Origin of the sequence: Mycoplasma sp. 1654_15 (assembly GCF_012516495.1) — a bacterium.
Lineage (GTDB): Bacteria > Bacillota_I > Bacilli_A > Mycoplasmatales > Metamycoplasmataceae > Mesomycoplasma.
In genome coordinates this window covers 749,727-807,397 of the sequence record NZ_CP051214.1, presented here as the reverse complement: position 1 = coordinate 807,397, position 57,671 = coordinate 749,727, and the positions used below count along the sequence as shown (strand labels likewise).

The window sequence follows — 57,671 nt, the reverse complement described above, 5'->3', positions numbered from 1 at the left end:
TTAACTAAAAAAATCAAAATTGATGATGATGTTTATGTAAAACCAATTCAATTAGCTGGTTCTATTCCAGGAATTTATGGTTATAACTTTGAAACAGAAGATGGTTTAATTCTATTTTTATCTAACTTTATTGTTGGGAATTTAGGAATTTACGGAAATACAAATTTAAATTTTCTTAAAAAATCTTTAGAATCTGATAAACCAATTTTGATGACAATGATTGATTCATCAAGGGCTAATTATCCAGGTAAAACTATAGACAAAATATTTGCTAAAAAATTTTTAGAACAAACATTTTTAACAACAAAATCTAATTCCAGAATTATAGTAGGAGCATACGATGAAGAGATGCTTTCTATACAAGAAATCCTTGATTTAGCTTATAAATACAAAAGAAAAGTAGCCACTTATGGAAGAAACTACGATAATCTTTTAGAAATGAATCAAAGACTAGCTGAAAAGCAAAAACTAGATATTCACTATCCAGAATTTTTTGATTTCAGACAAGCAAATAAAATAGATAATTCTGTTATTTTAATAACTTCTACACCAGAAAGAATTTATCAAAGATTCTTTAGAATCTTAGAAAAAGATGATGTTTTTTTTAAGCTTAAAAAAACAGATTCAGTTATTATGTTAGCGCCACCAATTAATGGTATGGAAGTTCTACATTCAAGAGTTTTAGATGAAATAGCAAAAGTAGCAAGACAATTAGTTGATATTACAGAAACTCAATTTTATAGAACAAGACCTTCACAAGAAGACATTTATGAAGTCTTAAAAGTATTAAAACCAAAATTTTTCTTACCAATTCAAGGATTGTATAGATATTTAGTGGTGGCAGGAAAAACTGCAGAACGTGCAGGAGTAAAAAAAGAAAACATAATTATTTTACAAAACAAAAAAGTTGCATTTTTCCTTGATGGTGAATTGATTTCTCAAAAACACTCTATTAAAAATGGAGGTGAAGTTATTGTAGATGGTTTCGGAGTCGGGGATATTTCTACAGAAGTAATTAAAGAAAGAGAAACACTTTCTAGAGATGGAACAATCGTAGTATCAGCATTATTAGACACACAAACAAAAAAATTAATTTCTGAACTTATAATCAGCTCATATGGAATTTTAACTAAAGACAATAAAGAAAAAGTGCATAAAATTATAAACGATGTAGTTTTTACTCAGTTTTCAGCAGTTTCTAAGACAAAAATGAGTGATAATCAAATAAAAGAAATTCAAGAAAAAATACAAAAAAGTATAAAAAGAAAAATCTTTAAAGCTATAGATAAAGAACCAGTAATTATAGTTGCTTTTTATGAAAATTATTAAGTCAAATCTAGTATTAATTATTTTTAAAATTTTATTAATTATTATATTTTTATTTTTATTTATAAGTTTATTTATTAAAGTAGATGGTGTAAATACTCTAAGCAATTACTTGTTTGGAATAGCTTTGGTTGGTTTACTCCCGTTATTTATGTATGTTTTATCTTAGTTATTTTAAAGTATAAAACTACCTTCATTTTTAAAGCTTTTAGTTGAAAAAAGTGAGATATTTTCTTCATAATTTCCACTTTTTTTGCAATAAATTGAATTACTATTTATTTTCAATACTTTGTAAAAATGTCAAATTATGATCCTAAATTTTTATCTGAAAATTCAATATTAATTTGATGAAATTCTCTAACTTCATCAAACAATTCTTATCAGCCTTTTATTTGAAATGAAGGTTTTTTATCATGTTCTAGTTTTGCTTTATTTGGCAGTATATTGTCGCAATATGGTATAATTTCAATGTCTTTTTTACTACTAGTTTTAGGACTAATTTACTTTGGATATAGAACAATATCTATTGTAAAAAAGTCAAAAAAATTATCAAATTTAACAATAAATAAAGGAGTAAAACTTTAAATTAAGAAGAAAAATAAAGAACATTTAAAAATATAAAAATTTATTTTTCTTATTTATAAAAGTTTTTAAACAAATATGGAAACACTACTTTGAAAAGAAGCACAAGAAAAAATCGAAAAAGGCGTAGTTTTATTAGAATTTTTTGTTACATGATGTGGAGACTGTAAAATGATGCAACCAGTTATGGAAACTGTATCAGAACATTTCAAAGACAATAAAAATGTACAAATTATTAAAGTAAATGCAGAAGAATCAGGTTTATTTAGAAAAGCAGGTACAAGATTTGAAGTATTAAAAGTTCCAACACAATTAGTTTTAAAAGATGGAGAAATTTTATTTAAAAATTTTGAATATTGCCCAAAAGAAAAATTAATTCAAGAAGTAGAAAAAGCGCTAACTAAATAGTATGCAAGAATTAAAAAATAAAACAGCTAGATATTTAAAATACATAATTGAACTTTATATAAAAACTGGTCAGCCAGTAGGTTCAAAAAATTTAAAAACTCATTATGAATTAGATTATGCCCCTTCTTCCATTAGAAATGCAATGCTTTTCCTTGAAAATGAAGGATTTTTAGAAAAATCTCACGCATCTAGTGGTAGAATACCAACTTTAAAAGGGTATGAGTATTACGCTAAATTTTTAGCAAATGATATTAATAATGACTTACAACAAAAATTAGAAGATATCTTCGCAAAACGTAGAACTTCGATAGATGAAACTGTCTCTGAAGCAGTAAGAATTATTTCTGATATCGCAAATATAACTTTAGTTGCTACAACAAACAATACTAATGAAAAATTAATGTCAATACATTTAACAATTATTAATGAATCTTCAGGAGTTGTAGTTCTAGTAACTTCAAGCGGAAAAGTAGAAAATAAGATAATTCATTTTAATGAATCTATTTCAAAAAACGATGTTCAAATAGCAATTAGAATTTTCAAAGAAAGACTACTAGGGACGTCAATTAGCCAAATAGCCACCACGCTACAAATTTTAAGCCCAATTTTATCTCAGGAAATTAAAAATACAGATGGATTATTGAAACATTTTGTGGAGAATATTTTTAATTTTCAAATACAACACACTTCACAAATATATAATAAAAATTCTTTGATTTTAAACAAAGATATATCAAGACAAAAATTAATCGATATTTTAGAAATTATAGAAAAAAACTCTATCTGAGAATTTTTAGAAAAATTACATCCCGAAGATAAGCAAGAGACTTTAAAAATTAACATAGAATCAAAAGAAACATCTTTTATTTCTAAAAAATTTCCAGAATCTTCAAATTTGAAAGAATTAAGCATAGTAGGTTCCACTAATAAAATGAATTATTCTGCTATACTTACAGGTATCAAGTTATTAGAAGATTTTCTAAAAAATAAAGATAAAAAATTATTAAATGATAAACAAAAAAATCCCAAGTAAAAAATTTAAAGGAGCATTATGGAAAACAAAAAAAATAAATTTACAGACGAAGAATTATTAAAAGAAAGCGTTTTTGAAGATTCAACAGAAACTGAACAAGAAAACGAAGAAGATGATGAAAATCAAAACGATGAAGATACACCAGAAGAAGGATATTCAATGGCAGGTATTATCGAACTTTGACATAAACATAGAAGAGCAGAAAGAGCAAGATATGAAGCTAAGCAAGAAGCTTTAAGAAAAAAACAACAAGAAGAAAATGCACAAGATAATAAAACTACTGAAGAGTCAAAAACTGTTGAAGAAAAAGAACAACAAGAATCAGTAAAGCAAGAAACACCAAAAAAAGAAAAATCAAAGCAAGCAAAACAACAATCTAAAAAAGAATCAAAGGAAGAAAATCCAGAAGATAACAAGAAGGAAAAAGAAGAATTTTTAGAGAAAATTAGAGATTTAGAATCTAAAATTCTTAAATTAGAAGCACAACATAAAATAGCAGAATTTGAATTTAAAAATAAGATTCAAAAATTAGAAGCCAAAAGTTCTGAAAGAGTTGAAGAAATTAAAAAAGAGTTGTACGAAAAAGCAAAAGAAGAAAAAGAAAATATCAAGAAGTTTTCTTTACAAAAATTCTTAGAGTCATTTATTTCTCCCTTTTCAAATTTAAAATCAGCAATTGACTTTGGTGTTAGTACAGAAAATCCAGCGGTCTCAAACTACGTAAAAGGCTTCGAAATGTTGTATAAACAATTAGAAAATGTTTTAGAATCTTTTGGTGTACAAAAAATCGAACCTAAAAAAGGTGAACCATTTGATTCACACTTCCACAGTGTTTATCAAGTAGAAGACGTTTCAAATAATGAAACTATAATTGAAATTAAATCTATAGGTTATAAATTACATGACAGAGTTATAAAACCAGCTCTTGTAATTGTAGGAAAAAAATAATGCAAATAGATGAACTGATTAAGCAAGAACTTCAGTTAATAATTAATGGCTTGGGTTATAAAGAAAATATAGTTCTTACTCCTTCAAAATCGCATGCAGATTATTCAACAAATATTGCAATGATTATTGGTAACAAATACAAGTTAGATGTTTTAGATTTTGCTAATCAACTAATCGATAAAATTGATAAAGACAAATTATTTCTTGCCAAAGTAGAAGCTGTAAAACCAGGTTTTATAAATTTTTTTATTTCTCATTCAGCATATGCGAACATTGTAAATGATATTATTTTAAAAGATGAAAAATATGGAAATTTGAAGCAAAATCAAATATATAATGTCGAATTTGTTTCAGCCAATCCTACTGGTTACTTACATTTAGGGCACGTAAGAAGTGCAACTATTGGAGCTACATTATCTAATATTTTAGAACACGCTGGAAACAAAGTTATTCGAGAATATTACATAAACGATAATGGAGTTCAAATTGATAATTTAGCTAAATCTTTATTTGCTCGTTACCAACAAATATTTAATCCAGATTTTCCTATGCCTGATGACGGATACTTTGGAACAGATATTGTTTGAGTAGCTCAACAAATTTTTAAGCTAGTAAATAACAAATACGAAGCTCAAAGTCTTGAAAATGAAGACATTTTGAAATTTTTCAAAAAAACAGGTATTCAGATTTTTCTAGAAGAAATTAAAAAGGATTTAGCAAAAATAGACATCTTTTTTGATGTTTTTTCTTCAGAAAAGAAGCTTTATGAAACAAAACAAATAGAGCAAACTATCAATAATTTACCAGACACATATAAACAAGATGGCGCATTATGGTTAAAAACAACTAAATTTGGCGATGACAAAGATAGAGTCCTTATAAAACAAGATGGCTCATATACTTATTTTGCTCCAGATATAACTTATCATCTCCAAAAAATAAAACAGAATAAACCTGATAAATTAATCAATGTTTGAGGTGCAGATCACATAGGTTATGTTCAGAGAATGAAGTCAGCATTATCTGTTTTAGGTTATCCAAATAAAGTGGATTTTTTAATTTATCAACTTGTAAAATTAATCAAAAACAACGAAGAACTCAAAATGTCAAAAAGAAGAGGAACATCCTTCACTTTAAAGGATTTATTAGAACTTTGTTCAAAAGACGCCATTCGTTATTTTATGATTAACAGAAGCGAAAACACCAACTTAGATTTTGATTTAGATCAAGCGAATCAAATCTCAGATCAAAATCCAGTTTATATAATTCAATATTCTTATGCTAGAATTGCACAGTTACTTTTAAAATCTGATATTAAAACATACAAAGCTACTTCTTTTTCTGAAGAAAATGAAATAAAATTAATAAATACTTTAAAAGAATTCAACGAAATTATTGCAACAATTACAAAAAACTATAAAATTAATTTATTAAATCAATACTTACTTAATTTAGCGAAAACTTTTAATTCTTTTTATTCAAATACAAGAATTATTGGAAATCCCAATGAAGCAAATTTACTAGCACTAGCAAAAGCTACAGGAATTGTTCTTAAAATAGGACTAAAATTAATAGGCGTAAGTACAAAAGAAAGGATGTAAAAATGAAAACTTTAATAACTTCAGCAATTGACGCACTAAAACGAAATTCAGAACTTAGTTTTGATGATTTATTCAATATGATACTTAAAGATTTCTTACCAAAATGGAAAGAAGAGTTACCAAATTTAACTTTCGAAGATATTTTAATCAGAAAAAAAGGTGAATTATACAAACTTCTTACTGTTGACGGACATTTTATGATGGTTGGAAATAATGTTTGAAAACTAAGACACAATTTTGTTAATAATTAAAAATAAAGGAGATACTATGAAAAAATTAGTAAATGCTAAAGAAATTTTACAAAAAGCACATAAAAATGGTTATGCAGTTCCACACATTAATATTAATAACTTAGAATGAGTTAAAGTTATTCTTTCAACTTGTCAAAAACTAAATTCACCTGTAATTTTAGGAATCTCAGAAGGTGCACTTAAATATATGGGAGGCGTAAAAACAGTCTTTAATTTAGTAACAAATTTAATGGACTTTTTAAAAATCACAATTCCTGTTGTTCTTCATATTGACCATGGAACAGTTGAAACTTGTTTAGCAGCTATCAAAACAGGATTTACTTCAGTTATGTATGATGGTTCACATGAAAGTTTTGAAGTTAACTTAAAAAATACTAAAAAAGTGGTTGCTGCAGCTTCTAAAAAAGATGTTTCAGTTGAAGCAGAAGTTGGTTCTATCGGAGGAGAAGAAGACGGAGTTGTAGGGCTAGGAGAGATAGCTTCAGTAGAAGAAGCTTTAAAAATGAAGGAAGCAGGAGTAACAATGCTTGCTGCAGGTATAGGAAATATTCACGGAATTTATCCTCCAAATTGAAAATCTTTAGACTTCGACACATTAAAAACTCTTTCTTTTGCTACACAATTACCTCTAGTTTTACATGGTGGATCAGGAATTCCAACTGATCAAATCCAAGAAGCTATTAAGCTAGGAATTTCTAAAATTAACATAAATACTGAATTACAATTAGCAAATGCTAAAGGAATTACAGACTTTATTATTTCTGGAGAAATCAAAAAAGGTAAAAATTACGACCCAAGAAAAATGTATGCTCCTGGAATTAAATTAATGGAAGAAACTATTGAGAAAAAAATATTAGAATTTGGTTCAAAAGATAAAGCATAATCTATATAATTAACAATTAAATTAGTACACAATAAAGGAGATATTTAATGTTATTTAAGAAAAAAAACCAAAATCAAAACTATCAACCAGATTTTCAACAAAATCCTAATGCACCATATCCACCTCAATATCCACAACAATACCAACAAAACTATCCTCAACAAGGTTATCCACAACAAGGTTATCCTCAGCAATATCCTCCATATCAGCAACCACCTTATGGTCAGCAAATGTATCCAGGTCAGCAAGATAATAGAAATAAAAGTATAGAAAAAGAAGTAAAAAAGATCTTTGGATCTGAAACCAGAATCTTGTTAGGACAAATAATTATTTCATTACTTTGCTTCATTTTTCTTGCTTTTGTAATTGTTACAAGATTTTTAGGAACTCAATTTCCTTCAGAAAAAGCAAATAAGTTTTTTTCTAATAATGAATATAATTATGGTTTATTAATTTTCCCAATAGCTTTAGCGATTTTATTTTTCTTTAGTTTTATTAAATGTGTAATTGATCGCGGAGCTACTAAAAAAGCTATAAAAATTTTTAGAGAACAATTACAAGCAAACTCAACTGTATTTACAATGCCAGGAGTTCTGCCAAATATAGTAAAAAAACTTACTTTAAAACAAGTAACTAGAAGCTGAATAGCTGCATATTTTGTAACTGCTGGTTTAATTTTTGCTTCTGTATTATTCTTTTTAAGTACACAACCTACACAAGTAGCAGATACAGCGGGTAAAAAAATTCTTCAAGGAATTCAAGAATTAGTAGCTAACTTTTTAACTAAACACTTCCAAAATCCTCAACTAGTAGGTGGATTAATGTACGCAGGAGTAGCAGTTGTATTTGTTTTAGGTTTACTAAACTATTTAGTTATAAGAAAAAGACTTGCAAATATTGATGCTGTTTTTGGTCAAGTATACAGAAGAGAAATAGACATAGATCGTATTAGATCAAAAAGACATTTTATTTGTTTCATAATTTACGCTTGCTTAATTTTATTCCCAATTATTTTCATAGTTATTCTTTGAAGACGTAAAAGAGGGAAAAAATAAAATAATTCTTCAAAAAAGAAGAAAAAAGAGCCAATTTTGGCTCTTTTTTATTAGCTTTTTATTAGTAAACTTCTTTAACTATATCTTCAATGATTTTATTAATTTCTTCAGGTTTTTCAAAAAATAGCGCATGACCACAATCCGGAAGTGAATGCACTTTTTTGTTATTTTCTACAGCAACAGACATAATTGAATTATAAGTAACAAATAAGTCTTTTTCTCCTATAATAAATTCATAGTCATTTCTTTGTAAATAAAGACTTTTAATGTTGTTTTCAAGGTAAGAAGGATTTAAAATTTCATTTATTACCATATCTAAAAAAGCTGGCTTTCTGATAGACATAAAATTAAAAAATCTTTCTGCTGTTTTGTTTAAGTTATTTTTATATCCTAATTTATCAGCAAATACAAGTGAATCCATACTTTCATATGCTTGTTGCAAATTATCAGGTAATAGTCATTTTTGTTTAACTTTTTGACTAGTTGAATGAAGCATATCATAATTTATAGGAGCGCCTAAAATAGCTTTTTTTGCAACTTTTTCGTTAAGTAAATAAAGTGCACTAGCTCCACCTAAAGAGTGTCCAATTACTATAAAATCCTTCAAATTCATTTCTTGAGCAAATCTTTTAGCAATAAACTGATAATACTCAATACTAATAGGTTTTTTAGTGCTAGAGTGACCACAACCAGGAAAATCTAAAGCAATAATATCATAAGTTCTATTTTTAATATTATAAAGTTGTTGTGCAGATTCTCCTGATGAAGCAAAACCATGTAAAAATAAAATTTTAGGTTTATTATTATTTTCTTCGATATATGAAATTAATTCGCCGTCAATGTCAATACTTTTTCTTGTAAACATACTAGTTTATTTCCCTTCTAATTCACCGAAAAATAAAGCAATAATTTCTTCTTTTTTAATAGCACCAAAATAATATTCTAAATCTATAGAATCTAAAATTTTAGAAATATTTTCTTTAGAAAATTCTTGATCTATAAACAAATGATAAATTTCTTCTACTGGTTTTTGAGATAAAAAATCACCTTCAAAAGCAATATCATAAATTTGATTATTATCAATATTAGCAAGAATTGTTAAAATTCCACCATCTGTTTTTGCTTGAGTTTTGAAGGAAAAAGAAGGATTTTTTCCAAAAACTCACTCTTTAGATTTTTTAAATTCTCCTAATTCTTTTAATTCTTCATCATATTTTTTAGGTAATTCTTGTCTTTTTGTATGGTATTTTTGTTCAAAAAAAGAAATTAATTTTTCAATAAATTCATCGTGTCCCATTTTGAAATTTAGTTCAGATAAAATATTAGTTACACGTTGTCTAATGCTCTTAATACCTTTAGACTCTATTTTTAATTTATTTGGAATTAATACTTCTGATAGCTTTGATAAATTAGCATCAAATAAAATAGTTCCATGATGAACCATTCTGTCTTTATAAACTATTTGAGCATTACCAGATACTTTTGCTCCATTAACCACTAAATCATTTCTTCCTTTAAACCTAGCATCTAAGCCTAAAGACTGAAAAAATTCTATAATAGGTGTTAAAAATTTTTCATAATTATTGTTTTCTTTTTTTGTAATAAAAGAAAAATTAATATTTCCAAGGTCGTGATAAACAGCACCACCACCTGAAAGTCTTCTGTAAATTTCGATTTTTTCTTTTTCAACTACATCTAATTTTACTTCTTCGTAAATATTTTGGTTTTTACCAATAATAATTGCATTATCATGTTGGTAAAAATACATAATATCTTCTTTTATACTTGGATCCTTTAAAAGGAGTTCTTCCATTGGTAAAGTATAAAAAGGAGAAGTTTTTTTGGTGACATAAATAATCATAATAAATCCTTCATTTTCCTTTATTTTGCTACAAGATTAAAGTTAGTAACACTTTTAAAATAACCTATAAAATTTTCTAAATCTTCTTTTTTTAGTTTCAAACTTTGTACATTAAAAATATTTATTGTTTCATAATCTCATCTTTTTTGATATCTGTTCATATCTAAAAAATAAAGTAAGTCTTCAATAAACCATTCAAAATATCTATTTGAGTATTCAAGATTTCTTAAAGTTCCGTTTAATTCAATATCAAGTATTCTGTATTCATGTTTTTTAACAGTAAAATCAAAAGATAAATTCAATTCTTTACTGTTTTTAGTTTGTAAATCGTTCATATGTTAAATTATATATTTTTTTAATTAGTTAAATGTAATAAAAAACTTTTTAGTTTTTACATTTTCCTTTATTAGAACTGTAAAAATTTATTATAATTTCAGTTATTATGAAAATAGCAATAGTAGTAGATTCATCTACTGGACTTGATCCTCAATTAGCACATAAGTTAGATGTGTTTTTTTTACCCTTAATTATTTATGTTGATGAAAAAGAATATAAAGATGGCATTGACTTAAAAGAAGGAGAAATTTTCGAATTAATTAGTAAGAACACCAAAGTAAAAACTTCAACAACTTTACTCGGTGAAGTTCAGCAAATGATTGAAAAATTAAGTAAAGAATATGACAAAGTTATTCTTTATCCAATTAGTCAATATTTATCTTCTCAGTATCAAAATTTTGTAAATTTAGCAAGAGAATTTTCAAACGTAAAAGTAGTAAGTTCTACTAAACTTTCTCTTCTTACAGTTTTAGATATTTTAAAATTCAAAGAAAATATAGAAAATGGTGTAGATTTTGACACAGCATTTGAAGAACTAAATCAAGAAATAGAAGGGAAATTTTTACTTTTTCCACATGATAATTCATATCTAGTAAATTCAGGTCGTCTTTCTCCTTCAGCAGCAGCTTTAACCAAGTTGTTAAAGATAGTTCCAGTCATTAAATTTGAACAAGGAAGGCTTCAAAAAGAAGGAAAAGGTAACATTTTTACAAAGACAGTTTTAAAATTTTTTAAACAAACCGTGGATGAATTTGGAGAAGGATATCAAATAGTTTTACTTCATTCCAACAACGAAAATATTTCTAAAATTAAAGAAGAAATGGAAAATTATTCACAACAAAAAATTTATACCTTTAATGTTCCAGATGTGATCGCAGTTCATGCAGGACCACAAGCTTTGGCTTTTGCAGTTTTAAAAGTAGAAGAAAAACATATAAATAAAATCGTGGAGATTTTTAACTAATATGTCAAAAAATTACTTGGCTTTTTATAGGAAATATCGTCCAAAAACTTTAGCTGATGTTGTAGGTCAAGATTTTATAGTTCAAACATTAAAAAACATCATTTCTACTGATAAAATCTTTCATGCTTATTTATTTTCTGGACCTAGAGGAACGGGAAAAACTTCCATTGCTAAGATATTTGCAAGCACTATTAACTGTTCTCATAAAAGCGATTCTTTTATTCCTTGTCAAGAGTGCCAAGACAATGTAAATAATTCTTTTGACATTGTTGAAATGGATGGTGCTTCAAACAACGGAGTTGATGAAATTAGAGAACTTATTAATAATGTGAATAATTTACCAGTTAATTCTAAGTATAAAATTTACATTATTGACGAAGTTCATATGCTTTCTTCTAGTGCTTTTAATGCTTTTTTGAAAACTTTAGAAGAACCACCAAAACATATTATTTTTATTTTAGCAACAACAGAACCACAAAAAATTCCTTTAACCATTTTATCAAGAGTGCAAAGATTTAATTTTAGAAAAATAAGTGAAAAAGAAATAGTTTCCAGACTAGAATTTGTGCTTCAAAAAGAAGAAATTTCCTATGAAAATGAAGCACTTTGAGCTATTGCGCAACTTTCATACGGAAGCTTAAGAGATGCTCTTTCTATGGTAGAACAATTAAGTAATTTTTCTAGATCACAAATTCATATGGTCGATGTAGAAAATTTATTTGGTTTAACTTCCACCCAAAAACTAATTGAAATTATCAAAAAAATTGATAGTCAAGATGTTAAGCAAACATTTCATTTAATTTCTTCAGTTTTAGAAGAAGGCGCTAATCCAGTCATTTTAATTAGTTCTCTTATATCTTTAGTCAAAAATTTTATTATTTATAAAAAAACTAAAGATAGTTCACTTTTAGAAGGATTTTCACTTGATCAGATTGAAAAAATTCCATTTTCAGTTTTGTCTGCATACAAATTTCAAGACATTTTAGTGGCTACACAGAAGGAACTTCATAATTCCAATAATCCAACAATGACCATTCAATTAGCAATTCTTAAATTCTTTTCTGCTACTGATAAATCTATTGCAGAACAAACTGTTTTTAATAATGGTCCAGACCCAAGAGACATTCATCTAAAACATCTTTATGAAACTACAGATTTAAAACCCAGCAGAGAAGCTTCATTAGCTTCTATGGAAGAACTAGCTTTAGTAACAGAATTATCTTTAGATAAAAAGAAAAAACCAAGTTGATTGAATGAAATTAAAAATACTTCTAGAGTTAAACCAGAAAATTCAAATCCATTTGCAACAAACAGTTGAAAAGATGATTTTAAGCCTAATATTACTTCAAAAATGAAGCAAAATGAAGAGATAAAACCACAAAACGAAGATGCATTAACATTGCTAAATCAAGATACTCTAATTGCAGAAATTAAAAACGAATTAGAATCTCAACAACAAGATAAAGCAATTGAAATTAACAATCCTCAAGGTCTAGCGCTTTTTGAAGACAATGTTCCTGAAGAAGCTGAGGAAACAAATCAAGAAAATTTTCAATGCCAGCAAAATTTACTTCAAAATCAAGAACATTTTTATCAAGAAACTAATAATTTATATAATAATATTCCACAAACACCTAAAACAGAGGAAGTTGTTGATTATTTAAGTGAAGAACAAGTATATAATTTGTTCCGTCTATACACACAGAATATAGAACAAAATAAAAATATCAATATAAAAATAAAAAAAGAATGAAATGATAAAGTTAAATTAGCTTCGACTAATCCAGAATATTCTCTTTTTTATGAATTGCTAAAAAAATCAAAACTAATTGTTAGTTCTTCAGAATTTATTTTAGTAACTCTTGCAGAAGAAGATCCAGAATTAGAAAATTACTTTATTCAGGTGCTACAAAACCACCCCACATTGGCAATTAAAACTTTAGAATATATTTTTAAAACCCCAATGCATTTGTTTTTTATTTCAAGCAAATTAAGTAAAATAACTATTAAAAACTGAAAGGAAAATTCAACCTTTTTAAAAAATATACCAGCAGTACCTCTAACTAAACTTTCTGCAGAATCATTAAGTGATGAAAGCAGGTTGCTTGAAATTTTTCCTAACAGAAAAACACAGTCCAAAAAGAGAAAATTATCATAAACTATTAAATTAAGGAGATTATTATGAATATACAAGAATTAATGAAACAAGCACAGAAAATGCAAAAAGAAATCAAAGAAAAAGAAAAAAAATTAAATCAAGAAGAGTTTACTTTTTCAAGACATGGAATCGAATTAGTGATTTCGGGTGGAAGAGAAATCAAGAAAATTAATATTGCCCCTCAACTTGCAGATCCAGAAGATATGGAAACTCTCGAAGAACTTTTAATCATTACTATTAACGAAGCTTTGTTAGAAATTAATAAAAAACACGAAGCTCTTATGCCAAAACAAGAAGGATCTCCCTTTTAATGTTTGGTAAGGATTATGAAGAATTAATTGCTATTTTTAAGACCTTTCCAAGCGTAGGAAAAAAACAAGCAGAAAAGTTTTTTTATTTTTTATTAAATAAAGACGTTGAATTTCTTCAAAATCTTAGTCAAAGAATTATTAAACTAAAACAAAGTCTACAACCTTGCGAACGTTGTAATTTTGTATCACCCAATGTAGTTTGTTCCATTTGTTTAGACACTGATCGAAGTTCACAAATCATGTTGGTTGAAAGCTCTAGTGATGTTACAAAATTAGAAAATTTGAAATTTTATCAAGGAAAATATTTTGTTTTTGATTATAAAAAAGGTGTTCCAGAACAACATTTAAATACAAGAATTAACCAGCTAAAAAAAATTATTAAAGAAAATACAGAATTAATTGTAGCTTTTTCATTTAATATTGAAGGTTTAGTGCTAGCAAATTTTGTAACAAATCACAAAATGTTAAAAGATGTAAAAATCAGTAAATTAGCAACGGGAATTCCTTTGGGTGCACAAATTGAATATGTTGATGAATTAACATTAAAAGAAGCTATAAAGAACAGAAAATAAAGAAAAGTGAGTCAAAATGTTTATAACTTTTGAAGGAATTGATGGTTCTGGTAAATCAACAATAATTAAAAAATTTTTTAATTATTTACAAAGCCAATTTCCACAAACTGAAATTATTATAACCAGAGAACCTGGTGGTTTTGAGGTTCCTGAAGCAGAACTTATTAGGAATTTATTATTAGAAAAAAAATACGAAATTAGTAAGCTAACAGAAGTAATTTTATTTGCAGCTTCTAGAAGATTACATTTAGAAAAATTAATCTGACCTTCAATAAAAGAAGGAAAAATAGTAATTTGTGATAGATTTATTGACTCTTCAATTGCTTATCAAGGTTTTGGAAATGAAATTGATATTCAGCAAATCGAAACACTAAATAATTGAATTTCTAGCAACACACAACCAGATTTAACATTTTGATTAGATGTTCCTGTTGAAAAAGCATTCGCAAGAAAAAGTTCAGATCACGATCGTATAGAAGATAAGGGAAATGGTTTTTTTGTGAAAGTTTCCAATGGATATAAATATTTATTTGACAAATATCCTGACAGAATCATTCGTGTTGATGCTTCTAAAAACGAAGAGGCAGTTTTTGAACAAATTAAAAAAGCTTTTGAAGAAAAAAGAGAAAAATTAATAAATTTATGAAACACTTTTCAAAAATAATTGCTACTCAGAATAATCTATTTCATGCCTATTTAATTGCTAGCTTAAATGAAGAAAAAATCAACAACTATGTAGAAACTTTGCTACATAAAGTAGGCATTGATTTAAAGAAAACAAACTTAAACTTAAAGTCTTTAGACATAAAAGAAAATATAGTTAAATCAGATGTAATTAAAGCTTTTAATGATCTTTATTTTTCTTCATTTTCTGAACAAAACGATAAAATTTTACTAATCAAAAACATAGATTTAGCTAATACTTCAATTCTTAATTCAATTTTAAAAACTTTGGAAGAACCTCCAAAAAATACAATAATTATTTTAACAACCGAGCATATTGAAAGAGTTTTACCTACTATAAAATCTAGGTGCCAAGTATTTAATATTTATGAAGACGATAAAAAGCAAATTTTAAACTCTTTAAACAAAGAAAATAATTTTTATGAATACAATGCATTGTTTGTTAATATTTTCTCAAGTTTAAAAGAAATTAAAAATAACATTACAGATGATAATACAAAATTACTATCTGAAATTCAAAAATCTTTAGAAAAGAATTACAAACAAACAAATCAATTAATAAACTTTATTTATAATAAATTAACAAAAGAAAATGCCTTCTTTTTCCTTTCGGTTATAAAACTATTTTTCTTTAGTGTTTTGTCAAAAGATTTTTCCATTTTTCCTTCATTTTGAAAGGATAATTTAAAAAATTGAGAAAATAAACTAAAACAAAAAGAAAAGAATTTTGATACAAAATATTTTGAAATTATTGATTTAACAAATACTTTAATTCCATCATTAGAAACAGCTCAAAATTTCATACTACAAAAAAATAGTTTTTTAGTTAATTTATCTGAAAATCTTCAATAATTATGAAAAAAATCTCTATAGTTTCTACTCCAATTGGTAATTTAAAAGATATTACTCTTCGTGCTTTAGAAGTTTTAAACAACTCTGATATTATTTTATGCGAAGACACTCGAATAAGTATAAAATTATTAAATTACTACAAAATCAAGAATAAAACATTAATTTCCTATCATAAATTTAATGAATATAAATCTTTAGAACAAATTTCTTCATTTTTAGACCAAGGCAAAAAAATAGCTTTAATCTCAGATGCAGGAACTCCGTTGATTTCAGATCCAGGTCAAATCTTAGTAAAATATTGTCACGCAAATTCTATAGGTCTTGAAATCATCCCGGGAGCTAGTGCAGTTATTTCTTCTTTTGCTTTATCAGGTTTTGATTTACCTTTTAGTTTTGTAGGCTTTTTAAAAGAAACCTCTTCACAAAGAATAAAACAATTGCAACAATTTTTACAAGATGTATCTTACATATTTTTTGTTTCCCCTTATAAGTTAATTCCAACGCTTACAGATATAGAAAAAGTCTTTGAAAATAAAGCAAAAATATTTCTAATTAAAGAGATGACAAAGATACATGAAAAGTATTTATTTGGAACAGCAAATCAAGTAAAAGAAGCACTAGGAGAAAGTATAAAAGGCGAGTTTACCCTTGTTCTTAGAATAGAGTCCGATGTTAAATTAAAAGTTAAAAAAAATAAGTATGAAAAATACTCAAAAATTTCTGAAAAAAAAGTGATATAATAACAAAATTTAATTCAACAAAAAAAGATTTTTAATTTTAAAAGTAAATTTGAAAAGGAACATATGGAACAAGATTTTAGAGTAGAAAAAATTTTATACAATCAAGATTTTATTGAAGGAAAAATTAAAGAAATTGCTGAATGAATCAATACAACTTACAAAGATTCAAAAGAATTAGTATTGGTAGGCTTATTAAAAGGATCTATACTTTTTTTAGGACAATTAATTAAAAGTGTTAAAGTAGACCACACAATTGACTTTATAGTTGCAACTTCTTACTATGGAGGAAGCAAATCAACTGGTACAATTAAAATTGTTACAGATTTAGGACACGACATTAAAGGTAAAGATGTTTTAATTATTGAAGATATTGTTGATTCTGGAATCACTATCGAAAAAGTAATGGAACACTTAAAAACCAAACAGCCAAATAGCATAAAAGTAGCTACATTATTAAACAAATCTGCAAAAAGAAAAGTAGATTTTACACCTGACAAAATAGGTATTGAAGTCCCTGACTTATTTTTAATAGGTTATGGATTAGATTATCAAGAAAAATTTAGAAACCTACCATATATTGGAGTTCTAAAAAAAGAATTTATAGAAGATTAAAAAACCAATAGAAACTAAAGGAAATTTATGATCAAGCTAGAAAATGTCTCTTTCAGCTATTCAGAAAAACAACAAACTTGAGCTTTACAAGATATTTCTCTTCATATAAAAAGAGGGAAATACTATGCAGTTTTAGGGCACAATGGGTCTGGAAAATCAACACTTTCCAAAATTATTTCAGGAATTTATAAACCTCAAAAAGGCAAAGTTTTTATCGACGGTATTGAAATGTCTGCAAAAACTTTACCTGAAATCAGAAAAAAAATAGGAATAATTTTTCAAAATCCAGATAATCAATTTGTAGGAGCCACAGTTGAAGAAGACATTGCGTTTAGCTTGGAAAATAAATGTGTTGATCCCAAAGAAATGAAGGGAATTATCATAGATTTAGCTACAAAAGTTAATATGTTAAAGTATCTAAATAATGAACCTCAATTTCTTTCTGGAGGTCAAAAACAAAGAGTAGCAATTGCATCAATTTTAGCTTTAAATCCAGATATAATTATTTTCGACGAGATAACATCAATGTTAGATCCTAAAGGAAAATATGATGTTGTTAAAATTATTAATGCGTTAAGACAACAAGGAGATAAAACTTTAATCTCTATTACTCACAATATGAATGAAGCTATTTTAGCTGATGAGTTATTAGTCTTTTCACAAGGAAGATTAATCGCTCATGGTGAACCTAAACATATTCTAAATAACAAGGAAATTATAGAAAAAGCGAAAATTGATTCTCCTTTTATTTACAAGCTTTCTTCTTTGATTGAAGGAATTAAGCCAACTTATGATGAAGATGAATTATTGGATGTATTATGCAAATAAAAGCTAAAAATATTGTTAAAATTTTTAACAAAAAACTACCTACTGAATTAAAAGCTCTTAATAATGTTAGTGTAGAAATAAATGAAAATGAATTTATTGCAATCATAGGTCAAACAGGTTCGGGAAAAACAACATTTATTGAACATATGAATGTTTTATTAACTCCAGATGAAGGAAGTGTTGAATTTGTTTATAAAGCTACAAATCCAAAGACAAAAGAAGTAAATGTTGTAACAAACATAGTACAAAAACCCAAGTTTTATCAAAGAAAATTAAAATTTACAAAAGAAATTAGAAGAAGAGTTGGTATTGTATTTCAATTTGCTGAATACCAGCTTTTTGAACAAACTATTGAAAAAGACATAATCTTTGGTGCAGTTTCTATGGGAACTCCAAAAGAAGAAGCTAAAAAAAGAGCAAAAGAGATTATCAAACTAGTTGGGTTAGATGAATCTTATCTTCAAAAATTGCCATTTAACTTATCAGGTGGACAAAAAAGAAGAGTAGCAATTGCTGGTATTCTTGCTATGGAACCAGATATTATTTTCTTTGATGAGCCAACTGCTGGACTAGATCCTGCTGGAACAGATGATATGCTTTCGATTTTAAATAGTTTATACAAAAGTGGTAAAACAATAATTTTAGCTACACATGATTTAGATAATGTTTTAAAATGAACAAAAAGAACAATAGTTTTCAAAAATGGTGAAATTATTAAAGATGGGGATACATTTACAATACTTTCTGATAATCAGTTTTTAAAAGATAACCAAATGATGCCAACCAATTTATTATACTTTGTTGAGAAATTAAGAAAACGCGGTTTAGATATTAAAAATGTTGCATCACTAGAAGAACTAGCAGAAGAAATAAACTTGAAATTAAAAGGTAAATATGCAAATTAATGTAGGAAAATACGTACCACGAGACACTATAATTCACCGTTTAGATCCAAGATTAAAAATTGTTTTTAACATAGTTTTTGCTATCTTATTTTTTGTAATTTCTCATGTTATGACATTGTTGATTTTGCTTGCATTAACACTTGTTTTTTTCTATATCACAACCAAAAGATGAACTGATATAATAAAACTTTTAAAATTACCTGTTTTACTATTTTTATTTATGTTAGTGATTTATGGTTTCTTGATTAACCAAGAAAATGCTAATCAAATTATAGCTTCAGAAACGGAAAAAAACTTAGGCTTTAGTCTTTTAGGTCTTAATACTGAAGAAATTTATGTTTATGTTCACTGAATGAAAGTTTGACAAATTCCAAATACTTCAATCGAGTTTCAAATCGGGACTTTATCACTTGTAAGATCAGTAGTAATTGCGCTCAGAATCTATGCAATGATAATTTCAACCACAATTTTAACCTATTCTACTAAACCATTTTTACTAACTAAAGCTATTGAAGACTTGATTTTCCCACTAAGATTATTGTTTATTCCCACACATATTATTGCAATGATAGTTTCTATAGCAATTAGATTTATACCTACTTTATTATTAGAAGCAAGTAGAATTATGAAAGCACAATCTTCTCGTGGTGTGGATTTTAAAAATGGTAAGAAAAAAGATAAAGCAAAATCAATGATTACCTTGATTATACCTTTATTTGTGCTTTCTTTTTCCAGAGCAGAAGATCTTTCCAATGCTATGGAAGTAAGAGGTTATGATCCTTATGCTAAAAGAACTAAGTATCGTAAAATCAGATTTCAGTGATTTGATTACTTATTCTTATTAGCTTTAATTGCGCTTATAGCTATAGTCATTATTACAGAACAAAACGTTGGACAAATAATGAATAAATTACCATTGTTCTGAAAATATACTAACCAAAAAGTTTAAAAATTTTTTTAGGAATTATTTATGGAAAATAATCAAAAAGACTATAAAAATGAAGAAAAAGAAGCTAAAAAACAAATAGAAGAATTGCGTCAAAAACTTCATTTATGGAATCATCATTACTTTGATTTAGATAATCCTATTGTTGATGATTTAGTCTATGATCAAGAATTAAATAAACTAAAAAAATTAGAAAAAAAATATTTTTATTTATTCACTATAGAAGAAAATAATGCATCTCCAACGCAAATAGTTGGTGCAAAAACTGATGAAAGATTTCAAAAAATAAAACATAGCCAACCAATGCTTTCATTAAATAAAGCTTATACTTTTGAAGAACTGGAAAAGTTTGCTCAAAAAGCTTTAAAAATCTATCAAAATACTTCATTTTATGTAGAACCTAAAATTGACGGAATTTCTATTTCTCTTCATTATAAACAAGGAAAATTTACGCAAGCTCTTACAAGAGGTGATGGCACTACTGGTGAAGATGTTAGTCATAATATAGAAAATATTGATCAAAAATATGTTCCAAAACAAATAAATTATTTAAAAGATATTGAAATTAGAGGTGAAGTTTTTTTAGATCTTCAAAGTTTTAAAAATATGAATTTAGAACAAGAAAAGATTCAAAAACCTTTATTTTTAAACCCAAGAAATGCTGCAGCTGGAACACTTCGTAGATTAGATTCTAAAACTAACAAACTAGCAAATTTAAAAGTTTTTGTATACCAAGTTGTACAACCACAAGAGCACAATTTAGATACTGTGGCAGATAGTATAAAATTTTTGCAAACATTAGGTTTTAATACAAATAATTTAGGAAAACATAAAGAAAATATTCACCAAAGTTATCGATTAATTCAAGAAATTCAAGAAAAAGAAAACAAATTAGATTATGAAATTGATGGCGTGGTTGTCAAAGTAAACGAATTTAAACTTTATGAAGAACTAGGAACTACTTCAAAATTCCCCCACAGCGCTATTGCTTTTAAATTTTCAGATAAAGTTGTTCAAACTAAATTAAAAGACATTTTTGCAACAGTTGGAAGAACAGGAAAAATCACTTACAATGCTGTTTTAGAACCGGTTTTACTTCAAGGTTCTACTATTTCTGCAGCAACTTTACATAATTATAATTACATTAAAGATTTAGCTATAAATACTAACTCAATGGTTTATATCAAAAAAGCCGGAGAAATTATCCCTCAAGTTATTCAATCAGTAGAAAAATTTGAAAAAACTAATTTTGAAAAAATAACCAATTGTCCCGAATGTCATTCTGATTTAATAGATAGTGAAACAGGTATTGATCAGTTTTGTGTTAATCCAAATTGTTTAGGTATTCAGTTAAGAAAAATTATTCACTTTTGTTCAAAAGAAGGTTTAGATATTAAAGACTTAGGAGAGAAAAAAATTGAACTTTTTTGAGAACAAAATTTAATTAGATCTATACCTGATATTTTTAGATTAGCTACTAAAATTGAAGAAATTTCTAAACTAAAATCTTTTCAACAAAAATCGATTTTAAAGCTAATAAATGCAATAGAGAAAGCTAAACATACTACTTTAGATAAATTAATTTTTGCTTTAGGAATCAAGCACATTGGACAAAAAACAGCAAAAATGTTAGCTCAGAAAGTAGATAATTTAGAACAGTTAAAAACCTTTAATTTTGATACTTTTTTAGAAGATAAAGATATAGGTGAAAAAACTGTTGAAAGCTTAAAAAATTACTTCAAAAATGAAGCTAATTTGCAAATTATTAATGAATTAATCCAAGTAAATTTTGAAATAATAAAAGAAGAAACTCACTCCAATATTTTAGAAAATTTATCATTTGTAATTACAGGAACTTTATCTAGACCAAGAAGCCAAATTGAGTCAATTATCCTTCAAAATAAAGGAAAAGTTTCATCATCAGTGTCAAAAAATACATCATATTTAATTTTAGGTGAAAATGGAGGCTCTAAAGAAGAAAAAGCACGTAGCCTTGGTGTTAAAATTCTTTCTGAAAAAGAATTTTTTGACCTTTTAAACAACTAAATTAATTCTTTTTTGATGCATACTAATCATCAACTTAAAAACTATCAGAATTTAATTGTTATTTAAATTTAGTAAATAGAATTATATTATTTTTTAAAATAAACAAATTACAAAAAACTTACTTTTTTAAAAGTAAGTTTTTTTAAATACACTGTTTGGTTTTAAAGTTCATCAATTTTTTCTAGCACTGCAACAGATTGAATAGAATCTTTAGGTTTTAAAGTAATTAATTTAACACCTTTTGTATTTCTAGAAATATCGTTGCATTGTTCTAATGAAGTTCTAATTACTATTCCTTGTTTAGTTAAAATTAAGATTTCTTCATCACCTTTTACACAAGAAATAAAAGCTAATTCACCCGCTTTTTCAGTTTTTAGAGTAATAACTCCTTTACCTCCACGAGCAGTTTTTCTATATTCATCAATATGAGTTTTTTTACCAAATCCTTCTTGACCAAGAACAAAAACAGTTGAACCTTGATCAGTTGATGAAGCACCTACAACTACTTCATTTTCAGCTAGTGCAATTGCTTTAACTCCCATAGATTTTCTAGATAATGATCTAAAGGTTTGATTATCAAATCTAACTGATCTACCATTAGAAGCTCCGATTATGATTTCAGATTCTTCAGTAGTAATAAACGCAGTTAAAAGTTCATCATTTTCCTTCAAATTCAAGGCAATTAGTCCATTTTTTGAAATTCTTTTGTATAGAGATAGACTTGTTTTTTTAATAATTCCAAGTTTTGAAACTGTTACTAAATATAAATTATCATCTTCATAATTTTCTTGAGTTACAAGTAGAGAAACAATATCTTCGTCTTTTTCAATAGGAATTAAATTAATGAAAGGAATACCTTTTGATTGTTTTGTTAAATCAGGAATTTGGTGTGTTCTTAGTCTAAAAATCCTTGCTTTTGAAGTCAAAATAAGTAGATCACTATGTGTACTTGCTACAAGAATATTTTTTAAATTATCATCTTTGTAAGTTGTAGCTGTTGAAGAACCAGTACCACCACGATTTTGCATTCTGTATTCATCTAAGTTGATTCTTTTAATGTAATTATTTTTAGTTAAAGTAAGAACTACTTTTTGTTCCTTGATTAAATCTTCATCCACAATTCGCCCTATGCTTCCTTGAATAATTTCTGTTTTTCTCTCGTCTGCATATGTTTCAATAATTTTTTTGTGGTTATTAACAATGAGTTCAATTAATTTGTCATGTGAGTTAATAATTGAAGTAATTCTTTCAATTTCTTCTTCTAATTCCTTGATTTCTGTAATAAGTTTTTCAATAGCTAAAGAAGTTAGTCTTCCTAAACGCATATCTACAATGGCTTTAGTTTGAGCTTCATTTAAATCGAATCTTTGACCTAATGTAGCTTGAGCTTCAGCATCAGATTTTGAACCTCTAATGATTTTAATTACTTCATCTATGTTTTCAACTGCAATTTTTATACCTAATAAGACATTATGTCTTTCTTTTGCTTTTTTAAGATCAAATTGCAATCCTCTAGTTACAACTTCTTCTTGATGGAGTAGATATTGGTATAAAACATCCTTCAAATTCAAGACTTTTGGTATGCCCTTTACAAGTGCAAGCATATTGATGTTGTAAGTAATTTGAAGGTCGGTTTCTTTGTAAAGTTGATTTAAAATAACTTCAGGACTAAATCCTTTTTTGATATCAAAAACAACTCTAATTCCTTTTCTATTAGTTTCATCACGAACGTCTTTAATACCTTGGATTTTTTTATCTCTAACTAGTTGAACAACTTTTTCAATTATTTGAGGTTTTTTGACTTCATATGGAATTTCATAAACAATAATTTTGCTTTTACCACTATTAAAAGTTTCAATTTTTGCTTTAGAACGAAGAACAAAAGCACCACGTCCTGTTTCATAAGCTTGTCTAATTCCCGCTGTACCTAAAATAGTAGCTCCTGTTGGAAAATCAGGTGCAGGAAGATGTTTTGCTAGTTCTTGAACAGAAATATCTGGATTTTGAGCTAATAAAATAAAGGTTTCAATTACTTCTTTTAGATTATGAGGAGGAATTTTAGTAGCCATACCAACAGCGATTCCGGATACTCCAGAGACTAATAAGTTTGGAAATCTAGCAGGTAAAACTTCTGGTTCTTGCTCACTTCCATCATAGTTTGGGACAAAGTCTACTGTGTTTTTCTTGATATCTTCTACCATTAATGAAGCAATTTTAGACATTCTTGCTTCTGTATAACGCATAGCAGCTGCTTCGTCACCATCAATTGATCCAAAGTTTCCATGTCCATCAATTAAAGGATATCTAAGAGCAAAATCTTGAGACATTCTAACCATTGAATCATAAACTGAAGCATCACCGTGTGGGTGGTATTTACCTAAAACATCACCAACAATTCTGGCTGATTTTTTATAAGCTACAGAATGTGTGATTCCAAGTTCATTCATACAGTGTAAAATCCTTCTATGCACAGGCTTTAAACCGTCTCTAACATCAGGAAGAGCACGTGAGATAATAACTGACATTGCATACTCTAAAAACGAAGTTCTAACCTCTTCTGAAATGTATTTAGGTACAATGTTGTCAACTTCTGTTTCAATTAGTTGAGAAGATACTTGGAATCCTTCTTTGTTTTGCTCTAATTCTTCTTCATCTTCATCAACTTCTTCTTCAGAGTCTTGACTAAAAACAGTTTTTACTTCATCATCGTAAACTTCATAATCGTTTTCTTTGATTTCTTTTTCTTCATTTTGATTTATTTTTGATTCTTCATCATCATTTTTGAAATACATAATTTTCCTATAAAAACCTTTATTATAATATTTTAAAATTATAACAAATTATTATTATATAATTAACAAATACAGCCAGATTTTAAAAGAAAATTAGTTAAAAAATAAGAATAATTTAAAAATCTTAAGTTTTTAAAATTAAGGAAGCAAAATGGTTAAAAAAATATATTTAGCAGCAGGTTGTTTTTGAGGAGTAGAAGCCTTTTTCCAAAGAGTAAAAGGTGTTTTAGAAACTCAAGTTTGTTATCTAAACGGAGATAAAGAAAATACAACCTATAAACAAGTATGTTCTGGTTCAGGGCATGTTGAAGCTCTTGAACTCATTTATGATTCTTCTATTTTATCTGAGCAAGAAATTTGAAATTTATTTCTAAAAATAGTTGATCCTTTTTCTTTAAATAAACAAGGAAATGATGTAGGTCTTCAGTATCGTATCGGGTTTTATTCTAATGAAGAACAACTATTAAAAGTGTTTCAAAAATTTAATAATTCCTTTGAAAATGAAGCAAAACGTCAAACAACAATTGAATTTTTACCAATTAAAAATTTAACAATTGCTGAAGAATATCATCAAAAATATTTAGATAAAAATCCTACTGGTTATTGCCATGTAGATTTAAATTCTGTACCAAAAAATTTAAAAAAATAAAGGAAATTATGAACAAAAAAGAACAACTATTAAAAGAAATAAAATTAAGAGGCATCTTAAAAGAAATTAGTGACGAACAAAAGCTATTAAATATGAAGGAAAATGAAGGTGTTTATGTAGGTTTTGATCCAACTGCCACATCCTTACATTTAGGTAATTACATCCTTATTAATTTACTTCAACGTTTTCAACAAGCCGGAATCAAAACAATAGCAGTTCTCGGGGGAGCTACAGGTATGATTGGAGATCCTGCTTTTGTTTCTAAAGAAAGAGTTTTACTTTCTAATGAAGCTATTATTAAAAATAAAAATTACATTAAAACACAATTAGAAAGATTTAATTTACAAGTTTTTGATAATTTTGAAATTTACAAAGATATGAATGTTTTAGACTTTCTTCGTGATGTAGGAAAAAACGTTAATGTAGCTTTATTATTAACTAAAGATTCAATTGCTTCGAGAATAAAAACTGGACTTTCTTTTACAGAGTTTTCGTACCAACTTATTCAAGCTTGAGACTTTAAATACTTATTTGATAAATTTAATATTGTAGGGCAACTCGGTGGTTCTGATCAATGAGGAAATATTGTTCAAGGTCTTGATATGATTAAAAAAACAAGTTTGAGTGACAAAAATAATTCACCTTGCTTTGCTCTTACAACCGAATTACTAACTGATGAAAATGGAAATAAATTTGGAAAAACAACATTTAATGGTGATGCTTTATGACTAGATCAAGAACTAACTTCTGCTTTTAAACTTTACCAATTTTTATTTAATTTATCAGATTTTCAAGCTGAAAAAGTTTTAAAATGATTATCATTTAAACCTTTTACAGAAATTGAAAAAATCCTTCAAAAACATAGCCAAAATAAGAAAGATAAGTTCTTACAGCACCAAGTAGCAGAAGAAATTACCTTAAATATTCATGGGCAAGATGCTCTTGATCAAAGTTTAAAAATTTCAAGTTTATTGTTTAATAATTTAAGTTTCGAATCTATCGAACAAAAAGATTTAGATGTTCTAGCCAAATCTATTGATAATTTTGAAGTAAAAGAACAAGATTTTGATTCTAATAAATTAATTGAATTAAAAATCTTGTCTTCAAAAAGAGAACTTAATGAGTTTATTCGAGATTCTGCTTTGCAAATAAATGGAGAAATTATTAAATCACAAGAACAAATTGCTTCTAATTTGAAGAAAAACTTCGATAAATTATTGATTAAAAAAGGAAAAAAATCTTTCTTTATAATTTCATTAACAAAATAAATATTTTGAAAATCCACATTAACTTAGTGGATTTTTTATTTTCTATTTTTTCTTATATTATGAATTAAAAAAGTAATATAATACAAAGTAATTATTAATAAACAAGTTATAAAAAAGTAAAGAGGAAAAAAATGATTGTTGAAAACAAGAAAAATGTAGTTTTATTTGGAATGCCAAACTGTGAAAAACTTGCACAAAAAATATCAAATATTTTACAAATACCTTTAACACAAATTGAAAAAACAAAATTTGCAGATGGAGAAGTTCTTCTTAAATCAGCAGAAACTATAAGAAATTCCACTGTATTTGTTGTAGCAAGCACACATAAACCTGTGCATGACAACATAATGGAATTGTTGATTTTTATAGACTCATTAAAAAGAGCTTATGCAAGAGATATTATTGTTATTTTATCTTATTTTGGATATGCAAGACAAGATCGAAAATCTACTGGTAGACAACCAATTACAGCAAAATTAATTGCCAACTTATTAGAGACTGCAGGAGCAACAAAAATCATTTCAGTTGATCTCCATAATCCTTCAATTCAAGGATTCTTTAACATTTCAGTCGATGAATTAAGAGGACAATATATTCTGGCTAAAAAAATCAGAGAAAAAAATAAAGCATACACAATTGTTTCCCCAGATCATGGTGGAGCTGTTAGAGCTAGGTTGTTAGCCGAGCTATTAAATGAAAATACTAAAATTGCAATTATTGATAAAAGAAGAGTTGGAACTAATCAAATCGAAGCTCACGGAATTATCGGTGATATTGAAGCAAAAGATACAATAATTATTGATGATATTATTGATACTGGTGGAACAATAATTAAAGCAGCTGATTTGTTAAAAGAGCATGGTGCTAAGTCAGTTACTGTAGTTGCAACACATGGTTTATTTTCTAAAGGTTTTGAAGTTTTTGAAAACTCACCCAATGTTGATAAAGTTATAATAACAAATTCAGTAGATAATTCAGAACTACAACAAAAGTTTTCTAAATTAGAAGTAGCTTGTTTATCTGAATTCATAGCAGATGCAATTAAAGCTTGTGTTTATTCAACTTCTATTTCTTCCATTTATACTCATCTTAAGGATGATTTGAAGAAATAATGCTTGATTTTAAAGAAAAAACAAGGCAATTAGTCAATAACGAACAAATATTTTGAAAACTCGAACAATATGTAAATTTGATTGAAGAAAAAAATAAAGTTATGAATTTAACAGGCTTTTCAGAAGATCAATTATGAAAAGAAGGAATTTATGAATCTATTATTTGTCTTCAACCAATTATAAAAAATAATAAAAATTCACAATCTTTACTAGATGTAGGAGCAGGCGCAGGCTTCCCCTCAATTCCATTTTTAATTTTTAATACTAGTATAAAACTAACTATTATTGAAAAACTCAAAAAAAGATGTAATTTTTTAGAACTTGTTAAAGAAAAATTAAATTTAGACTTTGAGATTATCAATGATTCAGTTTCTAATTTAGATAAAAATTTTGATTTTATAACTGCAAGAGCTGTAGGTAGTATAAATTTTTTATTTAAAATCACAAAAAAGCTTCAAAAACCAACAACTTCTTTTATTTATATAAAAGGTCCAAAAGTTTTTGAAGAAATTTTAGAAGCAAAAAATGCATTAATTAAATTTGATTATAAAGTAGAAAAAATAAATTCTGATATGGATAAACAAATATTTATATTCAGAGCTCAAAAGAAGTAAATATGAATTGACAATTTGTAAAACCCACTCCAAAATATAGTTCAAAATACGAAATTAGCTTCAAAAATGAAGCTAATTTATTTCCTTCAATTTCAAAATTAACAAAAGATAGTTTTAAAATTTATGAATCTAATGACAAATTATTTTGAGAATTTTTATTAGTTGATGAAGATAATGAATTTAAAGAAGTAGGAGCTTATTTAAATATAGTTAAAGAAGAAAAACAAGCTTTTTTTACTATAAATATAAAAATTAATTCTTTACTAAATGAAGAAAAATGAAGCATTTTAATTTTTGAATATATCCATTGCTTTTTTCAAGAAGTTTTAAAGTTCGAACAAAAATTAATTAATTTAAAACTAGATTCAAAATTTTTTAATTTAATAAAAAATGACTTTAATTTTCAAGAAGTTACCAAGCAAAACGAAAAATACTTAGTTTTACTTGATACAAAAATCAGTTATAGTTTTTCTGATGTACACACTCACCCATTTTTAGAATATTATTCCGAACCCAAACAAGAAATTGAAGAAAATATTAAAAATAACCTAAAAACATTGTTTTTAATTGGAACTTCTTGAAAAGATAATGAAGAAATTGTTTCTTATTTAGATAAGCAAAAAAATTTATTCGCATTAATAGGAATTCATCCAAATAATGTTCAAAAAGAAGACAATTATGAACAATTGGAAGAACTTTTACTAAAAAATTCCAATGTTGTAGGAATTGGAGAAGTTGGTTTAGATCTTTATTATGAAGAAAGCCCAAGCCTTGATCTACAAATTCAAAGTCTAATTAAACAAATAGAAATTGCTAAAAAATATGAAAAAACAGTTATGCTTCATATAAGAGAAAATGCGAATGAAAAAGATTTTTTCTTGTTTAAACAGATAAAGAAAATAATTACAAATTATCTAGATGTTAACTTTATTTTTCATAATTTTTCAGGTAATTTGGAAATATATAATGAATTTAATAAGTTTTCAAATGTCTTTTTTTCATTTTCAGGAGTGATTACTTATAAAAATAATAAAGAGGCTAGAAAAATTTTAGAAATTATGGATTTAGATAAATTATTATTAGAAACAGATGCTCCTTATTTATCTCCTGAACCTACAAGATCTCTTTGACCAAATCACAGTTATTGCATAAAGCCAAGCTATAATTTAATTTCCAGAATTAGACAAATCAGTTTGCTTACACTAACCTCTCAAATTAACAAAAATATAGAAAGAATTTTTAAAGTAAAACTTTATGAATAATATAAAAGCCAAAAAGAAGTATGGACAAAATTTTTTAAAAGATAATTTTATAATTCAAAAAATTATTGAACTAGCAAATCCAGAAAATCAAGATATACTAGAAATTGGTCCAGGTTTGGGAGCTATTACAATTCCTTTGTTAGAAAAAGCTAAGTCTTTATTGGCTTATGAAATAGATGCAGAATTAATTGAAATTTTAAAAAACAAAATTACAAGTTCAAAATTAGAAATCAAAAACGAAGACTTTTTAAAAGCAGATTTAAATTTTAATGAGTCAAAAATTCTAGTTGCTAATTTACCTTATTACATTACAAGTGACATTTTGTTTAAAATTTTTGAGAATCTTTCTATGTTTTCGAAAATGGTAATTATGGTACAAGAAGAAGTAGCAGATAGAATTGTTGCAAAAGAAAAAACAAGTAATTTTTCCAAGTTATCTCTTGCTTGTCAGTTAGTTGCAGAAGTAAAAAAAGAACTAAAAATCCTACCATCTAGTTTTGTGCCACAACCCAAAGTTAATTCTGCTTTGGTAACTTTTGAATTTAAAAAAAATCTTGATCAACAAAATATTCAAGAATTTTTTAGTTTTACAAAAAAATGTTTTTCTATGAAAAGAAAAACATTTTATAATAATCTATCTACCTTCATAAATGAAGAAAAAATTAAAAAAATATTTAATCATTTTTCTTTAAATCATAAAATTAGACCACAAGAAATTAGTCTTGAAAATTACAAACAAATATTTGAATTTTTTAAAAACCTTTAGAAATTTGCTTGTTAACAAATGGAGAACAAATTAAATAAGTTAGTAAAGGAATAATTACAGCAACCAATGATGCCGCGGCTTTTAGGTTGTAAAAATTAGCAGATTGATCTTTACTTCCTGCAAAAGTAAATCAAGTAGAAATGGTTTGTTCTTTTGAGGCATTTAGTATAAAAGTAGGTCATAAATAATCATTTCAAGCTTGTATTGAAGAAAAGATAATGATTAAAAAATATGGCATTTTTAAATATTTTAAGTAAACATAAAAAAATCTTTGAAGTAAGTTTAAGTTATCAATCTTCATTAATTTAATTTTATTTTCAGGTACTGAAGACAATATTTTATATAAATACATAAATAAGAAAAATGAAAAAATTTGATTAATAATTAAAGGAAAAATTACGGAATTATTCAATATATTACTTTTGTATAATAAGATTTTATATCCCATATATAGTGAAATTTCTGGTGTAAGAGAAACAAAAATGAAGAATAAATAAAATATTTTTTTACTTAATTTACTGAGTTTCATGAGCCCAAATGATGCTAAAGTATACAATGAAAGTCTTAAAAAATTTATTAGCAAAACACTTAACATTGAATTCTTAAAACCATTTAAAAATAAATCATCAAGCACTTCTTTTATATTAGTCCACAAACTATCTTTTGGAGTTAAATAAACATTTGTAGACAACGTTTCACTATTACTTAAAGAAGCTTGTACTATTAAAAAATAAATAGGAAAAAGAACTAAAATAATAACAAAAGTAATTAAAGAGTATTTCAAAAGTTCAAATATTAGTTTATAACCAATATACAAGTTTTTATTAGCTAATAGTTTCATTTTTTCCTCCTTTTAATAAATGCAAAATGAATTTTCAACCTTTAGAAATTCATTTAATATATAACTTTATAAATTTTCAACGCATTAAAAAGACAGATAAAAGAAGAAAACACAAGTAAACAAAAGAGAAAAATGAAGCAGCCATAGCTAAAGAAGGATTAGCACTTACAGTAATTTTGGAAATAATATAAGAAGCGAGTGTGTCTCCGTGATAATTAGATAAATCTTTACTTCCTATTAAAACTTGAGGATATAGTAAAGCAGCAAAAATAAAGTTAGTATAAGCTATGTTAAAAATAGTAATTTTCATTTCTGGAAAATACAAGTTTTTAACCTTATCAACCATACTCAAAGAATCAATTTTTATATTTTTACTATATTTAAGGTTAATTTTATTAATTGCAAAACAAAATAGTACTGCATTAAATGGGATAGCTCTTCAAAGCTGAAATAAACATAACAAAATTATTAAAGGTGTTCTTTTATTACCGCTTACAAAGTCATAATTTCACTTTAGTAACACACTTAAAACATTTCTGTCTCCAAATAAAAGAACAAAAGCTACACTGATAGCAAATGCAGAAATAAAAAATTGTGAATAAAGTGCAGTTATAAAAATGTTTCTCGAAAGTTTTGACATTAGCGAGGATATAACTAAAGCAATCGCAAAACCTAAAATAATAGCAATAGGAGAAGCAATAAAAAATAATATAGTTGAATTTTTAATACTATCGTGAAATCTATTATCTGCCATCAAACTATGATAGCTACCAATTCCGATATGTCATTTTATTCTACTATGTTTTTCAAAGTCTTTCAAGGAATAAAAAAACGCATTAAATAAAGGATAAACAGAAAAAACAATTAAAAAAATTAACAACGGGGCAATAAGTGTAAAACCCTTCCAATTTTTCTTAATACCAGAAGAGATTTTTTTAAAAGTTTCTTCAGAAAATGAAGACAATTTAGCAAAATATTTACTTTTTTTATTCATTTTATCTTACCCTCTGACCTAAAGCATCAAACTTTAAAATATCTTCATCTTTTATTTTTAAATAAACAATAGAATTCACTTCAAAATTAATGGTTTGTAAAAATTCTAAGTTAGTTGCTTTTGTACTATTTATACTTATTAATTTATATAGTATAGATTCTCCAACAAGCTTTTTAGATTGTATTTTAAAAGGTAAATATCCTTCTTTTTCTTGGCTAGATACTAAAATTTTGTTAGATCTGACATAAAAATCAATATCATTTTCAGTCTTTAAATAATTAATTTCTGGAAAGCCTAAAAATTTTGCAACAAACAGGTTTGTAGGATTATTATATAGTTCTTCAGCACTGCCAAATTGCATAATTTTTCCTTGATTCATAACAGTAATTTGATCACTAATTTTTAAAGCGTCAGTTTGATCATGTGTTACTAAAATTATTGATAAATCAAATTCATTTTTAATTTTTTCAAGTCAATTAATTGTAGATTCCTTGATTTTAGCATCTAACGCAGCAAAAGGTTCATCCATAAAAATTAATTTTGTATTTTTAATTATAGCTTTAGCAAATGCAACTCTTTGTTTTTGCCCACCACTGATATTACTTGCTTTTTTATTAATTATTTCTTCAATTTGAAGTTTTTTTGCTATAGGTAAAAAAGACTTTTTAAAGAATTTATACAAATAATTATTTTTGAGTAAAAACAGAAATAAACTTTTATTTTTAAAGGATAAAACAAGTAATTTAGAAAGAATATGTAAATATAATAACTTACTATATAAAACTTGGTGTTTTTCTATATGAATACATTTTTTCTTGTAATTTTCAAAATCATTATCTAAATTTTGAACTTGTTTTTGCTTCAAATTTGAAGCAAAAAACTTATTTTTTACTTCGCTTCAAAAATTAAATCGTGTTTCTGACTTTCATCTTGAAGAATTTTTTGCACTTAAGTAAACATTTTTAAAGACACTTATTTCTTCATAAAGGTTATTATCTTGCATAATAAAACCAAAATTAGAAAATTCTGGGTCTTCATTTATAAGAATTTTTCCTTCTTTTGGCTTCAAAAATCCTATTAGTAAGTTCAAAAAAGTTGTTTTTCCCGAACCTGAAGGACCTAATAAAGTAATTATTTTATTTTTTTGAAACACTAAATTTTCAATGTCTAATGAAACTTGTTTCTTGTCATACTGAAATTTTAAATTTTCAATCTTAATTAAAAAATCTGTTGAGTTCATAATTTAGGAATTATTATAATAAATTAATAAACTAATTTAAATATTTAAATAAAATAAAATTAATTAGTAAAAACTCGATTTTTTTGTTTGGTTTTTCAAATAAAAATGTATAATTTAAAAACTTACTTAACCTGTTACATTATTTTTACATTATTAAAAAATAAAAAGGAATTGTGATGAGACAAACCACACTAGTAAAACATAAAGAAGTTACTAAAAAGTGATATGTTATTGACGCTGCTGGACAAGTACTTGGTAGGTTAGCAACATTAGCAGCTTCTCACTTAAGAGGTAAAACTAGCCCTAATTTCACACCAAATGTGGATATGGGAGACAATATCATTATTATAAATGCTGATAAAATAGTTTTAACAGCTAAAAAAGAAGAGCAAAAAATCTATTATTCACACTCAGGATATCCTGGTGGATTAAAAACAATAAATGCTAAAAATTTAAGAGCTAAAAAACCAATTGCTTTAATAGAAAAAGCAGTTTGAGGAATGTTACCTCACACCAAATTGGGAGATAAACAAAGAAAAAATTTATTTGTTTATGCAGGTCCAGAACATAAACATGAAGCACAAAAACCAGAAATTTTAAAGGTAGGTAAATAGTTATGGCAGATAAAAAAATTACTTATCGTGGATTAGGAAGAAGAAAATCTTCAGTTGCAAGAGTCATAATTACTCCAGGAACAGGTGAATTTAAAGTTAATAAACGTTCAGCAAAAGAATATTTAAAATTAGACCTTTTAATTCAAGAGGCATTACAACCATTAGAGATAACAAAAACAACCAATCAATGAGATATTAATGTAAATGCTTCAGGTGGTGGTTTATCAGGGCAAGCAGGAGCTATAAGATTAGGAATTGCTAGAGCATTATTAGAAGCATCTGCAGATTACCGTCCTGATTTAAAATCAAAAGGTATGTTAACTCGTGATGCACGAGCAAAAGAAAGAAAGAAATTCGGACTCAGAGCTGCACGTCGTTCAAGACAATTTTCAAAACGTTAATTTTTATAGTATAATATACATTAGCAACCTTGTTGCTAATATTATTGGGAGCGTAGCTCAGATGGTTAGAGCACACGACTGATAATCGTGAGGTCGATGGTTCGATCCCATTCGTTCCCACCATATCGTTTTTGACCAAAATACATCTTTATAAGATGTATTTTTTTAATTTTAAAAAAAGAGTATAATTTAACTCACTAATGAAGTTTTTATTATTAAATTTAAATCAGAATCAGATAAATCACTTATTTAATAGTGTAGTTTTTAATAATAACTTTGTTAATTTAAATAATTTTAATTAATTGAAACTTATAGTATTTAGTAACATAAATTATAAGTTTTGATTATTCCAAAGTTTATCAAATAATTTTTGTTGCTAAAAAAGTTTCTATTTAGATATCTAACATAGAAAGGTAATATGTATAAATCAAAATTAAATATTTTTGAAACACAAAAAGCAATTGAAAACATTAAAATATTATTTCCTAAATTTTTATCTGAGGCTTTATCTTTAACAAGAGCCACTGCACCTTTATTTGTAGAACCTCTAACAGGATTAAATGACACTTTAAATGGAGAAGCAGCTGTTTCATTTGTTCCTAAAGGTCTTGATACCAAATTAGAAATTGTTCATTCACTAGCTAAATGAAAAAGATATGCTTTAAGAGAGTACGATTTTTATGTTTATAAAGGTCTATACACTGATATGAATGCAATTAGAAAAGAAGAAATACTATCTCCTTTTCACTCATACTATGTAGACCAGTGAGACTGGGAAAAAATTATTAAAAAAGAAGACAGAAATTTAGATTACTTAAAACAAACTGTAAAAACTATTTATGATCAAATAAGAAAAACAGAAGAAGAATTAGTAAAAAAATACCCACAACTTAAAATCAAATTACCAAAAGAGCTTGTTTTTATAGACTCACAAGAACTAGAAGATTTATATCCTGAACTTAGTCCATCAGAAAGAGAAACCAAATTTTCAAAAGAAAAAGCTAAAGCTTTTTTTGTTATAAGAGTAGGTTGAAAATTAAAATCTGGACAAGTACATTCATCTAGAGCTATCGACTATGACGATTGAAATTTAAATGGAGATTTAATTTTTTATCACGAAACTTTAGATAAGGCTATCGAAATTTCTTCAATGGGTATAAGAGTAGATGCAAAAGCCTTATTAGAACAAAGTAAATTAACTAAACTAGAATTAGAAAAGAAATCAAAATTTCATAATGATCTAGTAAATGAAAACCTACCATTTTCTATTGGTGGTGGTATAGGTCAAAGTAGATTATGTATGTTTTTATTAGAAAAAGCACACATTGGAGAAGTTCAATCTAGCTACTGACCTAAAGAAATTCTTGAAAAAACCAAAAAGGAAAACATAATTTTATTGTAAAACTTTAAAAAAACAATTTTTTAGTTTATTTGTTTGGTAGTAAATTGGTAGTAAAATAATTACAGGAGGTAAATTGCAACCAAATAAATTCAAATTAATAACTTTTTTATTTATTTCATTTTTTAGATGATTTTTTATAATTCATTTATTGGTTTTTTTCTTCATTTCTATAGGCTTAATCCCACAAGGAGAGGGTTGAAATGGTTTATTTATATCATTAATTCTTCTTCCTGGATTTGGTCTAATTACTTTTTTTTCTTTAATATATCAAATATTCTTTTCACTTAAATATATTTCAACTGTAAAAAATAGAGTATTATTTATTCTATTTCCATTAATTTTTGGATTAAAACATAACAATAAATTTGATGTTATCGAACAAAGATGAGATTTTAAAAAATTTCAGTTTAGAATCTTATTTTTTTCAAAAATATTAGCCTTTTTAGTGTTTCTCTTTTACATATTTTCGACTTCTATTTTTGATGAAAAAATATATCTTAAACAAATTGTTACCTGTTTTGGAATAGTTATAATATATTGAGCAGTTGTTATGTTAGTAACTAATTTAATATTTATTCCATTTATTAAAGAAGAAAAAGAATATATAGAAAAATTAAAAAACAAATATTCATATTAAGAATAAAACAAGCTATTAAAAAATTAAAAATAAGTATAGATTATAAAATACCACAATGTATTTGTGGTATTTTATTTTCTTTACTTTTCTTCTATATTTATATTTTTGTAAAGTAAAAAATGCATATTTATAAAACAAAATAATTTAAATTATACAATTATCGAGTTTCATTAAAATAGGTATTTTTTAACATAAAGTTCTTTTACATATCTTTAAATTTCAAAAACATTATTTCACAATAAATTTAGATAATTACAGTAAAGACTCATCAATAGTATCAGTGTATTATGAAGTTCCACATTCTTAGTGGTTCAAATCGTTAATCACTGAAGAATAAATTAGTTATACGGATTTAGGAAATAACAAAGGTTTATGCGAATACATAGCTTTAGCATATAAACTATATGAATTAAACAACAAAAAATTAAATCCTAGTTGTTTTCTTTCATTAATTATTTTTGAGTTTTTTGATCTGTTCAGAATTTAAAAATAATTTTAATTCTTCTTCATTAGCTTCTTTAATATTTTGATAAGTTTTAAAGTAAGCTAAAAGTTTCTCTTGAGTGTTTATATCAATATTTAATTTATCTAAAAAAGAAGAAGTTAAAATTTTTATGTTTCTTTTTCTGTGCTTTATCTTTGCATATTTATCTACTTGGATTTGCATATTAGAAAGGAAATTGAAGGATTCTTGACTAATATTTTCAACTTTTTGACATTTTTCATTCAAGACATAACTAGTTTTATGTTGTGCATTTTTAACAATACCAAACAAAGGTACATAAATGTTTGATTCTCTCAAAGCTTGTTGTGCTTTTTTTATTTGTTGTTGTGCACCATCTACAAAAATAACATCTGGTTTTAGAAAAGTTTTAATTGAAAAGTATTTTTTGATACTTTCATACATAAAATCTAAATCTGATTTTAAAGATTTAGAAACATTAAAAAACCTATTAAATTTGTTTATATGAATACCATCAATAAAAAAGATAATTCCAGTAACTACATTTTCAAAATTAGAGTGAGAATTATCGATAATCATTATTTTATTTGCTTTTGCAATATTTAGATCATTTGCTACTTTTTTAAGGATTAAATTCTCTTTTTGTTCTTCTTTTTCAAGGATGTTTAATTTTTCTTGAACAAAAAATTTATTATTTTCTTTTGCCATTTGCATTACTTGATTGAATTTTTTGTTATTAGAAAAAACTATATTTAAATTTTTAAATTCATTGATTAAGTCCCAGTTGGCTCATGTAGATTCTAAGACAATTTGGTCAGGAATTAAATTAGTTTTATAGTAATTTTTTAAAAATATAGCAAAAGTTTCTTCCAGGTTAAAAATTAAATTTAAACTCAAATTCTTATACGAAAATAAAGTTCCATTTCTATAAAAAAGAAACGAAATAAAAACAAAAGAGCTATTTTCTTCTGCATAAATAAAATCAATGTCTTTTTGATCTGTTAAAGAAATATTATTGTTTTGGTTTTGTAAATCAGATAATGCGAGCCTAACTTTTTTTAGTTCACTGGCTCTTTCATACTGCTCTTGCTCTACGTAAAATTTTTCTTCTTCATAAATTTGCTTCAAAAAAGAAGCATTTTTCATTTTTAAAATCTTTTTACACAACTCAAATTTACTTTGTTTTTCTTCAATTGATAGATTTTCTATAGGAAGACCTTTTTCAAATTTAATTTTACTTTCTAAATATCTTTGTAAGTGCCAAGCATCAGTTTTTTTAGTAAAGGGACCAAAATAAAAATTATGTTTACTAGAAATCCTATAAGCTAATTTAATGTCTAAATTTTTGTTAATTTCAATGTAAGGATAAGTATGATCATCTTTTAGTAAAATATTAAAAGTTGGATTATATAATTTTATTCATTTATCTTCTAAGATCAAGGCATTATTTTCTGAATCCGTAATAAAAAAGTCTATATCTTCAGTTTGATTTATTAACGAATTTGTTTTGTAAGAATTAATATGACCAGTTGCGTATTGTTTCATTCTATTAAAAATATTTTTAGCTTTTCCTACATATAAAACATTTTTATTTTGGTCTAAAAATTTGTAAACTCCAAATGTTTTTGGAAATTTTTTTCGCTCAATTAGTTGTTTAAATTTTTCCATTTTCTAATTTTATTATTATATTAAATAAATATTAAAAATTGTTGTATAATTAAAATAATTTCGACTTAAAGGAAAAAATGATATTAACAGATATTGATGCTAAAAAATACAAAAAAACAGCTATTCATTTCTTTATTTTATCAATTGTAGCTTATCTTGCATTCGCAGGAATTTTAGCCTATTATGTTTATGCTAAAGTAGGTGGTACTGAGTTTGCAAGCTTCATAATTGAAGGAATTATAGTGGTTGGATTTTTAATTTTATTTGTTGTTGCTTCAGCATTTTTTGCAGGCTTTTATGTATACCATAAAGATTTAGTAAAATATAAAGAACAAGAACAACAAAGAGAATTAATTAAAGAAAAACTTTTAGAAATTCCATTAAGTGAAGAAGCAGAAGAAGTATTTAACGACGATATTCAAGAAGAAAACGACGAGCATCAAAAAGAAGACACAGAAAATTTAACTTTACAAACCCAAGAGTAAAAAACCAAGAAAAATCTTGGTTTTTTTCTTTATTTTCCTTATTTTTTGCTTTCTTTTTATTCAACTGAATTTTTTTTTATTAAAATATATAAACTATTTAATATTTATTAAATAAGAAATTTTTTATTTTTTTAACTCATTAACAAACTAAAGGAATAATTATGTCAACATATACAGTAGAAAATTTAAAAGTTTTAAAGGGACTAGAAGCGGTTAGAAAAAGACCAGGAATGTATATTGGTTCTACAGATTTTGAAGGTTTACATCACTTGGTATGAGAAATTGTAAGTAATGCAGTTGACGAAGCTCTAGCAGGTTTTGCAAAAAACATTAATGTAACTTTAGAAACAGATGGTTCTATTGTTGTTGAAGACGATGGAAGAGGAATTCCTGTCGAAAAACACGCTAGTGGACTTTCAGGTGTAGAGCTTGTGTTTACAGAACTTCACGCTGGAGGAAAATTTTCTGATGATGTTTATAAAAATTCTGGAGGACTTCATGGGGTTGGTTCTTCCGTTGTAAACGCATTAAGTAGTAAATTAATTGTTAATGTTTATAAAAATAATAAAAATTATGAAACTAAATTTATTAATGGTGGAAAAATTGAACAAAAAACAACAATAGTAGGAAATATTAACAAACAAGGTACTAGGGTTCAATTTTGACCTGATAAAAAAATCTTCGGTAATAATAATTTTTCTTTTGACTTAATATCAGAAAGACTAAGAGAAACTTGCTTTTTAATTTCAGAATTAAAAATTCATCTTGAAGACAAAACTACCTTCCAAAAAGAAGCATTTTTTTTCAAAAATGGAATTAAAGATTTCGTAGAATTTATTAATCAAGGTAAAACTGTTTTGAATAAACAAGCAGTTTTAATTGATGAAACACAAGAAAAAATAAACGTTGAACTTGCATTTCAGTACAATGATAGTTACTCAGATTCAATAATTTCTTTCGTTAACAATATAAAAACTAAATCTGGTGGAACTCATGAATTAGGTTTAAAACAAGGTCTAGTAAGAGTTTTCAACGATTTTGCACAACAAAAAAATATCTTTAAAAATAAAGCAAATTCACTAGATATTTTGGATATTAAAGAAGGATTAACTCTTATTTTATCTTTAAAAATACCTGAATTTTTACTTGAATTTGTTGGGCAAACTAAAGATAAATTAGGAACACAAATTGCTAAAACAGTTGTTGAAGACATTACTTATAAGCAAATTCTTTTATGACTCAGCAAAAACCAACAAGAAGCTAATAAAATTCTTAATAAAATTAAAGATGCTTATGATCAAAGAGTTTCAAGTAAGCTTTCCAAAATTGAGTCTAAGAAATCCAAAGATGCTTCAAAAGAGAAGAAAATTCTTTCCGGAAAGCTGGCTCCAGCACAATCAAAAAATAAGCTAGAAAAGGAACTTTTCATTGTCGAAGGCGAATCGGCAGGAGGTAGTGCAAAATTAGGGAGAGACCGTAAGTTTCAAGCTATTTTACCTTTAAAAGGAAAGATAATTAATGCTGAAAAAACAAGATTAATTGACTTATTAAAAAATAATGAAATTGTAGCCATTATTAGTAGTTTAGGTACAGGAATTGGACAAGATTTTAATATTAATAATTTAGAATATAACAAAATTATTATTATGACCGATGCTGATACTGATGGTGCTCATATTCAAATCCTTCTTTTAACCTTTATTTTTAGGTATATGAAGGAATTAATTGAAAAAAATCACGTTTATATAGCTCAACCCCCTCTTTATAAAATTAGCTTTAAAAATAAAGAATCTTTATATGCTTGAAATGAAGCAGAGTTAAAACAAATCACCCAAAACAGAACTAATTTTGATATTCAAAGATACAAAGGTTTGGGAGAAATGAATGCTGAACAACTTTGAGATACAACAATGAATCCAGAAAAAAGAACACTAATTAAAGTACAAATTCAAGATTTAGCTATAGCAGAAAGAAGAATTTTTACTTTAATGGGAGACAAAATAGATATTAGAAAAGAGTGAATTCAAAAAAACGTAAATTTTTCTTTAGACGATGATTTTATTATAAATTTAACTGACAATGAGGACTTAAATAATGAAGAAACAAGATAATAAAATGAAGCAAAATGAAGAACAATTAATAGTAAATTCACTTGATTCTATAGTTTCAGAACGTTTTGTTAGATACTCAAAATATGTTATTCAACAAAGAGCTATTCCTGATGTTAGAGATGGTTTAAAACCTGTACAAAGACGGATTTTATACTCAATGTGAATGTTAGGTCTCAAAAATGATAAACCTTTTAAAAAATCAGCCAGAATTGTCGGTGATGTAATTGGTAAGTACCATCCACACGGTGATTCTTCAATTTATGAAGCGTTAATTCGTATGGCTCAAGAATGAAAAATGAATCTCCCTTTAGTAGAAATGCATGGAAATAAAGGTTCAATTGATGATGATCCAGCAGCGGCTATGCGTTATACCGAAACACGTTTAGAAGCTGTTGCTAATTTAATGTTAGAAATTATTAACAAAAAAACAGTAAATTTTGTTCCTAATTTTGATGATTCAGAAAAAGAGCCAACAGTTTTACCAGTTTTATTTCCTAATTTATTAGTAAATGGAACTAAAGGAATTGCTTCAGGATTTGCTACAGATATTCCACCTCATAATTTATCGGAAGTAATTGATGCATGTGTAGAGATGCTCAAAAACAAAGCAACACCACATTCTAAATTAAGGCAAATAATCAAAGGCCCAGATTTTCCAACTGGTGGAATTATTTATGATACAAAAGGAATTGATGAAGCATTTTCTACAGGTCAAGGAAAAGTAATTTTAGTTTCCAAATATAAAATAATGGATGAAAATAAACACAAAGCAATTGAAATAACAGAAATTCCGTTTTCAGTAATAAAAGCAGAACTCGTTAAACAAATAGATGAAATTAGATTTGAGAAGAAAATTGAAGGAATTTCAGATGTAATTGATCAATCAGATAGAAAAGGAATTTCTATTATGATTGAGCTTGAAAAAGAAGCAAATATTGAATTAATTTTAAATTATTTACTTCAGAAAACGCAGATGCAAATTAGTTATTCATATAATTCAGTAGCTATTCACAATAATACTCCAAAACTTTTATCTATACCTAAAATGCTAGATTATTATTTAGATCATTTAAGAGACATTAAAACAAAAGAAATTCAATTTGACTTGTTTAAGAATAAACAAAGACTCGAAATTGTAGAAGGTTTTTTAAGAGTTGCAGATATCACAGATCAAGTAATTAAAATCATTAGAAATTCTGATAATTCCAAACAAGGAGTAATTGAAGCCCTAGTCAAAAACTTTAGTTTTAGTATTTTACAAGCAACTGCAATTGCCGAAATGAGATTGTATAGACTTTCTAGAATTGACCAGCAAAATTATTTAAATGAAAAAAATAACTTAATTCAACAAGTAGCTAATTTAAATAATTTACTTGAAAATGAAGGTGATTTTAGCAAATATTTAATCTCTATTTTAAAAGACATTAAAACTAAATTTGGAACGCCAAGAAAAACTGAAATTATTAATCAAACTTTTAAAATAGAAATTAATCAAGAAGAACTAATCAAAAATGAAGAAGCATATTTTGTAGTTACTAAACAAGGTTTATACAAAAAGATGTCAAACAAAGTTTTTGAATCTAACGACATTTCTAATATTGTTTTAAAAGAACAAGATTATTTTGTATTTGTAAACAAAATCCAAACTAAAAATAAATTATTAATTTTTACATCACTAGGAAATTACATTTTTATTCCCTTACACACTATTGAAGATTCAACTTTTAAATCAACTTGGTCTGATTTACAAATAGATTATTTATTAAAAAAGGATGAATTCATAATTTCAGTAATCGAAGTATCAGAATTTAGTGAAAATTATTTTATAACTTTAATTACTAAAAATGGTTTGGGTAAAAGAATTTCATTAAAAGATTTAGAAGTTTCTAGGTTCAAAAAAACTATTTTAGCTATAAAAATAAAGCAAGATGATCAAGTAGTAGGAGCAAAACTAAGTGATAATTATCAAGATATTGCACTGTTTACAAACCAAAATAGAGCTTCTAGATACAGTGAAATAGAAATTCCAATTTACGGAACAAATTCATCAGGAGTTAGAGTACTGAAGCTTAAAGATGGCGAATTTATAAATCATTTTGTTTTAGGACAATCAGATAATGAATTTGTATTGGTGGCAAAAACAGGTTATATTAGAAAAATGAATTTAAGTTCTATTTTTTATGGAAACAAAAATAGTCAAGCTAAAAATTACTTAGAATCTAAATTTTCTCACTTAGAAATTGTTAATATTGTTGAATTTAAAACTGATGCAATTTGCTTCATTTTTGAAGAACCTAACAAGATTTCCAGGCAGGAAATTCAAGAGTTACAAATTGATTCTGACAAGTTTTCAAACTTAAAAAATCCATTTATATATTACATTTATATAAATCAACTCAATAATAGTTTGAAAAACGAAGAAAAATATAATAAAATTGAAGCTAAAAAGTTAGAAAAAGTAAGTTCTAAATCAAGAAATTACAAAGAAAAAGAAAGCAAAGTAGAAGAAAAAGTAGAACAAAAAGAAGCTAAACCAGTTTCTTCCAAGCCTTTTGATATTGATAATGCAGTAAAAAAAGTAAAAGACAAACTTAAAGAAATTGATGAGCTAGATATAGATGCATTACTTAAAAAATTTGATAAATAAGGAACATTATGGACAAAAATTTTTATAAAAACTCTTTAAATATATTTACCACAGAGTTTTCAATGAAAGCAAATCTTTCAGAAAAAGAAGCAAAATATAGACAATTTTGGTTAGACAATAAAATTTACCAAAAAGCACTAAAAAATAATTATAAAAACCCTCAATTTGTAATTCACGATGGTCCTCCATATGCAAATGGGGATATTCATATTGGACACTCTCTAAATAAGGTTTTGAAAGATATAATTATTAGATATAAAACAATGCAAGGATTTTATTCTCCTTTTGTTCCAGGTTGAGATACACATGGATTGCCAATTGAAAACAAAATTCTTTCATTAAACAACATTTCTCACAAATCTTTATCAGTTTTAGAGTTAAGAAAACAAGCTAATAAATACGCAAATGAACAAATTGAAGCACAAAAACAACAATTTGAACAACTCAATTTACTATCAGATTTGAGTACCATTTATCAAACTAACACACCAGGTTTTGAAGCAAAACAGTTAGAACTTTTCAAAGTTATGGTTGAAAAAGGTTTAGTTTATAGAGGACTCAAACCAGTTTATTGATCTCCATCTAGTCAATCAGCTTTAGCAGAAGCCGAAATTGAGTATTTAGATCATCGTTCTCCTTCTATTTATGTAGCTTTTGAAATTTCAAAAGGAAATTCAAAAGTAAACAAAGGAGATAATTTAGTAATTTGAACAACAACACCTTGAACTTTAATTGCTAATTCAGGAGTAGCAGTTGGAGAACATTTTGAATATTCCAAAGTTAAAAATAAAGAAAATATCTTCATTATTGCTACTGAATTAGTAGAAAAATTAGCAAAAGAGTTTAACTGAGAAAGTTATGAAATTTTAGATACTTTTTTAGGAACTGAATTAGTAGATGTTGAATATATTAGACCAATTATGAAGGAAAAAGAAGGAAAAATTGTTATCGGACATCATGTTACAATAGATTCAGGTTCTGGTTTAGTTCATATGGCTCCTTTATTTGGTGAAGATGATTTTTGAATTTCTAAAAAAACTGGTTTAGAACACATTATGCATGTTAATGATGATGGTACATTAAATAATTTAGCTGGAAAATATGAAGGTTTATTTTACTTAGACGCAAATAAAGAAATTGGACTTGCTTTAGAAAATGAAGGAAAATTATTAAAATTTTCTACTTTTAATCACTCATATCCTCATGATTGAAGAACAAACAAACCAGTTATTTATCGTGGAACTCCACAGTGATTTGTTGCAATTGAAAAAATAAAAGAAGATATATTAAAATCAATTGAAGAAGTAATTTTTCCACAAGAATGAATTAAAAACAGACTTCAAGCAATGATTGAAAACAGGCAAGATTGAACAATTTCAAGACAAAGATCTTGAGGTGTTCCAATTATAATTTTTTATGACAAGGATAAAAATCCTGTTTTAGATAAGCCTGAAATTTTTGATTATGTAATTAATTTAGTAAAAGAATTTGGTTCAGACGTTTGATATGAAAGAGAAGTAGACGAACTTTTACCTGAACAATTTAGAAATCTTGGATGAAGCAAAGAAAATGACATTATGGATGTTTGATTTGATTCAGGTTCTACTTCTATTGGTGTTCAAATTGATAACGTAAAAGTTCCTTTTGACTTGTATTTCGAAGGTTCTGATCAGTACCGTGGTTGATTTAATTCTTCACTTATTAACAGTTTTATTTATTACCAACATCCACCTTATAAAAGATTATTATCACATGGTTTTGTTGTTGATTATAAAGGTAATAAAATGTCCAAATCTAAAGGAAATGGTGTTAATCCTCTAGACTTAATAAAAACTTATGGAGCTGATATTTTACGTCTTTGAGCAAGTAATAGTGAATACTTTAATGATGTAGTTTATTCTAAAGAAATCATTGAACAAAATGTAGAAATTTATAGAAAAATTAGAAATACAGTTAGATTTTTAATTACCAATTTAGAAGATTACAAACATAATCCTGAACTTAAACTAGAATCAGTTCACGAGTATATGGATAACAAAATTAAGAAACTAAAAAATACAATAATTGACAACTATGATAATTTTAGATTTGTCAAAATTATTAAAGAAATTAATAACTTCATTATTGATTTTTCAAACTTTTATTTATCTATAGCTAAAGACTCTTTATATGCCGACAAGCTAGATAATTTAAATCGTAGACAGTTTCAATTTAATTTATATAACCTTTTAAATGTATTAACAATTTCTCTGGCTCCAATTTTACCAACTACTACTGAAGAGATTTACTCATTTTTAAAATTAGATAATAAACAAGAATCAGTACATCTCGAAACTTTCTTCAAAAAAGAAGCATTTGATGAAAAAATTGAGGAAAATTGGAAGGAATTTTTTAAGGTTAAAGATAGAATTTATCAACTAATTGAACAACAAATTAAAGAAGGTCTGATAAAGAGAACTAACGAAGCTTTTATCCATATAAACACAGATTCTGAATTTATAAAATCACTAGATCTTAAAAACTTATTAATGGTAGGAAAAGTACATTTTGCTAACAAAGATAAAGTTCAAGCTTTTGAATCAACAAAATGTTTACGTTGCTGAAACCACTTTGTTAAAAAAGAAATGAAAAATGAAGTGTGTCTAAGATGTTATGAAGTCGTTAAGGAATTACTCGATGACAATTAAAGGTAAAGATGTTAAAACTATAGTTATTTGTATTCTTAAAAGAGTTTCTAAAAAAAGACTTTTACTCAATGCTCTTTTTCTTTGTGGTCTTTTGCTTGTTTTGCTATTAATAGATCAATTAACAAAAAACTTAATTTTTAAACACGAAGATTTTAAAACATCAGCTCCACCAGAATCTTTATGAATTAATCACGGTTGAATTGGATTTAGACCTCTTTTACATCAAGGAGTAACTTCCGGTTTAGCAAAAAAATTCGGTTTTACGGTTATTCATATTTTTGCCTTTTTATTGTTGTTTATCTTAATTTTTAGTGTTTTACTGTCTAAAAATTATTATTTCGCAGCCTTTATGATAGTTCTACTAGCTGGCAACATAGGAAATGAATTAGATAGACTTTTATATGAAAATGGAGTAAAGGATATAATTTTTATTCCTTATCGTGATAATGGAACATTTAATTTTGCTGATATTTTTATAATTGCAGGACCTATTGGAATGGTACTTGTTATGGGAATAGAAATAGGTTTACCAATGCTTAAAAAATGATATAAACAAATAAAATCCAAGCCAAAAAAACAATAAAAAATGTAGCAAATTTGCTACATTTTTTATTGTTTTTCCTTCTTAAATAAAGGTTTTTTTTCAAGTCGTATTTTAAAAGCTCATTTTCAAAAATAAGAACAACCAAAAGGAATTAATATAGCCACAAACAGAATTAATATATCTAAAAACACAACGATTAACACACTTTTTTCTTTATAAAATAAAGGTTTAGTGAAGTTTAAAAAGGAATAAATAGTTCCACCATCATGCACACTGTATTTTTGCCCTTCTTTGTTGATTGCTTCATAATTTCCATAAGTAAAAAAGTACAATAATAAAGCAAAAACAAAATAACCAAGGACATAAAGCCCAGCTTTAAAAAACAATCTGTGATCAACTACTAATGATCTTCTAATAAAAAACAAACCAACAAATCCTAAAGAAGGATTTATCAAGTGAGTAGTTAAAGATTTAATTGCTGTTCCCGGATTTTTTCAAGTATTTGATTTTCAAGAAATTAAAGCCCAGTAAACTAAAAAAGTAATAGTAATTAAAGAAACAAAAGCAAAATAAAGTCTTTGATGTTTTTGGCTAAATTTAAAATATATTAAAAAACAACCTACCGCTAACATAAAATTAGACTGATATGTGAAGAAAATAAAAGGACTAAAATGCCCAAAAAAGTATTCAAAAGAAATACCATTTGGACTTATATATTCATTTTGGGATTTAGTATAGACAATATCAACAACAAATGCAACAAATGTTGATAATAAAATTCAAATCGCAATTATCAAAAAGAAAAGTCTTTCTTTTCCAATTTTTAATTTCATATTTTAAGCTCCTTTGAAAAATATTTGAAAATTATACAACATTATTTTGGTTCAATTTGCTTTATTTTTAAAGCAATTTAAAAATTGAAATGTTAAATTACTTATTAATATCGTTCATTTTTAGTATAATTTAAAAACGTTTATTACATTAGCAAAGACATTGATATGAAAAACTTTTTTAAAAAACTTTTCACTCTAAATAATTGAAAAAGGTGATTTATTGCCTTTTTATCTTTTTTTACTATTGTTTTTGTAATTTCATACACCAGCCAACAATATATTTCAAAAAATATAAATAAATCTATTGAATACGGTGGTGGAGCAGAAGTTTTAGTTCAAGTTAAAACATTGGATGACAAAGTTCCTAACAAAAACACAGTAAAAAACGCAGATCAAGAAATTTTTACAAGACTAACAGGTGGTTCTGGACTAAACGGAACCAGTGTGTCTATCGAAGGTGAAGGTAGAATAAGAATTTCTAGAAATAATATTACTGATAATAGAAAACTAGAGTCCTTCATTTCTGAAATAGTTACAAAACCTTTATTGACCATCACTGATGCAGATAATAAACCACTATTTTATGATGGTAAATTTGTAGATAATGGTTCATTAGACTATGGAAATGAAGTAAATTGAGCACCTCCATTTAAACCAGAATCTGCTCAAGCAAGACCAAATCCAAATAATCCTTCACAAAATGAAGTACAAATTGAATTAAAAAATACAGATGCTGAACTTGAATGATCAAAAGCAACTGATTATGTTTCTAAAAAACCTTTTGGAAAAAACAGAATTTTAATTTGATCAAATATTTCAGGTTTAATTAAATTAGCTAAGACTCAATATCCTGATGAATGAAAAAATGCCAAAGAAAATGTCTTTAATTTTGTTCATGTTAATGAAAATCCAAACCCAGCTCCATTACAAAATAATCGACCAGCAACACCTGTTTTAAAACAATATCAATTTGATGCAAAAAAATATTTAATTTCAGATGCTCGTGTTCAACAGGCGCTTAATGGTTCCTCTTTTGTTATTAATGGAAACTTTTCTTCAGCAGAAGCAAAACAATTAGCTTTAAATATTAATTTCGGAACAGCGGATTATAAATTAGATTTTCTTTCTGCTTCATTTGTTTCTCAAACTAAATCAGATTCAGCCTTTACTTCAGCTTGAATTGCAGTTGTTGTTGCAATTTCAGTAATTGCTTTATTTATGATAGTAAATTATGGACTTTTAGGTGTTCTTTCTACTATCTCACTTGCTTTATATATCTTCTTAACCTTGCTATTTTTCACTATAGTTCGAGGAGAATATTCACCAATTACTATTGCAGCTTTAGTTATAGGAATTGGAATGAATGTTGATGCTAATATTATTAGTTTCGAGATTCTAAAAACTAAAATATACTCGGGACACACGGTTAATAAGTCTAATGCATATGCCAATAAGTCTTCATTAAGTACAATTTTAGATTCTAATATTACAACATTAATAGCAGGACTAATTCTCTTCTTTTTTGGAACTAAAAGCATAAAAAGTTTTTCAATTACATTAATTTTTTCAATTATATTTACTTTATTAGTGATTATGTTGTTTACAAAATTAATGACATCACTTGTTTTAAGAACAGGATTTTTTGACAAACGAAAATATTTATTAGGTGTTAGATCAAAATATTTACAAAAATATGAGCGTGGGTATACTTCAGTTTTAGATAAACCAGATTATTTAGCTTGAAATAAATACACTAGATGAATTCCTTTAGGAATGTTTATTTTAGCAATTTTAATTTTTGCTATATTTGCAGGTATAAATCAGTCGTTTGTTGGAGGTTTAAATTTATCTATCGAATTTAGTGGTGGAACCAATATACTAATAGAAAACAGCGATCCAACCTATGATTTAATAGATAAACAAAAAGGTGAAGCAATTATTAAATTTTTAGAACAACAAGGAATTAAAAATAATGCTTCACAAATTTTAATGCATCCTTTAAATGCTGAAAATTCCGTTTTTAATATAGAAATAAAAACACAACAGGATTTAACTTCTGTAATTCAAAATTTAAATACAAACTTAGCTAACCAGTTTTCAAACCTTAAATTTACAACATATTCAATATCAACAGAAGAAGCAAGAAGCTTGATTTTGAATGCAATTTTATCAGTTGTTGTAGCAATTGCTTTTGTAACAGCATTTGCGTTTATTAGATTTAAATGAACCTTTTCACTAGCAATTATTGTTTCGTTGTTATTCAATGTTTTAATGGTTATCTTTACATTTATTATTTTCCACGTTCAACTATCTCCAACAATAGTAGTCGCTCTATTATCGATAATTGGTTACTCAATTAATGACACAATTGTTATATTTGATAAAATAAAAGAAATTTTTAGAGAATTACCATATACAGAAGTTAGTGATGAATCAAGAGTTAAAAGAATAGCTACACAAGCTATAAAAGAAACAATCAAACGTTCACTTCTTACTTCATTATCAACAATTTTTGCTATATTTGTCTTAATGATTTTCTACAATTCTATTGATATTCTCTTTAGTTTTGCTATGTTTGTAGGAGTAATTTTTGGAACATTTTCTTCATTATTTATAGCTACTACTATTTGAGTAAAATTAGAAACAAAAAGAAACAAGAAAAAAGCAAAAAGAATTGATGTTGGATACTGAAAAGTTCAAAAAATTAGTGAACAAACTTTCGCTAACATCAATGATTATTCAAAATAGCTAGGTGATTTATGAGTGATATTACTAAAGAAAATAAAAAAACTGATACATTAAATATTAACTATAAGCCAAAAGGTACTCAAGATATTTTTGGAAAGAAAAAAGAAGTTTTTTTATTTATTAGAGACACTTTTTTTCAAGTAGCAAATAACTTCAATTTTGAATATATTGAAACCCCAATTTTTGAGTTTGCAAATATCTTTTTATCATCAGGTCAATCTTCAGATATAGTAAATAAGCAAATGTATGAATTTAAAGACAAAAACGACCGTTTATTTGCACTTCGTCCTGAGGGAACTGCTCCAGTGATTAGGGCTATAAACGAAAACAAGCTTTATCTAGAAAATAATAAGTTTTTTTACTTTGGTCCTATGTTCCGTTATGAAAGACCACAAAAAGGAAGATATCGTCAATTTTTTCAAGCAGGAATTGAACATATAAATGTTGATAATAACTTAATAAAATTAGAGGTTCTAGACTTTGCAAATCAGTTACTTAAAAGACTTGATTTATCTCAAGATACTACTTTAAAAATTAACTATTTAGCCACAGTTGAACAAAGAAATTTGTATTCCCATAAACTAAAAAACTATCTATTACCTTTTAAAGATCAGTTAAGCCCTATTTCGCAAACTAGATTAGAAATCAACCCTTTAAGAATCTTGGATGAAAAATTAGATTCAGATAAAGACTTTATTAAAAATGCTCCCAAATTAAAAGACTTTTATACTCAAGAACAACAATCTGAATTTGAACAAATCCAAAAACTTTTAAAGCAAAATAACATTAATTTCGAAGTAGATGATTTACTAGTAAGAGGATTAGATTATTATGATAATTTAGTTTTTGAATTTATTTCGGAATCACAATATTTAGGAACAAAATCGACAATTATAGCTGGAGGTTGTTACAACGGCTTATTTAGTCGTTTTTCAGGTCCAGACATTTCAGGATTAGGTTTTGCTATGGGAGTAGATAGAATTGCTGAAATTTTAGTTAATAATACTAAACTTTTTAAAGACTTTTTCCTAGATTTTTACATTTTATCTTTAAACGAAGCAGAATTTGCTGATGTAATTAAATTAGCTTCAAATTTAAGAAATAACAATTTCCGAGTAGATTTTAATAAAAAACTTTTTAACTCTTTTGCTAAAGCATTTAAAAGTGCTTCTAAAATGAAGGCAAAATACTTGATTTTTAAAGAAAAAAATCAAAACAGTAATATGTGGACTATAAAAGACACAAAAACATCACAAAACATTGAAATTAGCGAAGAAATCCTTCATTTTCCAGACATTTTAAAAATACTTCAAGAAAAATTTAACTAAGGAACAACTATGTATAAAACAATTACAAACGAAATTATTTTATCTCATTTAGTAGAACAAAAAGTTGCAATAAAAGGTTGAATTCAAAACATCAGAAAATTCAAAGATAAATCTTTTGTAGAAATCAGAGATTATTTTGGCATTTTACAAGTAGTTATTGATTTAAACAACACCCATTTAAAAACTATTTTTTCTTCATTAACAAAGGAATCTGTAGTAGAAATCAAAGGTTTGCTACTTAAAAGAAAAGATATTAATCCAAATATTAAAAACGGTGATTTAGAAATTATTGTTGAAGATATTAAAGTATTTTCGATAGCTTCAGAACTTCCTTTTCAAATTCAAGACGAAATAGATGCAAATGAAGACTTAAGACTCGAGTACAGATTTTTAGATCTTAGAAGAAAACCCGTAAGAGATAACATAATTTTCAGAAATAAGTTGTTTTACCATATTCGTTCTTTTTTCTTTGAAAATAATTTTACTGAAATAGAAACACCTATTTTATCCAAATCAACCCCTGAGGGAGCAAGAAGCTTTTTAGTTCCATCTAGAAGAAAAAATCACTTCTTTTCTCTTCCTCAATCACCTCAGTTGTATAAGCAATTATTAATGGTTTCTGGTTTTGAAAAATACTTTCAAATAGCAAGAGTATTTAGAGATGAAGACTTAAGAAAAGATAGACAATATGAGTTTGTTCAGCTAGATGTAGAAATAGCTTTTCCTACTATTGAATCAATAAGAAAAGTAGTTGAAGATTTAGTTAAATACATTTTTAATAAATTAAACTTAAACATTACAACACCATTTGAAATTTTAGATTTTGATACAGCAATAGATAAATTTGGTTCTGATAAGCCTGATTTACGTTTTGATAATTTTTTATTAGATGCAAATGTTTTAAATGATTCAAAAGAATTTTTATTTGAAAAAAATACTACAAAATCCTTGTTTTTAGAAGAAGTTTTAATTGATAAAAAAGAATACAAAATCTTTAGTGAAAACGTTGTTCAAAATAAAGCAAATCGTTTGTTATATGTTCACATTAAAGATTCTAAAATCATTCATTATTCTTTTAAATTAAATTCATATGAAGCAATTGAAAAATATGTACAAGAAAATAATTTTAAAACAGGGACATTGTTTATAGTAAATGATGAATATGAAAAAGTTTGTCAAGGTTTAGGTGCTTTAAGAAACAAATTAGCTCAACATTATAATTTAGTTAAAAAAGATGATTACAAATTTTTATGAGTTGTAAATTGACCTATGTTTGAAAAAGATGAAGAAACAGGTAAACTTTCAGCAGCTCACCATCCTTTTACAATGCCAACTTTTGAAACTTTAGATTTATTAAAAACAGATCCATTAAAAGTAAGAGCACAAGCTTACGACTTAGTTTTAAACGGGGTTGAAATTGCAGGAGGGTCAATTCGTATTAGTTCGAAAGAAATTCAAGAACAAATTTTTGAAACAATTGGACTTACAAAAGAACAAGCAAACAACCAATTTGGCTTCTTATTAAAAGCTTTTAGCTATGGTGTGCCTCCTCATGGTGGAATTGCTTTTGGACTTGATCGTATCATTATGCTCTTAACTCATTCAGAATCTATTAGAGATGTCATTGCTTTCCCAGTTAATTCAAAAGGTCAAGATCTACTTTTAAAATCGCCTACAATTATTGAAGAAGAACAACTAAAAGAATATAATATTAAATTACTAGAAGATGAATAATATGTTTAAAAAATTCTTCAAAAATAAAGAAAATAGCAACAAAAACCATCTTAGTGAAAGACAGTTTTTGTTCTTCGGACTTAACTATATTGTAGGTTTTGGTTTTATAGCAACAATTTCTGGTGTTATTTTAACAGGCTCTTGAGGAATGTTTGTTTTTGCACTTACTTCTTTAATTACGTTGGCTGTTTTATTATCTTTTTCACGAGCTGCTAATAAATACAAAGACTTAGTAGGTTCTTCATATGCTTATTCTAAAAAGACATTTGGAAGATCAATGAGTTTTTTTCAGGGCTGAAACCAGTTTGTGCAAATTCCTTTATTTGCTTCAACAGTTCCTCTGTTTTTTTCTATACTTTTAACCTCTTTAGATCCAGAAAGAGAAGTTCTTTATACGATTATTTCTGTAGTTTTATACATTTTGTTAATTAGTATTTCTACTTTTGGTGTTAGATTATCAGCTAGATTCATTTTTGCTTCAGCTGCTATAAAATGACTAACATTAGCAGTTGGATTTGGTTTGATTGTTTATTTAATTGCAAGTTCAAAAAACAGTTTTATTGAAAATATTTCAGATGTTTCTAAACCTTTTTCTATAGTTATTTTAGCTAAAACCGTACTTAATTTTATCTATGCTTATGGAGGTTTTGAAGGTTTAGCAGGAATTTCAAAAGAGGTCAAAACTAATCGATTTAAGAAGCTTTTAGTAGTTTTATTTATAATTATTTTTAGTGCTTATTTTATTTTTTATTTAATATTTTTAGGTCTTAGCAAAAGTGTTTTGATAGCAGATGGAAAAGAAAATTTTGGACTAGATTTGGTTTATAAAATCGTTTGAGGAACAACCGGAAGTATTTTATTTTCTATAGGAATTTTCTTTAATAGATTTTCAGCCACTCTTTCTTCAAGTCTTTATTATGGAAGATTGATAGCTCCATTAGCAGAAGATGGTTATATTCCAACATTTTTAGCTAAAAAAAATAAAAATGGTGAATATAGAAATGCTATTTACACAGTAGCAGTAATTTCAATTTTATCAACTATTATTTTTACTATTATTCCAAAGGCATTAAAGGTTCAAAATTCTTTTAATTCCATACTAAATAGTGGTAATTCTGCTTATTTAATTCAGTATTGATTCACTATTTTTACAGTACTAGTTTGAAAATGAAAAAATGCAGAAAAAATACCATTATGAGAAGTAATAGTCTATATTATTGCTTTATTAATAATTCCTTTTGTTCTTCTTTTTTCTTTCTTTCCATGAATAGCAGGAGAAGAATTTAGTAAAGATTCAATCATTCTAATTTTTAGTTATTTTTCAGTAATTCTATTAGGTTATATCTTGTGAGGTACTTATAGCTGATATAAAAACCATAAACTATCTAAAACATACAAAAGAGACTATTTATTCTAATAGTCTTTTTTTATTATTTGTTTTCAAAATAAAGGACTTAGCGAAAAAAATTAGGAAAAACAAAAGAAAAAGTTTAGTATTTTTTTAAATAAAAGAATTAGTAAAAATTTTAAAATATTTCAAAAATATAATAAAATTATATAGATAAGGAACAGTACTCAAGTGGCCGAAGAGGACACGTTGGAAACGTGTTAGGGGTGTCAAAGCCCGCGCAGGTTCAAATCCTGTCTGTTCCGCCAGAAGCTCTCGTGGTGAAATTGGTATACACGTTAGATTGAGGTTCTAATGCAGAAATGCGTACGAGTTCAAGTCTCGTCGAGAGCACCAAATTTGCAAATTAAAGCACACATTTATGTGTGTTTTTTATTTTTATAAACACTAAAATATAATATAATTTAATACACTATTAAACTATAACTATGTTTAATTAATTTATAAAATTTATGTATAGGAGCTATTATGGCAAGAGAAGGTATCACTTTAAGATGTGAACAATGTAAAATGGAAAATTACATTACAAAGAAAAACAAAAAAACTCAAACTGAAAAGTTAGAAATGAAAAAACATTGCCACAAATGCAATGCACATACTAGTCATAAAGAAAAAAAATAGTATAAAATGAACAAAAAATATTTAGATTTAACTTTCCAAGAACACAATTTAGATGTAATAATTTCATTTTCTCAACAAACAAGACTATGAGTTTCAAGTATTCAAACTAGTGATGGAATAGTTTTTATTGAAAAAGATACAACACATTTATTTGTAGACTCAAGATACATTGAGGCTGCTGAAAAAGATGCTAAAAATGTTGTAGTCCATCTATTAACAACTTCAAATATAAAGGAGTTTGTAAGTTCCAAAAACTATTTAAGAATTGGTCTTGAAGAAGAATATTTAACTCTGTCTGAATTTAACAGAATTAAAAATTGATTTGAAAATGCAGAATTTGTTCAAATAAATGCACAAAAATTAAGAATTCTTAAAACTAAAAGTGAAATTTGCAAAATCAAAAAAGCAGTAGACATTTCATTAAAAGCATATGATGAATTATTAAAACATATTAATGAAAATGACACTGAAAAGACATTAGATATTAAGTTAAATTTTTTCTTGAAAAAATATGGTGCAGATAAAGAATCCTTTGATTCTATTATTGCAACTGGTGCAAATGCTGCTATGCCTCACTATCATCCAAAAAATGTAATTATTAAAGAAAATGATTTTTTAAAAATTGATTTTGGAGCAAGCTATAAAGGTTATATAGCAGATATAACTAGAACAATTATCTTCAAAAAAGAAGAAAATGTTGATCCTAAAAAAGAAGAAATTTTAAACATTGTATTAAAAGCAGCTCAATTAGGTAGACAAGCAGTTAGACCAGGCATTACAGCTTCCGAAGTAGACAAAGTATGTAGAGACTACATTGAATCACAAGGTTATGGACAATACTTTGTACATTCAACAGGACACGGAGTAGGAATAGATGTTCATGAACTTCCAACAGTTTCTTCTATGGGCTCCACAGTACTAGAACCAGGAATGCTTATTACTGTAGAACCAGGAATCTATATTCCAGGATTTGGAGGAGCTAGAAACGAAGATGTCGTTTTAGTTACAGATACAGGTTCAGTTACATTATCAAGACCTAAAGAAATTAACGGAATTGAGCAAGAATAAGAATATCAAAAAAACCCCAAATTAAAATTGGTGTTTTTTTGATATTTTTCTTCATATTTAAAGCTTTTATAATTTATTAAAATCAATAATTGCATCAAAATATTTATAATCATTTGGTTCTAAATGGTGGCTAACTAGAATGATAGTTAAATTAGAATCTAACAATAATTTTTCTTTAATATTATTTACATTTTTCTTGTCAAGGTTTGCAAATACTTCATCTAAAATTACAAAATTTGGCTGTGTATACATTAATCTAGCCAGTGTAATTCTTTGTTTTTGACCTTCAGACAACGACATTATATTTTCTTTATTAAATTGTTGAAAATCCTTTATTTCTGAAGAAAGATTGAAATAATCAAGCATTTTTTCCACTCTATTTTTATCTAAGTTTTTATCCCAAAGAGCAATATTATTATCCACAGAATCTCTGAAAATAAAATTCTTACCATCTAAGAAACTTACATTTTCTCGTAAACTAGATTCTTTAATAGTTTTAAGTTCTTTTTGGTTTCACAAAATAGAGCCAGAATAATTATCTTCTACACCTAAAATAATCTTTAGAATTGTTGATTTTCCTTTTCCAGATTCACCTACTAAAGCATATTTTTTGTTTTTTTCGAAAACAAAATTAAAATCTTTTAAAATAAAATTTTTGTTATCATAAGAAAAATTAACATTTTTAAATTCAAGTTTTTGAATTGGCGAAATTAACTCAGTATTTGTATCAGGTTTTATGTGTTCAAGCTTTAATTTATCAATTACTACCTTACTTGCTTTAATTTTTCTTAAATTCATCGACATAATAGGAACGCTATCAAGAAAAACATCA

52 protein-coding genes and 3 tRNA genes (2 of these 55 cut by a window edge) are annotated in these 57,671 nt (G+C 26.2%); 44 read left to right on the top strand and 11 right to left on the bottom strand.

The window, feature by feature from the left end; all coding sequences use genetic code 4:
• From HF996_RS03465 to HF996_RS03425, 9 genes are all read left to right on the top strand, one after another.
• Window positions 1–1,329, top strand: partial view of a ribonuclease J gene (locus tag HF996_RS03465; protein ID WP_168910647.1) — the 3' portion only. 354 nt of this gene lie to the left of the window's left edge; 1,329 of the gene's 1,683 nt are visible here — the last part of the coding sequence; its start codon lies beyond the left edge, outside the window; the stop codon is at window positions 1,327–1,329.
• 294 nt (window positions 1,330–1,623) lie between these two features.
• Window positions 1,624–1,911, top strand: a complete 288-nt coding sequence (locus HF996_RS04125) for a hypothetical protein (protein ID WP_254427707.1) — start codon at window positions 1,624–1,626, stop codon at window positions 1,909–1,911.
• Window positions 1,912–1,986: 75 nt separating this feature from the next.
• The gene (locus tag HF996_RS03455) at window positions 1,987–2,316 is read left to right on the top strand and encodes a thioredoxin family protein (protein ID WP_168910646.1); all 330 of its coding nucleotides are present in this window, start codon (window positions 1,987–1,989) and stop codon (window positions 2,314–2,316) included.
• A gap of 1 nt (window position 2,317) precedes the next feature.
• Entirely contained in the window at window positions 2,318–3,349 is a 1,032-nt protein-coding gene (gene hrcA / locus HF996_RS03450; RefSeq protein ID WP_168910645.1) for a heat-inducible transcriptional repressor HrcA, read from the top strand.
• 18 nt (window positions 3,350–3,367) lie between these two features.
• On the top strand, window positions 3,368–4,297 hold the full coding sequence (grpE, locus tag HF996_RS03445) for a nucleotide exchange factor GrpE (protein ID WP_254427706.1): 930 nt from the start codon (window positions 3,368–3,370) through the stop codon (window positions 4,295–4,297).
• Window positions 4,297–5,898, top strand: a complete 1,602-nt coding sequence (argS, locus tag HF996_RS03440) for an arginine--tRNA ligase (protein ID WP_168910644.1) — start codon at window positions 4,297–4,299, stop codon at window positions 5,896–5,898. The genes grpE and argS overlap by 1 nt, the downstream gene beginning before the upstream one ends.
• A 2-nt stretch (window positions 5,899–5,900) precedes the next feature.
• Window positions 5,901–6,149: a DNA-directed RNA polymerase subunit delta gene (locus HF996_RS03435; protein WP_168910643.1), complete on the top strand. Its 249-nt coding sequence runs from the start codon at window positions 5,901–5,903 to the stop codon at window positions 6,147–6,149.
• A 16-nt stretch (window positions 6,150–6,165) separates the two neighbouring features.
• A complete protein-coding gene (fba, locus tag HF996_RS03430; RefSeq protein WP_168910642.1) occupies window positions 6,166–7,032 on the top strand; it encodes a class II fructose-1,6-bisphosphate aldolase in 867 nt (288 codons plus the stop codon).
• A 47-nt stretch (window positions 7,033–7,079) separates the two neighbouring features.
• The gene (locus tag HF996_RS03425; RefSeq protein ID WP_254427705.1) at window positions 7,080–8,087 is read left to right on the top strand and encodes an MSC_0882 family membrane protein; all 1,008 of its coding nucleotides are present in this window, start codon (window positions 7,080–7,082) and stop codon (window positions 8,085–8,087) included.
• 61 nt (window positions 8,088–8,148) lie between these two features.
• Here HF996_RS03425 and HF996_RS03420 read toward each other — a convergent pair whose 3' ends face one another.
• The 3 genes from HF996_RS03420 to HF996_RS03410 are packed head-to-tail and all read right to left on the bottom strand — an operon-like array spanning window position 8,149 to window position 10,283.
• A complete protein-coding gene (locus tag HF996_RS03420; protein WP_168910641.1) occupies window positions 8,149–8,952 on the bottom strand; it encodes an alpha/beta fold hydrolase in 804 nt (267 codons plus the stop codon).
• A gap of 6 nt (window positions 8,953–8,958) precedes the next feature.
• Window positions 8,959–9,948, bottom strand: coding sequence for a lipoate--protein ligase (locus HF996_RS03415; protein ID WP_168910640.1), 990 nt, complete (start codon window positions 9,946–9,948; stop codon window positions 8,959–8,961).
• A 20-nt stretch (window positions 9,949–9,968) separates the two neighbouring features.
• On the bottom strand, window positions 9,969–10,283 hold the full coding sequence (locus HF996_RS03410; RefSeq protein ID WP_168910639.1) for a hypothetical protein: 315 nt from the start codon (window positions 10,281–10,283) through the stop codon (window positions 9,969–9,971).
• Between the two features lie 107 nt (window positions 10,284–10,390).
• On the opposite strand from HF996_RS03410, the gene HF996_RS03405 reads away from it, so the two are divergent.
• From HF996_RS03405 to ligA, 12 genes are all read left to right on the top strand, one after another.
• Window positions 10,391–11,248 carry a DegV family protein gene (locus tag HF996_RS03405; protein ID WP_168910638.1) on the top strand — a complete coding sequence of 286 codons (858 nt, stop codon included), beginning with the start codon at window positions 10,391–10,393 and terminating at the stop codon, window positions 11,246–11,248.
• 1 nt (window position 11,249) lies between these two features.
• The gene (gene dnaX / locus HF996_RS03400; RefSeq protein WP_168910637.1) at window positions 11,250–13,406 is read left to right on the top strand and encodes a DNA polymerase III subunit gamma/tau; all 2,157 of its coding nucleotides are present in this window, start codon (window positions 11,250–11,252) and stop codon (window positions 13,404–13,406) included.
• Between the two features lie 23 nt (window positions 13,407–13,429).
• A complete protein-coding gene (locus tag HF996_RS03395; RefSeq protein ID WP_168910636.1) occupies window positions 13,430–13,717 on the top strand; it encodes a YbaB/EbfC family nucleoid-associated protein in 288 nt (95 codons plus the stop codon).
• Window positions 13,717–14,289, top strand: a complete 573-nt coding sequence (locus HF996_RS03390) for a toprim domain-containing protein (RefSeq protein WP_168910635.1) — start codon at window positions 13,717–13,719, stop codon at window positions 14,287–14,289. Before HF996_RS03395 ends, HF996_RS03390 begins: the two co-directional genes overlap by 1 nt.
• Before the next feature lie 16 nt (window positions 14,290–14,305).
• Window positions 14,306–14,953: a dTMP kinase gene (gene tmk / locus HF996_RS03385; protein ID WP_168910634.1), complete on the top strand. Its 648-nt coding sequence runs from the start codon at window positions 14,306–14,308 to the stop codon at window positions 14,951–14,953.
• On the top strand, window positions 14,932–15,825 hold the full coding sequence (locus tag HF996_RS03380; protein ID WP_168910633.1) for a DNA polymerase III subunit delta': 894 nt from the start codon (window positions 14,932–14,934) through the stop codon (window positions 15,823–15,825). Before tmk ends, HF996_RS03380 begins: the two co-directional genes overlap by 22 nt.
• A 2-nt stretch (window positions 15,826–15,827) precedes the next feature.
• Window positions 15,828–16,565, top strand: coding sequence for a 16S rRNA (cytidine(1402)-2'-O)-methyltransferase (gene rsmI / locus HF996_RS03375; RefSeq protein ID WP_168910632.1), 738 nt, complete (start codon window positions 15,828–15,830; stop codon window positions 16,563–16,565).
• A gap of 63 nt (window positions 16,566–16,628) precedes the next feature.
• Complete coding sequence (hpt, locus tag HF996_RS03370; RefSeq protein WP_168910631.1) at window positions 16,629–17,177, top strand: hypoxanthine phosphoribosyltransferase; 549 nt, start codon at window positions 16,629–16,631, stop codon at window positions 17,175–17,177.
• Between the two features lie 27 nt (window positions 17,178–17,204).
• Window positions 17,205–18,005 (top strand): energy-coupling factor transporter ATPase, encoded by an 801-nt coding sequence (locus HF996_RS03365; protein ID WP_168910630.1) that lies wholly within the window; start codon window positions 17,205–17,207, stop codon window positions 18,003–18,005.
• A complete protein-coding gene (locus HF996_RS03360) occupies window positions 17,996–18,910 on the top strand; it encodes an ATP-binding cassette domain-containing protein (protein ID WP_168910629.1) in 915 nt (304 codons plus the stop codon). The genes HF996_RS03365 and HF996_RS03360 overlap by 10 nt, the downstream gene beginning before the upstream one ends.
• Window positions 18,900–19,859 (top strand): energy-coupling factor transporter transmembrane component T family protein, encoded by a 960-nt coding sequence (locus HF996_RS03355; protein WP_168910628.1) that lies wholly within the window; start codon window positions 18,900–18,902, stop codon window positions 19,857–19,859. The genes HF996_RS03360 and HF996_RS03355 overlap by 11 nt, the downstream gene beginning before the upstream one ends.
• A 21-nt stretch (window positions 19,860–19,880) precedes the next feature.
• A complete protein-coding gene (gene ligA, locus HF996_RS03350; protein ID WP_168910627.1) occupies window positions 19,881–21,902 on the top strand; it encodes an NAD-dependent DNA ligase LigA in 2,022 nt (673 codons plus the stop codon).
• A gap of 161 nt (window positions 21,903–22,063) precedes the next feature.
• On the opposite strand, the gene gyrA is transcribed toward ligA, so the two are convergent.
• Window positions 22,064–24,694 carry a DNA gyrase subunit A gene (gene gyrA, locus HF996_RS03345; RefSeq protein ID WP_168910626.1) on the bottom strand — a complete coding sequence of 877 codons (2,631 nt, stop codon included), beginning with the start codon at window positions 24,692–24,694 and terminating at the stop codon, window positions 22,064–22,066.
• 151 nt (window positions 24,695–24,845) lie between these two features.
• Between gyrA and msrA the strand changes: the two genes are divergently transcribed.
• The 6 genes from msrA (at window position 24,846) to rsmA (ending at window position 30,365) form a co-directional block, all read left to right on the top strand.
• Complete coding sequence (msrA, locus tag HF996_RS03340) at window positions 24,846–25,343, top strand: peptide-methionine (S)-S-oxide reductase MsrA (RefSeq protein ID WP_168910625.1); 498 nt, start codon at window positions 24,846–24,848, stop codon at window positions 25,341–25,343.
• Window positions 25,344–25,351: 8 nt separating this feature from the next.
• Window positions 25,352–26,611 (top strand): tyrosine--tRNA ligase, encoded by a 1,260-nt coding sequence (gene tyrS / locus HF996_RS03335; protein ID WP_168910624.1) that lies wholly within the window; start codon window positions 25,352–25,354, stop codon window positions 26,609–26,611.
• A 131-nt stretch (window positions 26,612–26,742) separates the two neighbouring features.
• Window positions 26,743–27,723, top strand: coding sequence for a ribose-phosphate pyrophosphokinase (locus tag HF996_RS03330; protein WP_168910623.1), 981 nt, complete (start codon window positions 26,743–26,745; stop codon window positions 27,721–27,723).
• Window positions 27,723–28,337 (top strand): 16S rRNA (guanine(527)-N(7))-methyltransferase RsmG, encoded by a 615-nt coding sequence (gene rsmG / locus HF996_RS03325; protein ID WP_168910622.1) that lies wholly within the window; start codon window positions 27,723–27,725, stop codon window positions 28,335–28,337. The genes HF996_RS03330 and rsmG overlap by 1 nt, the downstream gene beginning before the upstream one ends.
• Window positions 28,338–28,339: 2 nt before the next feature.
• Entirely contained in the window at window positions 28,340–29,599 is a 1,260-nt protein-coding gene (locus HF996_RS03320; protein WP_168910621.1) for a TatD family hydrolase, read from the top strand.
• Window positions 29,592–30,365, top strand: a complete 774-nt coding sequence (gene rsmA / locus HF996_RS03315; protein WP_168910620.1) for a 16S rRNA (adenine(1518)-N(6)/adenine(1519)-N(6))-dimethyltransferase RsmA — start codon at window positions 29,592–29,594, stop codon at window positions 30,363–30,365. The genes HF996_RS03320 and rsmA overlap by 8 nt, the downstream gene beginning before the upstream one ends.
• Here rsmA and HF996_RS03310 read toward each other — a convergent pair.
• Genes HF996_RS03310 through HF996_RS03300 form a run of 3 tightly spaced genes read right to left on the bottom strand, consistent with a single transcriptional unit; the run spans window position 30,352 to window position 33,440 of the window.
• On the bottom strand, window positions 30,352–31,206 hold the full coding sequence (locus HF996_RS03310) for an ABC transporter permease subunit (RefSeq protein WP_168910619.1): 855 nt from the start codon (window positions 31,204–31,206) through the stop codon (window positions 30,352–30,354). The two genes, rsmA and HF996_RS03310, sit on opposite strands and share 14 nt — an antisense overlap.
• A complete protein-coding gene (locus HF996_RS03305) occupies window positions 31,190–32,200 on the bottom strand; it encodes a carbohydrate ABC transporter permease (RefSeq protein WP_254427704.1) in 1,011 nt (336 codons plus the stop codon). The genes HF996_RS03310 and HF996_RS03305 overlap by 17 nt, the downstream gene beginning before the upstream one ends.
• A 1-nt stretch (window position 32,201) precedes the next feature.
• The gene (locus HF996_RS03300; protein ID WP_168910618.1) at window positions 32,202–33,440 is read right to left on the bottom strand and encodes an ABC transporter ATP-binding protein; all 1,239 of its coding nucleotides are present in this window, start codon (window positions 33,438–33,440) and stop codon (window positions 32,202–32,204) included.
• A gap of 176 nt (window positions 33,441–33,616) precedes the next feature.
• Between HF996_RS03300 and rplM the strand changes: the two genes are divergently transcribed.
• The 4 genes from rplM to asnA all read left to right on the top strand — a co-directional run bounded on the left by rplM (window position 33,617) and on the right by asnA (window position 35,857).
• On the top strand, window positions 33,617–34,054 hold the full coding sequence (gene rplM / locus HF996_RS03295; RefSeq protein ID WP_168910617.1) for a 50S ribosomal protein L13: 438 nt from the start codon (window positions 33,617–33,619) through the stop codon (window positions 34,052–34,054).
• Between the two features lie 2 nt (window positions 34,055–34,056).
• On the top strand, window positions 34,057–34,455 hold the full coding sequence (rpsI, locus tag HF996_RS03290; protein ID WP_168910616.1) for a 30S ribosomal protein S9: 399 nt from the start codon (window positions 34,057–34,059) through the stop codon (window positions 34,453–34,455).
• 46 nt (window positions 34,456–34,501) lie between these two features.
• A tRNA-Ile gene (locus HF996_RS03285) sits at window positions 34,502–34,578 on the top strand.
• 295 nt (window positions 34,579–34,873) lie between these two features.
• Window positions 34,874–35,857: an aspartate--ammonia ligase gene (gene asnA, locus HF996_RS03280; RefSeq protein WP_168910615.1), complete on the top strand. Its 984-nt coding sequence runs from the start codon at window positions 34,874–34,876 to the stop codon at window positions 35,855–35,857.
• Here the strand turns inward: asnA and HF996_RS03275 are convergent.
• A complete protein-coding gene (locus tag HF996_RS03275) occupies window positions 35,849–36,217 on the bottom strand; it encodes a hypothetical protein (RefSeq protein ID WP_168910614.1) in 369 nt (122 codons plus the stop codon). The genes asnA and HF996_RS03275 overlap by 9 nt on opposite strands.
• A gap of 725 nt (window positions 36,218–36,942) precedes the next feature.
• Entirely contained in the window at window positions 36,943–38,625 is a 1,683-nt protein-coding gene (locus HF996_RS03270; protein WP_168910613.1) for a GIY-YIG nuclease family protein, read from the bottom strand.
• A 77-nt stretch (window positions 38,626–38,702) separates the two neighbouring features.
• On the opposite strand from HF996_RS03270, the gene HF996_RS03265 reads away from it, so the two are divergent.
• From HF996_RS03265 to HF996_RS03245, 5 genes are all read left to right on the top strand, one after another.
• Complete coding sequence (locus tag HF996_RS03265; RefSeq protein WP_254427703.1) at window positions 38,703–39,110, top strand: hypothetical protein; 408 nt, start codon at window positions 38,703–38,705, stop codon at window positions 39,108–39,110.
• A 161-nt stretch (window positions 39,111–39,271) separates the two neighbouring features.
• Entirely contained in the window at window positions 39,272–41,221 is a 1,950-nt protein-coding gene (locus HF996_RS03260; RefSeq protein WP_168910612.1) for a DNA gyrase/topoisomerase IV subunit B, read from the top strand.
• A complete protein-coding gene (gene parC / locus HF996_RS03255) occupies window positions 41,205–43,868 on the top strand; it encodes a DNA topoisomerase IV subunit A (RefSeq protein WP_168910611.1) in 2,664 nt (887 codons plus the stop codon). The genes HF996_RS03260 and parC overlap by 17 nt, the downstream gene beginning before the upstream one ends.
• A gap of 8 nt (window positions 43,869–43,876) precedes the next feature.
• On the top strand, window positions 43,877–46,555 hold the full coding sequence (gene ileS / locus HF996_RS03250) for an isoleucine--tRNA ligase (protein ID WP_168910610.1): 2,679 nt from the start codon (window positions 43,877–43,879) through the stop codon (window positions 46,553–46,555).
• On the top strand, window positions 46,545–47,138 hold the full coding sequence (locus HF996_RS03245) for a signal peptidase II (protein ID WP_168910609.1): 594 nt from the start codon (window positions 46,545–46,547) through the stop codon (window positions 47,136–47,138). The genes ileS and HF996_RS03245 overlap by 11 nt, the downstream gene beginning before the upstream one ends.
• A gap of 26 nt (window positions 47,139–47,164) precedes the next feature.
• Here HF996_RS03245 and HF996_RS03240 read toward each other — a convergent pair whose 3' ends face one another.
• On the bottom strand, window positions 47,165–47,932 hold the full coding sequence (locus HF996_RS03240; RefSeq protein ID WP_168910608.1) for an MAGa3780 family membrane protein: 768 nt from the start codon (window positions 47,930–47,932) through the stop codon (window positions 47,165–47,167).
• Between the two features lie 165 nt (window positions 47,933–48,097).
• Here HF996_RS03240 and secDF point away from each other — a divergent pair, with 165 nt between their 5' ends.
• The 8 genes from secDF to HF996_RS03200 all read left to right on the top strand — a co-directional run bounded on the left by secDF (window position 48,098) and on the right by HF996_RS03200 (window position 56,839).
• Complete coding sequence (gene secDF / locus HF996_RS03235; RefSeq protein WP_168910607.1) at window positions 48,098–50,680, top strand: protein translocase subunit SecDF; 2,583 nt, start codon at window positions 48,098–48,100, stop codon at window positions 50,678–50,680.
• Between the two features lie 11 nt (window positions 50,681–50,691).
• A complete protein-coding gene (gene hisS, locus HF996_RS03230) occupies window positions 50,692–52,008 on the top strand; it encodes a histidine--tRNA ligase (protein ID WP_168910606.1) in 1,317 nt (438 codons plus the stop codon).
• Window positions 52,009–52,017: 9 nt separating this feature from the next.
• Entirely contained in the window at window positions 52,018–53,742 is a 1,725-nt protein-coding gene (gene aspS, locus HF996_RS03225; protein WP_168910605.1) for an aspartate--tRNA ligase, read from the top strand.
• A 1-nt stretch (window position 53,743) separates the two neighbouring features.
• Entirely contained in the window at window positions 53,744–55,159 is a 1,416-nt protein-coding gene (locus HF996_RS03220) for an APC family permease (RefSeq protein WP_168910604.1), read from the top strand.
• A gap of 148 nt (window positions 55,160–55,307) precedes the next feature.
• Window positions 55,308–55,398, top strand: a tRNA-Ser gene (locus HF996_RS03215).
• Between the two features lie 3 nt (window positions 55,399–55,401).
• Window positions 55,402–55,486, top strand: a tRNA-Leu gene (locus HF996_RS03210).
• A 132-nt stretch (window positions 55,487–55,618) separates the two neighbouring features.
• On the top strand, window positions 55,619–55,771 hold the full coding sequence (rpmG, locus tag HF996_RS03205) for a 50S ribosomal protein L33 (RefSeq protein WP_168910603.1): 153 nt from the start codon (window positions 55,619–55,621) through the stop codon (window positions 55,769–55,771).
• 6 nt (window positions 55,772–55,777) lie between these two features.
• Complete coding sequence (locus tag HF996_RS03200; RefSeq protein ID WP_168910602.1) at window positions 55,778–56,839, top strand: aminopeptidase P family protein; 1,062 nt, start codon at window positions 55,778–55,780, stop codon at window positions 56,837–56,839.
• 66 nt (window positions 56,840–56,905) lie between these two features.
• Here HF996_RS03200 and HF996_RS03195 read toward each other — a convergent pair whose 3' ends face one another.
• A protein-coding gene (locus HF996_RS03195; RefSeq protein WP_254427702.1) for an ATP-binding cassette domain-containing protein crosses the window boundary here: on the bottom strand, window positions 56,906–57,671 show its final stretch. 770 nt of this gene lie beyond the right edge of the window; 766 of the gene's 1,536 nt are visible here — the last part of the coding sequence; the start codon falls outside the window, past its right edge; it ends in the stop codon at window positions 56,906–56,908.